This window comes from Pseudomonas sp. SHLD1 (genome assembly GCF_028640935.1).
Classification (GTDB): Bacteria; Pseudomonadota; Gammaproteobacteria; order Pseudomonadales; family Pseudomonadaceae; genus Chryseomonas; species Chryseomonas aestiva.
Window position 1 is genome coordinate 112,449 of the sequence record NZ_JAQZAD010000006.1, and the last position, 55,631, is coordinate 168,079.

The window sequence follows — 55,631 nt, forward strand, 5'->3', positions numbered from 1 at the left end:
CCCGCAACGGCGCCCGCTATGCCTTCGAGGGTATCGACCTGGAGACCGGGGCCATCTATGCCGGCACGCCCATTCCCATCAAGCTGGCCGGCACCGCCAGCACCACTCAGCCGCCGGTCAACGCCAGCGTGCTGCTCAATGGCGAATTCCGCTTCGATCCGGCCAGCCAGCAGTACGCCCTGGACAATCTCCAGCTGACCGGCGACGCCAGTGGCGAGCCCTTCAACGGCAAGCTGGTCAACTATTCCGCCAGCGGCCAGCTGGCCGTCGACCGCCGCGCCCAGACCGCCGAGTGGACCAGCCTCAAGCTCACCGCCAACGACCTTAAGGCCCTGGGCGAGCTCAAGCTGACCGGCCTGGAGAGCGATCCACAGCTGGCCGGGCGTGTCTCCATCGCCCGCCTGGACCTGCGCGCCTTCCTCGACAGTATCGGCGTCGAATTGCCGGCCATGGCCGATGCCAAGACCCTGCAGCGCTTCGAGATGAATGCCCAAGTGCAGGCCAGCCGCAACGCCCTGGCGCTGGACGACTTCAATTTCCAGCTGGACGACAGCCTCCTCAAGGGCCGGGTCGCCGTGGCCGACATCGCTCGCCGCGCCTTGCGCGTCCAGCTGAGCGGCGATCGCCTGGATCTGGATCGCTATCTGCCGGCCAAGGCCGCCGCAGCGCGCCAGGCCAATGGCGCGCGCCAGGAAGAGGTGGCCCAGGTCGATGCCATCGCCACCCAGGGCAACTCGCCGCTGCCCGAGGCGCCGACCCAGCACGCCTGGAGCCAGGAAACCCTGCTGCCGGTGGAGCGCCTGCGTAGCCTGGACGCCGAGGTCGACCTCGGCCTGCAGCACCTGACCCTCAATCGCCTGCCCTTCGAAGGCGCCAGCCTCAAGGCCAGGGCCGCCGATGGCCAGCTGCAGCTCAGCGCCCTGGAAGGCGAGCTGTTCGGTGGTCGCTTCGAGGCCAACGGTGCCCTCGACGTACGCGGCGCCCAGCCGCAACTGACCGCCCGCGAGCGCATCAAGGGCGTGCCGGTGGAACGCATCCTCCAGGCCCAGGGCCAGAAGCCGCCGGTGGAAGGCCTGCTCGATCTGGACGCTGATCTGCGCAGCTCGGGTGCCAGCCAGCGCACCCTGATCGACAATCTGGGCGGTACCGCGCGCTTCGCCTTGCGCAACGGCCAGCTGATCGACGCCAATGTCGAAAGCCAGCTGTGCCAGGGCATCGCCCTGCTCAACCGCAAGCCGCTGGAGCTGCCCCATGGCGGCCAGAACACGCCCTTCCGCCAGTTGAGCGGCAGCCTCAGCATCGTCAACGGCGTGGCCCGCAACCAGGACCTCAGCGTCAGCGTGCCCGGCCTTGCGGTGAAGGGCGCGGGCGACATCGACCTGCGCACCCTCGGCCTGGACTACCGGCTGGGCATCACCGTGCAGGGCGACACCAACGCCGCTTCCGACCCTGGCTGCCAGGTCGGCGAGCGCTATGCGGATATCGAGTGGCCCCTGCAGTGCCGCGGTCCCCTGGAGCTGGGCGCCAAGGCCTGCCGCCTGGATCGCGAGGCCATGGGCCAGATCGTCGCGCGCGCCGCCGGCAATCGTCTGAACGAAAAAATCGAAGAGAAGCTCGGTGATAAGATCAGCCCCGACATCCAGAACGCCATCCGAGGGCTGCTGCAACGTCGATGACTGATGACGACTTTGGTACCGCCGTGCTGGCCTGGTACGACCTGCACGGTCGCAAGGACCTGCCCTGGCAACAGGGCGTGACGCCCTATCGCGTCTGGGTCTCGGAGATCATGCTCCAACAGACCCAGGTCGCCACCGTACTGGGCTATTTCGATCGCTTCATGCAGGCGCTGCCCACCGTCGAGGCGCTGGCCGCGGCTCCGGAAGACGAGGTCCTGCATCTCTGGACCGGTCTCGGCTACTACAGCCGCGCGCGCAACCTGCACAAGGCCGCCAAGACCGTGGTGGAGCGCCATGGCGGCGAATTCCCCCGTAGCGTCGAGGCCCTGGCCGAGTTGCCCGGCATCGGTCGCTCCACCGCCGGCGCCATCGCCAGTCTGAGCATGGACATTCGCGCCCCGATCCTCGACGGCAACGTCAAGCGCGTCCTGGCCCGCTACACCGCCACCGCCGGCTATCCCGGCGAACCCGCCGTGGCCCGCCGCCTGTGGGAAGTGGCCGATCGCCTGATGCCCCGCGAGCGGGTCGGCCCCTACACCCAGGCGATGATGGACCTGGGCGCCACCCTCTGCACCCGCAGCAAGCCCAGTTGCCTGCTGTGTCCGGTCAAGCCGGGCTGCCGCGCCCATCTGCTGGGCCAGGAAACCGCCTTTCCCACGCCCAAGCCGCGCAAGACCCTGCCACAGCGGCAGACGCTGATGCCGCTGTTCGTCAACGACGCCAATGCCGTGCTCCTGCAGCGCCGTCCCTCGACCGGTCTCTGGGGCGGTCTCTGGGGACCGCCGGAGGTGGCCGATGCGGTCGAGCTCGAAGCCCTCGCCGAACGCCAGGGCCTGGTCATCGACGAACGCCAGGCGCTGCCCGGCCTGGTGCACACCTTCAGCCACTTCCAGCTGGCCATCGAACCCTGGCTGGTACAGGTGGACCACCGCCAGCACCGCGTGGCCGAGGGCGACTGGCTTTGGTATAACCTCGCGTCCCCGCCGCGCCTGGGCCTCGCCGCCCCGGTGCAGAAACTGCTCAAGCGCGCCGAGCAGGCGCTCAAAGGAGAACCCGCATGACCCGCACCGTGATGTGCCGCAAGCACAAGCAGGAGCTGCCCGCCCTCGATCGCCCGCCCTACCCCGGCGCCAAGGGCGAAGACATCTACCAGCACGTCTCCAGGCAGGCCTGGGAAGAGTGGCAGAAGCACCAGACCATGCTCATCAACGAGCGCCGGCTGAACATGATGAACGCCGAGGATCGCAAGTTCCTGCAGGCCGAGATGGACAAGTTCCTGTCCGGTGAGGACTACGCCCAGGCCGAGGGTTACGTGCCCCCCAGCGCCTGAGTCGACGGCTAAGCGCCCGAAAAACCTAAATTTTTTGGGCTCGCTGTTGACACAAGGTCGAGAAACGCTTTTAATGCGCCCCGTTGCCCAGGTAGCTCAGTTGGTAGAGCAGGGGATTGAAAATCCCCGTGTCGGCGGTTCGATTCCGTCCCTGGGCACCAAGACAAGCTTCCGGATCCTGCGGGATCCGGAAATCAGAGAAACCGGCCTAGCGCCGGTTTTTTTGTGCCTGCGATAGTTGCCCGCCGGCCTTCAGAGCCGGCCGCGCCACCACGCCCCCTTCCTGCCGCAACGACCCGCGCTGCCGGCATCTGGCCCAGAGGTGCTCGGGGGCAGTCTTGCTCACGCCGGTGCCGGGACTGCATCCACCGCGCCGAGATGGATCGCCAGCCATACCGTGGCGACTGCGGGATCGGTGTAGGTCACCCAGTGCTCGGTATCAGCCGGGATGAACAGCGTACTGCCCGGTTCGAGCACCACCTCCCGCCCCTCCAGGGCGATCCGTGCAGCGCCCTTCAGCAGCAGCACCCATTCCTCATGGGCCTGCCGCCAGGGCGCCTCCGCCGGCGTCGTCTGGCCTTGGGAGACGATCCGCTCGATGCGGCAGCCAGGTCGCTCCAGCAGGGAGGTGAACACCTCCGCCGCGGCGGCATCGGGCAGGTCGCGCAACAGATTGAGCATGACGTTTTCTCGCTGGGCCTCGCGCCAGGGCGCGCTAAGGTGATCCAGACTGCGCCTGTCCGATCAGGCGCTCAAGTCTCGCAGGGATCTGCGCCCCCGGGAGTCGCCATCATGGCCTCAGGTGTTCTGCCATTTGCGGTCAAGAGTGCGATCCGCCCGACCTTTTCACGAGGTCATCCCCCAGCGGTACAGGATTTCGGCGATGATCGAGCGCAGGAGCGGCAGCCTGTTCAGGACGCCGCTCGACCTTGGCTGGCCATCGGGCGCAGCCAGACCTCGCATAAGGCGCACGGAGGCGCTCACTGCATGCCCATCCCCTCGATCCCCCTTGTCGCTCCCACCCTGCCGGGCGTTCTCTCCCAGGAAGCCGTCGCTCAGCCCGGTCCGCTTGCGGTCGAGCCCACCGCACCCTTCTGGCTCAGACTCCTGAACGGCGTCAGCCTCTGGCTGAACCGGTTGTTTCTCGGCCTGGTCATGGCGCTGATCGGCTTTACCTTATGGCACTGGTGGCAGGGATGAAGCGGCGTCTGGATCAGCTGGAGCTGACCATCCTGATGTGTGGCATCGGTCTCTTGGCCATGGCGCTCATCGTCGCCGTGGGCATGCAGGGCCTGGACTGGGCCTGAGCCGGCGGACGGCCTTACCGGACCTTTACCTGGCCTGACGTCCGCTGACCGCCAAAGGTGTTTCATGGTGACGCGGCCCATCGAGCGCCGCGAGGAGAGCACCATGACATCGCGAGCGTCGTTGATTCTGCTGTTGACCGCCACCCTGACCGCCAGCGGCCTGGCTGCCGCCTACGAGGGTCCCGATCAGGAGCAACCCTGGGCGAGTCGCCCCGCGGTGGTCGCCGAGGGCGGCGAATTCCTGCCGGCAGGCGAATTTCGACGGCATCACCGGCATCACCCCTATTACCGCAGGGATCGCTATCCCTACAGCTATTACCAGCCCTACCCGCAACCGGGTTATGGCGCCCCCCGCTGGCGGCCGGTACCGCGGGGCTACTACCCCTACCAGCCGGCCTATGAACCCCGCCCCTATTACGGCCCACCCCGCCATTGGTGAACTGCTTGGCATCACGGGGGCGAGATGATGGCCTTTTGCGATGAGCCACACAGGGCGATGTTTGCCAGAGGAGCAGAATGCCATCACCCATTAGGCTTTAGGGCGCTGCCAACATGTATGAGAGAGATGATGTAATCTGCATGGCCTGCCTTGCGACCATGGCCGCAGCCTTCACCGGCTTCATCATGGTGATGGTCCTGCTGTAATCGCCAGATAGACGAAACCCCGCCGAGGCGGGGTTTCGAAGGCGGTATGGCAAGGTCCTAGATAGGACGACTGCCATATTTGCTGTCGGGTTTCTTGGGCGGATCGGCGACTACATTGGCGTCGATCTCCTGGACCCTGCCACCACGGGCCAGGAAGTCCTGCATGGCCTTTTCCAACGCATCCCGCTCGCGCTGCTTGGCTTCCACCGAAGGCAGTTCCTCGGGCTCGGCTTCACGCTTTTTCTTGGCCTTGCTCCCGGACGCGGGCGCTTCGCTTTCCCCGCTTTCCTCCTGCTCGGCGTCGTCGGTTGCGGCAGCGAAGTCTTCGTTATCGCCCTCTTCTTCCGCGCCTGTCTCCAGGTCGTCCTGCTCCAGATCTTCGTCGCTCATAAACCGCCTCCACACACTTTGGCAAAATCGGACCGCGCGTTTTGACGCGGCCTCCTAAAAAAAATTCCTGGCTATTCGCCTTGCAGCGTCGCGATCAGTCGCCGTGCGCCGCCCTGGTCGCGATGCTCGCCCAGATAGATGCCCTGCCAGGTTCCCAAGGCCAGGCGTCCCGCCTGGACCGGCAGACTCAGGCTGCAGCCGAGCAGACTGCTCTTGAAATGCGCGGGCAGGTCGTCCGGCCCTTCGTAGTCGTGTTCGTAACCGGCCTGTCCCTGGGGCACCAGCCGATTGAAGAATCGCTCGAAGTCGCGACGCACCGCCCCATCGGCATTCTCATTGATGGTCAGCGAAGCCGAGGTGTGCTGCAGCCAGAGGTGCAGCAGGCCGATTCGGCATTCGCCAAGCTCGGGCAGTTGCTCCAGCACCTCGGCGGTGACAAGATGGAAACCACGCGCCCGCGCGCGCAGGGAAAAGGTCCGCTGCAGCCACATGAACAACCCCCGCCGACTGACTGGGCGCGCATTCTAGCGCGACGATCGGAAAAGCAAAGCGGTGATTGCACACCGCTGGCGTGCAGTCTAGACACAGCAGGATGGCGGTTGTTCCAGCCGTATGGCGGACATGAAAAAGGCGCCTTGCGGCGCCTTTTTCCAGAGCGGCGGCTTACAGGTTGTAGCCACGCTCGTTGTGCAGGGTGAGGTCCAGACCCACGGTTTCCTCTTCCTCGTTGACTCTCAGACCCATGACCACGTCCAGCACCTTGAGGATCACGAAGGTGACGATACCGGTGTAGACGATGGTGAAGGCCACGCCCTTGAACTGGATGAACAGCTGGGCGCCGATATCGGTGACGGTGCCGAAGCCACCCAGGGACGGGGCGGCGAAGACACCGGTCAGCAGGGCGCCGACGATGCCGCCGATGCCGTGCACGCCAAAGGCGTCCAGGGAGTCGTCGTAGCCGAGCTTGCGCTTGAGGCTGGTGGCGGTGAAGAAGCAGATCACGCCAGCGGCCAGGCCGATGATCAGGGCGCCCATGGGACCGGCGGTACCGGCGGCCGGGGTGATGGCGACCAGGCCGGCGACCACGCCGGAGGCGATGCCCAGGGCGCTCGGCTTACCGTGGGTGATCCACTCGGCGAACATCCAGCCCAGGGCGGCGGCGGCGGTGGCGATCTGGGTGGTCAGCATGGCCATGCCGGCGGTGCCGTTGGCAGCGGCGGCGGAACCGGCGTTGAAACCGAACCAGCCGACCCACAGCATGGCGGCACCGACCAGGGTATAGCCCAGGTTGTGCGGCGCCATGGGAGTGGTGGGATAGCCCTTGCGCTTGCCCAGGACCAGGGCCGCGACCAGACCGGCCACACCGGCGTTGATGTGCACCACGGTGCCGCCAGCGAAGTCCAGTACGCCCCAGTCCCACAGCAGGCCGCCGTCACCGCTCCAGACCATGTGGGCGATGGGCGCGTAGACGAAGGTAAACCACAGGCCGGTGAAGACCAGCATGGCGGAGAACTTCATGCGCTCGGCGAAGGCACCGACGATCAGCGCGGGAGTGATGATGGCGAAGGTCATCTGGAAGGTGACGAAGACGCTTTCCGGGAACAGGGCGGTGGCCGAGGTCACGGCATCATGCTGCAGACTGGACAGGAAGGCCTTGCCCAGACCGCCGATGAAGGAATTGAAGTTGGTGACGCCCTTCTCCATGCCGGTGGTGTCGAAGGCCAGGCTGTAGCCGTAGACCATCCACAGGATGCTGATGAGACCGGTGATGGCGAAGCACTGCATCATCACCGAGAGGACGTTCTTGGCACGCACCATGCCGCCATAGAACAGCGCGAGACCCGGGATGGTCATGAACAGCACCAGGGCTGTCGAGACCAGCATCCAGGCCGTATCCCCGCTGTTGATGGCTGGTGCCGCAGCCGCTTCCTGGGCCATGGCCAGGCCCGGCAGCGCTACGAAAGACATGAGGGCTCCTAGCCCTGCGTAGGTGCGCAGAGTCATCGTTGTTTCTCCTGGGGCTCGTGTGGGGTTGGGCGGTCGGTTAGCGCGTCAGATGGCGTCTGTGTCGGTTTCGCCGGTGCGGATGCGGATGGCCTGCTCGAGATTCACCACGAAGATCTTGCCGTCACCGATCTTGCCGGTGTTGGCGGCCTTGGTGATGGCCTCGATGACGCGGTCGAGCTGATCGTCGGCGATGGCGACGTCGATCTTGACCTTGGGCAGGAAATCGACGACGTATTCGGCGCCGCGATAGAGCTCGGTGTGGCCCTTCTGACGGCCAAAGCCCTTGACCTCGGTAACGGTGATGCCTTGCACACCGATCTCGGACAGCGACTCACGCACGTCGTCGAGCTTGAACGGCTTGATGATGGCGGTGACTAGTTTCATGAACTTCTCCCGATTGAGTTGACTGGCCCCAGGAAAACAAACCCCGGCCCAAGTCTAGCGCAGTGACCGTCTGTTTAACCGTTGGCGTGGTAATCGCCGTGGTCACGGCAGAAGCGGCCAGAGCGCGCCTCTACCCCAGGCGCCCTCTGACGCCCGTCTCTGCATCGGCAGTAGCAGAAAGCTTGCCAGGTTTGTGAAGGCGTACGGATTTCGGGTGCCAGCCCGCCTGGCGCGCCTCCTGAAGGGGCAACGCTCGGCCCCGCGGGCAGGACTTTGCACCAACAGCGAACAGCTCTGGCCCGAGGCTGGCACCAAAGCGGTGCAGAGGCGCTGTCAGGGGCGGCACACCCCGCTGTGCTACACTCGGGCCTTGATCCATTGCAGGGGATAAGACATGTCCACGACCCGTTCGCTGTTCGATTCCCTGACTCAACAGGCCAGCCGGCTGTTCGGTCAGGACTCGCCGCTGCCCAAGGCCGAGATCGAGAGCCAGTTCAAGGCACTGCTGCAAGGCGCGCTGAGCAAGCTCGATGTGGTCAGCCGTGACGAATTCGATGCCCAGATGGCCGTGCTGGCCCGCACCCGTGCGCGCCTGGAAGCCCTCGAGGCACGCCTGACCGAGCTGGAAAAGCCGCAGACCGCCGAGGTCAAGCCGCCGGTCACCCCGGCCACGGACGTCGCGCCCGCCGATTGATCCCCAAGGGCGCGCCAGGATGGTGCAGCCTTGAGTCTGGCGAATCACGATCAAGGAGAGATCATGTCGCTTGCCCTCGTTCATACCCGCGCCCAGGTGGGCGTGGAAGCGCCGCCGGTAGTGGTCGAGGCGCACCTGGCCAACGGCCTGCCCGCCCTCACCCTGGTCGGCCTGCCGGAAACCGCCGTCCGCGAAGCCAAGGATCGGGTGCGCAGCGCCATCCTCAATGCCGGCTTCGAATTTCCCAGTCGCCGCATTACCCTCAATCTCGCGCCCGCCGACCTGCCCAAGGACGGCGGGCGCTTCGACCTCGCCCTGGCCATCGGCATCCTCGCCGCCAGCGGACAGCTACCCGCGCAGGGCCTCGACGGCTATGAATGCCTGGGCGAGCTGGCCCTGTCGGGCGCGGTGCGAGCGGTGCGCGGCGTTCTGCCCTATCCCGATCTCGCCGAGGTCCAGGGCCAGCAGGCGGCCAAGCGCGCCCTGGTGGTAGCGGCGGCGGGTGCCCACAACCTCCTGCTGGCCGGCCCGCCGGGAACCGGCAAGACCCTGCTCGCCAGTCGCCTGCCAGGGCTGCTGCCGCCCCTGGATGAAGAAGAGGCGCTGCAGGTGGCCGCCATTCATTCGGTGGCGGGGCCCGAGCCGCTGGAACACTGGCCGCAGCGACCCTTTCGCCAGCCGCATCATTCGGCGTCCGGTCCGGCGCTGGTGGGCGGCGGCTGTCGGCTCTTGCAATAAATGCAATTTTTTGGAAATTAATGCGACTGAGCCCGGAGATACCTATGCTTCACGGCCCGATCGCATTGTTTTCTATGAGCACGGAGCGCTGCGTAGAAATTTCTGAGGCGCCCTAGGGATATTCCTCTAACACTACAGGCACCAAAAGGGTGCCTTGCAATCAAGAATGAAATTCAAATTTCACGCCTGCCTGTTTGGGCTCCAAAAAAATTGACACGTGTGACGTCGGCCATGATGAAGCTGATGGATTGGCTAGGTAGGAGCCCCAAGGTTGAGTTACGGTATACCGCCGACTGCCATGATAATTAAGTGCTTTTCTATCGATCTGCTTAGATGAGTTACCGGGCCTGTAGCCTAATGAATCGGTTCTCGCTTATAGCGGACGGACGAGTGGGCACGCGTAGGCTAAAATTTAAGACATAACCCCTGCCAATACTCCTTTCTAAAGAACTCATCATCAGCTAGGGACAAAAGAAAGCTATTAATCTTGGAGAGTGGCTTGATCTCCCAAACTCCGCCTATACGATTTCACTTACGGCCATTTTATTAGCGAGTAAAAAGGCTGTCAGAGCAAAAGCAATTCGCCACAGCGTCAAGACACGCAAAAGTAAAACAGAATTACTGATTAACCAAAATCACTCAAATTTTTTCATCTGAAATATCCGTAAAGGACCGCAACATGGAAAAAAATGCTAATGAAAGAGAACACAAGAAATCGTTCATGAAATGGATGGTAGAGAGCCTTGGCGAGACAGAATGGAGCGAAAGAAGGAAGAATTTTAAGCAGAGGATCCAAACAGCAGAAGAGACTATTGACATTTCCAGACCAATAGAAAATCAGCTTTTCAAAATTCCTGAAAATGATATCGATTGGTACATTTTCGCTGCGGAGTTAGCTTGGGATGTACCGCAGAGCGATTCCGCCTATAGCTCAAAACGTGTTTATCCCTACATTATGGCCATTGGTGCGCAGGCCGAGCGCTTGAGAAAGGCAAAGGGTGTAGAAAGTGTTCTAAAAAAAATGCTAGGAAATAAGTCTTCGCCAGAAAATCAGCTTTTTGAATTACTAACAGCTGCTCACTATTTAAAAAACGGATACGACGTCGAATTTATTCCAGAAAACAGTATTGTTTGGCCAGATGGCCAGAAAAGATCTCCAGATTTATTGGTTAAAAAAAAATTTCAGATGTACGTCGAGTGTAAGAGGGCAGCTAAGCAGACAAGGTATTCACAAGAAGAGGAGGATCACTGGAAAAACCTGTGGAGCATTTTATCAATACACCTTCTCAACTGCGCCCCTTGGAATATCGCAGACATCACATTTCATGCAGACATCCGCACAATTACAGGTGACGACTTAAAGCTGGCTGTCAACGTCGCCCTAAAAAATGAAAGTCTAATTTTCCAATCCACAGCCTTTAGCCTAAGGCTTTCTTCTATAAATAGAGAGGGTATTATCTCACACTACGAGGTCAATTCTGTTAGAGCAGACTGCCCTGTTCAGGAGTATCTTGTATTCGGAAACATAAACTCTAACGAAAAGCGAGATATAGCAACTATTGCTAGGTCCATTAGGCGTATTGGAGAGAAAGAGGACGTCCTAAACATCCTCATTGACGATGTAGAATCATGTGTCGGAGCGCAATGGAAATGCAACAGTCGAGAGTCTATAGAGAAGAGATCCAAACACTTCAAAGGCTTGATAGCTAGCGCTGTAGCTCAACTTCCACCATGGCTTCCAGGCGTAGTACACGTCATGTATGAAACAACAGAAGGCATAGAGGTTGAGCTTGATCGTTACAACAAGCATATTGAGCAGCTATCAGCTTTCGATGCCGGCGGAAAAACAATTTTAGCACTTCTCCTTCATGGGATTGGATACTACCCGAGAGTTGATGACTATCAGTGGGCGGAGACCGTACAGTACTTTTCGCCAATACCAAACATAATAAATATGCTATACGTTGATCGCCTGATGTTAGGCGATAACTCAACGCAGTCATTTGAAAACACTACGCACTGGGATCAGGATCGGATTGGGAGTGCTGGCAAATAGCAACGACAGGTGCTCACTTGTTAGTTGCCACAGACAATGGAACACCCGGAGAGACTTATATTCGCCTCTTCAAAGAACAACTAGAATGTAGTGCACCGCAATGCGCGCCTCTAGCCTAGCTGAAACCCTCCTCTTGTACCCAAACATTAACCTCGCCAAGGCTGCGTGACCCCTCCAACTCATTAAGGATTTATTAGTGCCCACCAAAAGCCAGCTCAAACTAATGCGTTGAAAAATAAGTTCTATATAGTAGAGATCATGCCGCTCAAACCATATATCACACATCTTTGTTAACTTACCTAGGGCAGCCTGTAATGAATTTCACTTTACCTACAGATCCGCATGAGCTAGCGTGGCTGACTAATATCGCCATTTCTGCTCATTGCGATATTTCTGCTTATGGAAAATGGGCTCTCGGACATGGGGTGGTTTGTAGATCAACCGTGTCGCACCTATTGGCTGAGACCAAAAGCGCCAGCGTCAGAGAATACTCTGGAAAGTTGCTCCCATTGCTAGGTGCTCTAAGTGCAATAGATCAATACGGTACATGCTATGAACCTATTCCCGCCACTTTCCCTACTGGACTTTCTAACAAATCTGGAATCATAAAAGCAGCGCATAACTTTCTCGGAATCTCAGTAAACTCTCCGGATAGCGATGCTCTTTATGCATTACGCAACTCACTTATGCATCAATCCAGCCTTATCTCTGTTGGGACCCAAAGCAAGCCTAAACACTTCTGGTTCGAAATCGAAAATGAGAACAATAAAAATATATTCAAACATGCCAAAACTCAATGGAACGGAGTTTACAATACAAGATCTGCAGACAACAAAACAATTGTGAACAGCAAGCTAGTTATGGATCTCGCGTTCACACTTATAAATAAATTAAAAAAAGCACACTCCCAAGCCCAGCTGAGACTGACACTTACAAACGGCCTTCAGGAGCTTCTTACTAGCTACGTTGACTTAAAATTCCAGATATCGCCCCACGACTCATTTATCGAATATGTGGGAAATACAATTCATACTGAGTTATATGGGCAGCCCCGGGGCATCATGGACGCTAAGAAGACTTTGAGCACACTTCCACAGGGCCTCAAAGATGAGGCAGCCAAATGGCTTTTGGCGCAACCAGGCGGTGGAGACTTGTCAGATATCAGTAAAGCCTACCCGGCAGTATTGCACCCCTAAGAAGCATCCTTTAGAACGCCGCACATACCAGGAGCGAATTCTGTATCTATTATAGCCAACTTTTGCAATGAGACGGCTACTATGATCCATTTGTCCCAAGGCAAGGGACAAGTGGATTAGACATATGCTGGCGCATGGCGAAACCGACTTTAAGAGCAACCACACCTGCCCAAGAACGCAGGATTCAATAGTCTTTAATAGCCAGAATTAGGAGTTGCGTTGTCGACCCCTTACTCTGCAGTATCGGCGCTGACAAGTTGACTGATCTACGGTTAGCTGTGACTTTGGCTTGATATGAGAGGCCTTTTTAGGCTATAAGGCCAAATACAGCTTTGTGAAGGAATACTTTGATGAAGGATCGCTTGCTAACCCTGCTTGAGGAGTCTCGTGGATTAGCATCAGATGCTGAGCGACGGAATGCACATATTGCCATCCTCAGAATGCTGCTCCAGCATTCATGCCTGACTCTGGTCGAAGTCATCCTCAAAAAAAGAAGACGATCCAAGCGGCAAGATATCGGCCATCAACGCCTGCCTTTAGATTCTCTTTATTCTCCAGCAGACGGGACGCTTTTTAGCGCCCTTCTAGAAATGCTAGTCATAGCAGCGAACGAAAACCTTTCAAACTACAACCGCGCATTGTGGCTCGACTGCTCGACTGAACGTGCATGTTGGCGATTATTGCAGAGCACTGAAAAGAGAAATGCAGAACGGCTTATAAGTACTCTGATTGTGCTGCGTAATGATGGCGTGGAAGGCCATGGCTTACCGGGCGAGAATGACATCGACGCGGAATGTGATGCGTTGGCTTTCATCATAGATGCAGTATCTCCAGTATTACCAAATATGACCGCCTCTGGGTCACGTTATGAGTTCGTGCTACCTAACAATGAAACGTATCAACTCAAGACGCTACGGCCATTTGAAGGCAATATCACTTGCTATCGTAGCATCCGAAAGGGAACACCTGGCATCTGTATTTTCAAGGTACAGATCGAGCGTGGCTGGTTCGTCAGGGAAGATACTTCCTACGAGGCACCCGATATTTTCGATTCCCAGCACACAGGCGAACCACTGAAGTATGAGATTAGACGCTCGTATAATTCGGAGTGGTCTCCACTAGCACTCATTCCTGATAGATTAACTGCAGATTTCACAGGTAGAGAGCGAGAAATTGAGGAGTTGACCGAGTGGGCAAACGACCTAGGGTCGCGCGCCTGCATGCTTTATGGGGATGGGGGAATTGGAAAAACAACTCTCGCTGTTGAGTTTGTTTGGCGCCTGCTTGAGGGCGCGGTTCAGTCAGAGTTCAAGCCTGAGTTAATTACGTTCTTTACGGCGAAAAAAACCCGCTGGGGGATTGGTGGCCTTGAAATCATACGGCTTGATGAGGTGGGGGTCGCCGACGTAGCTGCTACCATTCCTAAAGCCTTGGATGGTGGTTACCTTGACAAGAGTTGGTACTCCAAGTCACCCCTTGAGCTCATTCAGGCTCTTTCAGGATATCTAGCGAACGACTGGGGTGTCCCAAAGTCGTCACACCTGCTGATTTTAGACAACACCGAGACTATGGCTTCTAATGATGAAGAAGTCAGGATGTTGTCTAGGCAAATTCTTGAACTCTCCCGCCGAGTTGGCCGTGTTCTTTTGACCTCCCGGCGTCGTGAGGCGATTGAAGCACATCAGATTGAAATAAAGCCCTTGAGTGATGATGAGTCCTACAGCTTTCTCAAGGCGCGCGCTGCAGCGCTCGAGCGTAAGCCTATACTCAATGCAGCTAAAAGCACACTAGTCCGGTACTCCCGAGAATTAGGCAATAAGCCTTTGGTACTGGAGGTATTTGTACAAGCGCTAGGGGAACATGGGATCGGCCTAAAGCAAGCTTTCGATCGTGTGATGAAAATGCAGGCCCAGGACTTGGGCGAGTTTCTGTATATCGACGCTTGGAACCGAATGTCAGGACAGATGCAGAAGCTTTTGCTTCTTATGACTCGAGTATCAGACGTACATGATGACACTTTACTAAAGCTGTGCTGTGGATCTGTTGGTATATCGGTATTGGAAGCGCATGAAGCTCTGGGAGAAAGCCGAGGTATTGCTCAGCTGTCGAAATTCGACGAGCACTCACAGATTTTGTTCGCTTCCGAGTTTTTAAAGTTTTGTACAGAACGTTCCATAGGTGTCGGCAGTGAAAAATTTCCTCCGCTCGAAATGGTTGAGCAAATCAAAGCGAGATATTTGGCTTTCCTCAAACACAAATCATCCCTAGTAACCGACCGAGTGGAGAAAGCGTACCGGCACCCGTACGCTCGAGTGGCTTACACCAGCTATAAGGAAGGTCGAGTAGATGATTGCGAGCTTTTCTATGAGCTCGCGGTAACGGCAGATACTGGTAACGGTTGGCTGTACGAGCGGTTTGCATTCTTTCTCTCTACCAAACGAAGTGGGCGGCAAGCCGAAGCCCTTGATTGGGCAGTCAAGGCCACACAGCTAATGCCAGAGGATCCAGACGCTTGGTTCACTAGGGGAGCAATTGAAAGCAGATTGGGGCTCACCAAAGAGGCCGAAGAGTCACTGGAAAAATCAGCCGCCTTTGGAAAACATAGGCACTTGTGCCTGCTACAACTCGCATATGCCTATGCTAACGAAAAACCCGTAAACCATTCCCAAGCTAACAAAGCACTGGCACTTGCAGTGGCGCAAGCGCCTGCAAGTGACTCGTTGCTTTGGAAATTTCAGTCCGAGGTTGCGCGACTTCAAACTAGACTCGAGCGAGTCGGGATAATCAAAGAACCGTAAAAGGGTAGCCATCGATCCGGGCTAGGAGCCCGCTAGGATTGGCCTGGCGGGCGTATCCCTATTTAGGACTATTGAATTTGTATACCTCAGCATCGCGCGTAGCGACAAGTTAAACTTACCGATATGCTGGCAAAGATTATTCTTCTCTAACGAAGCTCAGAATCCCTGCAGTGTTTCCTGCGCGACGCCAATTTCGCGCAGTCCAGTAGTAGCCAGTCATCTCGAGTTTTCCATCCGCGTTGCATCGCACTTGAACTTCAGCAGCGCCAGTATGATTCGACTCATCGTCGGCAGCTTTCTTAAAGTGCTTGGATTTATATATATATACAAGACGATGCGGCTCGTCATTTTGCGCAACGACAGGCGTAGCAGCAATACTGTATGAGTCAGACTTATCGGTTAGACCTTGTACTTCCATAAGTATGTTAATTTTCAGAAGACTGGCTTTAACGGTCAGTTTTGCCTCTAAAGACTCCAGTGGTACCAAATCAATCTGTTTCGGATCAAGCGGATTCAATGTATCACTTGAGGAGGACGCCGCCGATTGAATAGCTCGATGAACTGAATAATTAGACTGAACAGTACCTTTCCACTCGCCAGACAAGTCTGGATATGCACCTTTAAAGAAAAACTCATAGCATTTCCAAGCGCCTCGATAGCAAAACGGTATGCTTCCGAAAAGGATAAAAGCAGTTACAACGCCAGAAGCAACCTTCCAAGCCGTCTTGCCAAACTGTAAAAGGTCGGTAGGGGATTCTTTAAACATTAACCCGATGATTACCAGAACAACCAACCCGGTAATGAAGGTAAGAATCTTTTTCAGCCCGAAGACAGCGTACATTTTATCCCCTGCAAGCCATTGAAACCCTGAATTTCCCACCTGTATCATAATGGCACATTGCACCCTTTCTAAGGAGAAAGCCACTGATGCCGAGCCTTAATCTGCACAGCCTGCTTGATACGCGGGTTGAAGGCCGAGTGGCCTTCCTCCACAACCTGACCCTTTCCGCCGAAGAGCGGAAGCTGATGCTTGGCGCACGTACTGCCATCCGCCAGCGCCTAAAAGCGCGTCTACCAAAGCTGATCCAGAAGAAAGCCGAAAACGCCGGCCAGGGTCATATCGAAGTGCCCGAACCAAGGTTCTTCACTCAAGGGTCTTGGGCTTACAAGACGCTCAATGCCCCATGCCGTGCTCCTCAGCAGGCTGACCTGGATGACGGCGCATACCTGCCGTTCAGCTATATTGAAAGCCAGCCACCGGCACAGATGAGCGCACTCCTCTTCGAGGCAGTTGAGGAGATCCTCACAGAGCTTGCAGGCGACAATGGCTGGAAGATAGACACCAGCAATGACAATTGTACCCGCCTGATTGTTGACCACGACAAGCACATAGATGTGCCGGTCTACAGCATTTCCGATAGCGAGTTCGAGACGCTTGTAAAAGCGAGCATGGAGATGTATCGCGCTACTTTGGAGCATGCAGCCTTTGATAGCGCCGATTTTGCAGAGCGTGCCGATGAGCAAGAGTGGCACCTTATGCCAACCGAAGGTGTGCTGATGGCTACCAAAAATCGAGGCTGGCAGGATTCTGATCCTCGTCCTGTACGCGACTGGGTGGTTGAACAGGTTGAGTTAAAGGGGGAACAGCTTCGCCGAGTCATGCGATACCTTAAGGCTTGGCGTGACTTCCAGAAATGGGACAGGGATGATCCCAAATCCATCCTGATAATGGTTGCAGCAGATGCTGCTTTCGATATGGCAACCGAAAAGCGCGATGACCTTGCGCTGCTAAAGGTACTCAGAAGGTTACCGGATATTCTTCGCGGACAAGTGATCAATCCCGCCACCCGAGATAAACCGCAGGGAGAGCAGGAAGACTTGGCGAGGCGCTTAGACAACAAGGGCATCCGACAAGATGTTATCAATAGAATCGAGCATTTCGCCAAGCGGCTAGAATACGCAATTGATACCTGTGGAGTCCCATCCAAGGCCTGCGAGATTTTGATCGAGCTTCTAGGCGATCGTATCCCGAATGACCCGGACCGAGTGACTCAGTCGACGGTGCAGAGCCAACCTGCCAAGAAGACCGCTGCGGTTCCTCCTCTTGGGAAAGCTACGGCGGGCTGATGACTGAGCTAAGCTCTGTTCACACAGCTCTGACTGAAAGGGGCTTCTCCCAAGTTAGAAGCCTTCTGGGCCCTCGGTATGCTGGGACCATTTCCTTTAAAGGACGTCAGATTCCAATTCACCTAGATATCTTTGATAAAACCTTCAGACGGCTGCCTGCTATCCAGCTGCTTGAACGCCCTAAAGAAATACCTTCGGTCTGCGCGCATATAAACAATCACGGATATCTGTGCTACCTACGCGACGACCAAGCCTACCTTCCTCGACACAATCTAGGAGGAGCCGTTTTAGGTTGCCTTGAGGTTGCTGAGCAGCTACTGGAGAGGCTTGCCAATGGCGACGCTCTAATAGATTTTCAAGACGAGTTTCCGGTTTATTGGGGCGGACTCCCGCTCCTTATCGATATTCCGAATGAAACTATTCCTGGCCTCCTCACAGACGTTGCTTTGCTGGAGCGCCCCAAAACAGCTGAAAGTGAACGCCTGTTCTTGCTAGGCCGAGACTCTTCCGAACTTCTGAGCTTCTACTCTCGCTGGGGATTCGAGGTACTTAAGCCTTCCCTGAAGATGAGGGTGATAGATTCTAACAAACCGCTCGGAGCCATGGCGTCGACGTGGCCTCCCAAGACACTTGCCGATCTCAAAACGTGGTTACTGAGTGACGGAAACTCCGCAGTCAAGGGTCTTTATGAGTGCGTCAAAGACGCTTTTGATCATAAACTAGACAGGCTGCTTCTTCTAATCCGCGCTCCAAACACTAGCTGTTGTGTTTTAATTGACATTGCACATGTCAGAAAGATGCTGCCGTGTCGAAACGCAGCTAGTTTCATGCGCTCAGTCTTTAGAGCTTTAGAAAAGACTGATCAGTTTGGAAACAGAATAATTAAGTCTAGGGCTGATAATGCCACTGTTACCAGGCTTGAGCCGATTCCTGCCGATCCGAGATCCTGGCTCACGCGCAATATACATGATTCAAAAGCGGGGCTTGCGGGCAAGAATATCCTCCTGATCGGATGTGGTGCAATTGGTGGCCACTTGGCTGATCTCCTTGCGAAGAGTGGCGCTGGATTTCTTGGTGGAACACTGATGCTGTCCGACCCAGATACGCTATCAGTGGGAAACATAGGTCGTCATGTATTAGGCTTTGGAGATCTCGAGCTTAAGAAAACTAGTTCAATTCGGCAGCAGCTGTCTAACCGGTACCCAAGAGTAGAGGTCACAGAAGTTACGGATCAGGACGTGATTCGTACTGGGATGGTAGGAATAGATCTGGTTGTAGACGCAACAGGAAACCAAGCGCTTTCGCTCTATTTGAACGAGCTTAAGATAAACGGGAAACTCCACGCCCCTATTGTCTTTACTTGGGTAGCAGGAGCGGGCTGCGGGGCGCAAGCCTACCTTTTTTCGAACGCCGAGGACGCATGCCTAAACTGCTTGGACTATAGCGTTCCAGGAGGATCGTCTTCTGTGATGCGAAAACAGTATGAGATGACACTTAAAAACTCCGCCGGAAGTTGTGGGGACTGGCTTGTACCATTCTCGGCAACAGCAGCAATCCACGCTGCAGCATTAGCCACCGATTTGGCCGTTGGATGGGCGAAGGGCAAGCCAAACCCACGATTCAGGAGCATCACGTTAGACTATGAAGGTGGAAAAACTGTCAAGCCCATCTCACCAACGCCTAATCTTAAGTGCCCCGCATGCGCCATAAAGCACTAATCGAACCGAACTCTAAGTGCCTGATATTAATAAACGAAGAAGTTTTGCGTTTTATATCAAGTTTTCGCCAGTCTTATCCCGACGACTGCGAGGCAGGAGGCATACTTATAGGGAAACGCAGAGGGGAGCACTTTGAAATAACTTTCGCAACCGCTCCTCAAGCAAACGACACCCGAAGTCGCAGTAGATTTATTCGGCGTCCGGACGGTCATCAGGAGATTGCAGAGCAAAGGTTTAGGGCGACCAACGGTGAAGAAAACTACCTCGGTGAATGGCACACCCACCCTGAAAATCACCCAGCGCCATCTGCCATCGACACACGTGATTGGAAAAGGCTTTCTAAATTACACCGTGTTCCTTTGCTGGTGATCATCGGTGGGATTCAAACGTACTATTTTGGTCTCTTGGCAGGCTCTAAAATTTACGCGCTCGACGCTTGTAGATGATGTACTTTGAAGATTTATCAGCCTTACCGTAAGCTGATGCTTTTGTGTCAAGACCTAATGAAAGCCGCAGTGATCTTCTTGGAGTCCTAATAACTGATCAAGCCGTCGCTTATTAGGATCTACCCGCCACTTGACAATTATTCATACCTAAACTTTAACCAGTTAGCTATCGAATGCCTACGGAATGCATTTATCTCTTATAAGACTCCGGGAAAATATAACCTGAGATCTTTTAATAACCAAAACCTAATTAATTGACACACAGCGCGCCAACTTATAAATAATAAAAACATCATGAATTTATTCTAACGCTAAACACTTATAACTGCTCATAAAGACACCTCAAAACATCAGGCCGAGTTCTTTTTTTGCCAATCCAGCACCTGTTTTCTCTGTTGAATCGATAAACACTTAATTGCTTTTACAAGCATTGCGAATACTTGCTGCTTATCAGTATTGCGAGGCATCCAGTCATCGAGCACCACAAAGTCCGGAGAGTGGTCCCGCATGATTGCATCAAGGACGAGATCCGCGATAGCTCTGGCATGGTTGGCTGCGTACACAGGGGACCGCTCATAAGGAATTCCGAGTTTGAGCAGGATGTTAGTGCAATCGTAGATGCCTTCGTCTCCAAGGAAGGGATTGGTGTCAGTTGGACACCCTTGTCCCGAGATAAAAGAGCGCGAGCGTTTACTGCGTGGCCGGAAAAAGGTCTGCTCAAAGTGCCAGTCTCCTGTACCTGAAAGAGACGGCAAATTGAGCGCCGCCATACCACCCAGATAAAGTCCCTTAGTAGTCGCGGGTATGGTTATCACACCTCCCATAGCTTTACTCCTCGGCCAGCGGGACAAAACCATCGTTTGCTGGAACTCAGCGAATAAAAACATAGAGCACTAGTCTCAAAAAAAGCTTGAGAGAAATATAAAAATCCAAAACAGGCAAGCGCAAATATCTGAGAAATAACGCGCGCACGCCAACTGAATATTGCTTATATCAAAACTAACGAGTCCTGTAAGGACGGTAGAACACAGCACGATTGCGGAACAATCTACGGCAGGTAGCAAAGCCAAACATCATAAGACTGGCCATGCTTACCCCGAAGACTATCCATAGCGCTTTGTATGATTGCATCCCTAAACCGAAATGCGCCACTCTTAAAAGCAGGTAGGCAGCAACAAAGCTTACTCCGAAGACGATCCACAATAGACTCTTAGGTGTACCGTAATGAACCTCCGCATGGCACCCGCGGCAAACGCCCGCGCCCCAGGGAATGGGACCATAACCGCAGTGACCACATGTCAAATTTGATCCACGCATCAGCTTTTTCTCAAAGTCGTGACTTGTTCCTAGATGGCTAGCCTGCTCAGGGATAGCGAAAGGAGAGAGACTTGACCGCTACTCCAAGGCTCTAGATTTTGGCTGCCGAGGAAGCCTAAAGGTTAGCCGAAGGCATCACTCCTTATCATCTGCTATCTGAGGCAAAGCATTGCGCCGACGGGTAGCTACACGAAGTATGGCTCAGTGAGCCCTTCTGATCGACCGGGGCAGGATCAACCCCGCCGCCCAACATTCTTTGGCGCGCCAAAGGTTATCGCGAAACTATTTAGCCTCGATAAGCAATCCTAGACCATACGCCTGGCCTTCTGCCGCGAGGAACTCGAGACCTTGGATACCTTATGATCCCTTTCTGAACACGCGCTCATGTGTAGTGGAAGATCCTCCGATCAATCTACATAGCTATCTGAGCGACCGGACATTGACGCTGACTTACCATCGCGGCAAGGCCACTGAGCCGATAGACTCCTAGCCAAGTGCCCAATGCGATGGAGCTGTGCCGTGGTCGATTCGGTTAAGCGTATTGATTTCTCCTACCCGCGTTCGGATCTGCAACACCCTGATAGCCGCATTCAGAGACTTAAAGGCGACTATTTGGTCTGGTGGTATGGTCCGGTTAGAAAGAGCCCCCGAGCTAGATCAATACCTCTGGTCACGGTCAATTTTCGACGGCTCAACGGCGATATACTCGGCTCCGACCTCTATGCTGATGTACCTTTAAGCAGCTTGCATCACTATCGCATAGGCACAATTTGGTGTGAAGGCAAGTGTATTTCTGACACCGAGCTTACTGAAGAAGAATTTTCGGTAAATTTCTCTCCTAATGGATGGGGGCTTACTTCCAAGGCACAGCTTTACAGCGAAGCGAGACTTAACATTTTCCCTGACGAAGACTATCCGTTGCGCTGGGGAAAACGGGATCAATGCAAACTGATTGAATTTAGTATACCTAATGGCAAGCAGCTACTTATTCCCTGTCTTGAATTTTTTATTCGCGCCTACGCAAGAAATATGGAGGTGTGTCGTGCCTTGGCAACACTGAAGTGGTCAGATGTAATGAATGTGCTTTTTGATGTTCCCATTCGTAGTGAGCATCAGTGGCTTGTTCGGCCGAGCCGTAAAATGCGTGACTATGATGCCGTTTTCCTAGCTCATCTCCTATATGATGACCACACTGAAAAATGTGTTAGACGGATCAATTCACAATTCATATCACGATCGCCAAAAGATAATATTTTCCTAGAGGCTGAGCCTTGGTTTAGTGGGAAAGTTCAGTTGCGGTGCCGTGGCCGATGGCTTAATCAAGGTAAAACATTCCTTTGCCTCGACTTATCTGGAATGAGTCGACCTAAAGGACCACGTTTTGAATGGCAAAGGCCGGACTTTGATAGCTCCGAAGGAGAGGATGGTGCAGGGCGACGTATTCTTCCAAGGCCCGTGCGAACCGCAGCCGCTGAAGAATTTCTAGCTGAAACATCCAGCTTTGAACCTGATCATCATTCAGAAATTGTCATAGTGAAAGCGCCGCCGTTTACAATTCTCGGTGAAGAGCGAAAATTCGACAAGACGAGACGTGTTATCGATGCTGATCGCAGCCCGGTTGGCCCACATCCTTCAAGCGCAGAAAACTATTCTAGTGGCGAAGGCACAGGCGCCGGTAAAAACATTGGCAAACTCGAAAGTCATTCAGACGCAGAACTCGAGTCAAAAGGTTTTTTACGCGATATCTGGAATGCTTTTAACTCGATAAAGGCAGATAACCATGAACGAGTATCGCGTGTAGATTGGTACACACCAAGCCACGGATTCAACTGCAAGACCGAGCCAAAACTAATCCCGCTAAACCTTACAGAAGAAAACACGATTCCGAATCCAGTTCGAATGTGGACGTACATTGATCGAGCCACACTCAGGCGTCGTGGAATTATGACCATACGCATCAAGATCGACGGACAAAACTATTTTTGCTTTGAAATTCAGAGAGAAGAACCCCAAGAGGAGAAAAAACCTCCTAGCTATGCAGGCGCACTTATAAAATCCGACATGAATACAAAAGAAGAACTTGATGACTTGATAAAAGAAATCTGCCTAAGAGCATGTTATGCAAAGGGCAGATTCAAGCATATGCGCTCTACCTTCCCCGCCCAAACAAAGATATTCAAACACACTCAGAAAGACCAAAGTGTGTTATACAAAAAAAGGCTAATCAATGCGTTCAAAGATCTAGACGTCAATCTTGACTGAAGTCGAATCTCTGGTGCCCTTTCTGATTATAGCTACCCGCACTAGGCACCCACAGATGAATACCATCATACTCGACGTAAAACCCCTCAAATCCATTGTAGCTAGCCGATCTATAAATTAAGGTCTTCTGCCTAGCTCGTCGAACGCCATGGAAATAAGCAAGTCCTTTCACTATCCATTTCTTTTCAAAGTTTTTTCCTTGCCTTCCAGTTCTTAGGAGAGTGACCAGTTCACGCTCGGCCTTATCGATCCTAGCTTTTTCCAACCATCGACCCTCAGGTTTCCACTTTAGCTGGAGGTGGTACGTCTTGTTTAAATAGCCGATAAAACCAGTTAATGCAGAGACCTGTCCAGGCGAGCTCCGCCAGTATGCTTCAATTGTTTTTTGTGTTGGCAGCGCGTTCGTCTCAAGACACGCAACGCTGAGTAGGTTAGCTGCAGCTCGAAGGGACAACCGGGCGGAACGAAGTTCTGCTTCATTCTCTTTTACTTTTGAGCTCAACGTTATTAAGTACTTCTCCAGCAGTCTTCTTGGCCAAGGCTCGCCTATCTCGTCCAAAATATTCTGGAGTCGGCGCTTTTCGGAATACCATTCACGTATTTCCGCACCGACGACGATTGCTTGGTTCTCTGACAACCATCGCATTGGTGTTTCAGCGCGACGCAAGCCAGCCGCGGAAAAATGCTCAAGCAACTCCTCGTAGGTGGGCAAAGTACTCCATTTCGCTTCGATCGCGTGGAAGAAGGAGTAATAAACATTAATTTTTAACGCTGACTTACGTGGCCCAGTATTTTCAAATAGCCACAAACCAAAGCGTTTGAAGAGCTCTTCGAATTCCCTAGAGCTGAAACCATGTAGGTTTATTGTAAGTCGCTTCTCGAAAGTCTTTTTCCAGTAGCAACGCTCGCATTCACGCCCACGCCCTGCTGGCATTGCTATACCGCAGGTTTCACAGGAACGTTTGCCCTCTTCAGTACAAACTCGGCACCGCTGAATACCATCTGGTCCGATAACGAGCACTCTATAACGTCTACAGCTCGGACAGGTGGCGGCTGGTGAGGAACTGCACTTAGGACAGGTACGGCGCCCCGTTCTTGTGTTACGAGCAAGCCGTTGAGTTAGCTTACCGCACTCTTCACAAGGCTCTGGTTCTCGAAAGTAGACTACACAAGGGCGGCACACCGGCCCCTCAGGTAGACACTTTCCGATTTTAAATTCAACTTTACCGCACCGGATACAGGCTTTCCTACGCTTACAGCAGGGACATGGGGCATTTACATCGAAAGTAGGAAGCCTCGCCAAATTCCCGCATGCAGAGCACATCCGCCTTTTAAAGAGGCGCGGGTAACACGTCGCGCAGTAGCGCCGGCCGTCATGAATCTTTTTAGCTTTGAACATGCCCCGCCCACAGGCGTGACAGACCTGACCATCGGCAGCGTCATTCGATGCCATCTCTTCGCATCCTTCTGTACAGGCGTAACCACATTCGTAGTACCTGACGCGGGTGACGAGGAAGCTCACAGCCTCGTCGCGTGGGTGTACCTCTTGAGTGCACAGTTAAAACTGAGACCATGTTGATCAAAACCGCAGGGGCTCCTTGTGCAGGAAGCGGTAACCAAGAGGATGGAAGAGAAGCCTGTTTGGCTAGATCCATGAATCGATCCGGCCCAGCCCGCATGATCATCCAGACGTTGCCGAGCAACTCGGCGCGCTCAGCGGGCCTCAAGCATTCAAAAGGCAACCCCGTTGAGGAGGAATGAAGCGTAGCTGCATCGATACCTAGCGCCTCAAAGAATTGAGCCGCCTCACCTGAGTGATATCTCGCGGCCGTTTGCAGGAGCCCAATTAGCGAACGCGCGATCTTCATCCAATCGGAAAAGCTCAGCTCCACCTGCCCATATGTCGCAGAGCGACCGTAGCACTCATCTGCGAAGGATTGGAATGCGAACGCAGGATCCGAGAACAGCTCTCGAGGGCACAAGGAAAGCGGCTTTCCGCAGTGATGACATTGCGACAGCTCTTCCCCTGGAAGCAGTCGTTCTGGTTGGAGGGGTGCATGGCAATGATGGCACTGATCGACCAACTGAACGCGATGCAATGGACAGCCCGTATGCCAAGCCAATCGGGCTTGAATCGAATAATGAGGCATTGGCTGCTTGAGGCATTCGGGGCAGCACTGAAGCCCTCCAGCATGTAGTCGGTTGCGATAGCCCAGTACTAGGAACCAAGGCCAGATTCCAGCTCTCGGCGGCTGACCTACTCCAAGTAGCGACTCGACAATTGGCCTGAGGGTACTTGCTGTCAATTGTTGGACCGGAAGGCCAGTCGCTTGAGCTAGCACGCTCAGCTGGTCCGGAGCCACCCCGCGATCAAGATCGCGGCTCCAGGCACGAAAGCTCGGCCAAGCAGCAGAGGTCAGGGTGGTAGGTGAACAGCCATGAGACAAAGCCGTCCTCACCAACCACGATGAGAGTAGCTCATCTGCTAGTAGAGGAGGCGTTAGTGGCCAACGTGGGGTCAGACCACGCGCTCCCGGATGCCACGAGTAGGACGTACCCACGATTTACTCTCTATGAGCGGCCTCTCAATACACTCCTTACCCGACAGGATCGCTTCCTTTGCGCATTCGATCAGCAGGCTATGCAAATCCCCGGTGTTGCCACCGCATATCGAGTGAATGAGTTGTGCAAGCTCGGGCTTGAACAGACCAGAAGGCCGTTTTAGTGGCAACACAGCCTCGAATGCCTTTAATAGCCGCTGAAATTCGGCGTCGAGCTTCCACGTCGCCAACTTCACAACATCGAAACGACTGGCGTGCTGAGGATCGAGATGAAGGATCTGGACAGCATCGTGGGTACCGACACCGACGATAGGAATCACCAGCTCATTGCACAGCTTTTTGAGCGCGTTCATGACTTCCCGCTGTTTGATCGCAGACCCCGTCAGCATCGAATGAATCTCGTCGATGACCAGCATTCGAACCTTCAGCTCGCGCAGCGAATGGATAACTTGGTAGCGCAACGTCAATTTCGAGTCTGTGGTTCGATAAGGCATCCAAAGAGTTTCGAGGATCGCTACGTAGAGGTCTTTCTCGTCAGCAGAAGGAGGCGCCTCTGCCAGGATTACAGGCCTATTAGGCTCAGAATTCTCATCAACATAGCCCTCCCCGTGCGTCTTCATGAACTGCCGGATGATTGTGGTTTTCCCATTGTTTGGGTCACCAACGATCAGTAGGTTAGGCATTCGCGGCCGCTTAGGGGCGTCAAAAAGGCACTCGAGGGTATCGAGGATAGTGTGCGCAGACCGATAACCAATCCAGCGTGGCTCCCCCATAAAGCGAATTCGATCGCGATCGGATAGCTGCATTACAGGCCTAAAATCCGCGTGAAGATGCGAGTAGTCACTCATTGGATATCACCGATCAAGTCGACGTCATCGAGGAGTAAACCATCGGTGCAAGGTGTTTCAACGACGGGTTTCTTGGCATTTTTTTGGGGCACCGCCGGGGTAACATTCTTACTGTGAACGCGGTGACGCTGGGCGTCTCGCCGTGCTTTTTTGGTCTTCTCGGATGCGCCTTGCACCAGCTCGCGATTTTCCAGGATGAGCTTGGCAATCAAGGCATCATCGATGTGTTTACGTCCCTCATCAATCGCCTTCCGCTTGGCTGTTCTGAATTCCCAAACGGTTGCAGCCGGGAATGCTTGATTGGCAACTGGCACTCGGAAATACTGTTTTAGAACAGGGTCGTAGAACCAGATAATGCTGATATCCCTTGGGTCTCGGCGAAATAGAAATTTCCTCGCCAATCCGGTCTCAGGGTCTTTGGTGTTGATCCAGTGTCGAAGGGCCTCGGAGTAATAAAACACGTCGACTTGCACGCCATAGGGCTGGATCGTACGCATGAAGGAAGGCATGAAATCGAGCTGCACCATCAGCGGGTCTAAAGGTCTGGCGGGAATACTGACCAAAGGGTCTAACTCTCGATTGCCAAAAAACCCAAGTTGCCATTTTCTTGCGGGGCTCATGTAGAGAGCAGAATGAGGCTGTTGGTGGTAACGCAGAATCGCCCTGACTAGCCATTTTTCGAACTCGCCCATGGTAAGGGCAGCATTCTTCTCAGAGTCGTACCCATCCCGCGCAAGCGTGTTGCTGAAGGTCGTACCTGGGAGTTCGTGGACCATACGCATAAATGAGCCCAACATCCGCTCGATATGCCCACCGTACTTAGGCACTTTCACGGGCCTGAAGACGTTTTCGATGTTGTAGTTAGAACAGGAGCGTCGGATGTTCTCAGCGCGGAAATCAGGCCCATTGTCGGAGTGGATGACCCGAGGAAAGCCCCAGACCGGCCACTCACCGTCGACCTGATGAAGGTGCAGCCAAGTCTCCTTCGGGAGTACCGAATGCGCGATGCACATCCCGACTGAAATCTCCGAGGGCTCCTCTAACGAGAGGTAGTAACCGACCACCATTCTCGAGTGAACGTCGATCGCCAAGGTCAGCCAAAGTCGGCCGATTGGTTTGCGATGTTGGTCGTCGACGATGATCAAATCTATCGGTGTGTGGTCAATCTGGACGACGGCGAGAGGATAGTCAGCACCGGGAAACTTGCCGACTGACGGGGTATGTCTGTTCTTTGCTTTTTCGGCGAAGCCCCGTCTACGCAGAGCTTGCTTCTCGGGTATTCGCTGTATACGCGCACGTATGGCCGATGCGCCCGGCGGCTTGATGCCCATCGCCTTTGCACGGCGCTCGATTTCTGCGATCGCCGACTGGATGGTAGGACGTTGTAGGCTCAGGTAGTGCTGCTCGATGACCTCTTGGATAAGCTTCTCAGCTTCGATTGTCAGGCGGCTGCTTCCCGTTTTCCAACCTCGTTTTCGCGGGACAAGAGCAAGAACCTCGTTCCAGCTCCGGTATCGATCCAACCAGCGATACAGCGTAGCCGTGTCTACACCCACCTCCTTCGCTCGCCTCTCTACACTGTCCTTAGGCGTCACTGAGTTGTTGATAAAGGGTTTGATTGCGGAAAAGCGCTGCTGAGCGACTGCCCATTCATCTGAACTGATCGTTGAAATGTCGTAGTTTACGTAGAGGCCATCCACTCGCTCTTGCTCAACGGCACTAAGTTCAGAGATGCGGAGTGAAGCACTTTGCCCAGATTCGACCTCTACCCCGATAACATTCTGAAAATCCAATAGCTGAACAATCCTAAAAATCTGCCTATCACGGCGTACGACGGAACCTACCTCTATAACTACTCGTGCCCTTGAGGGCTCGAACGGTACCAAATGTTCGTCCGTATCAATTTCGTAGAGATTCATGGGGCGGCCACCCATAGCTCAAGGTACTGATCCAATGGCTCGGTGATATCGCATTCCACACGCCGAGTGGCTATTAGGTGCCAAAGCATGGCAACACCTCGCTCGCGATAGATGCCTTTGAAGTGTCGAGCGAGGAGATAGTGCACCGGAGCCACATCCATCTCCGTGAGTGTCCCCAGCACCATCTCAATGTCCTCCTGATCGAAAGCCATTCGCTCGAAGCGCTCTAAGAACACGATGTTCTCAAGCGGCAAACCACGAATACGTGATTCGTCGTAGATGCTGAATGTCCATCCCTCCTGGCGAGCGTAGTGGCGAGCGGCTTTCCATTTCCCCATCCAATCTCGCCAATGCTCACGCCACTCGTATGCCGGCTTGACCTCCACCAGCATGGGCTTGATGTAAGCCGAAAAATCCGCCTCGCCCTGATGGTAGTAAACCAAGTAGTCAGGGGTGTAGGTCTGGGCCCGCCCAAGCGAGTCTCGAAAGGGAACAGCAACTGGCTGGGCGACTACAGATTGCACACGGTGGGAAAACCTCATTCTCTTGAGGAAGTCACGTTCGAGGAGCGACTCGAACGGTACGCCCCCCACATCTCGGAAGGGTAGGAATCCCGAAACACTACGCCGTGTGGGTTTGATACGGCGAACCTGCTTAGGCTGGTCGCAACTATTACCGTTCATAAGCAATCCTGTCGCAGCTATTTAGGGAGTTTTTCGCACCAATTTCCGAGACACTTCACGCTTAACCCAAGGCTCCAGCGTAGGCATTTTGCAGTAATTTCGAAAGCCGACAGCGGCAGCCGACCCGGTCCCGGCGAGATCACCCTGGCCCATCGCGGGGTGCTGTTTCTCGACGAGTTGCCGGAATTCGATCGCAAGGTGCTGGAGGTGCTGCGCGAGCCCCTGGAGAGTGGCGAGATCGTCATCGCCCGGGCGCGGGAGCGGGTACGCTTTCCGGCCCGCTTCCAGCTGGTGGCGGCGATGAATCCCTGTCCCTGCGGCTACCTGGGCGATCCCAGCGGACGCTGTCGTTGTAGTCCGGAGCAGATCCAGCGCTATCGTGGCAAGCTCTCCGGTCCATTGCTGGATCGCATCGACCTGCACCTGACGGTAGCCCGCGAGCACCTGCGCCTGGGCGCCTCAGCGGCCAGTGAACTCACCACGGCGGAGGCCGCGCGCCAGGTCGCCGACGCCCGGGCCCTGCAGCTGGCACGCCAGGGCCGGCCCAATGCCCTGCTCGGTCTCGACCAGTTGCACCAGGTCTGCGCCCTGAGCGAGGCCGATCAGCGCTGGCTGGAGGGGGCGGGCGAACGCCTGAATCTGTCCCTGCGCGCCCTGCACCGGGTGGTCAAGGTGGCCCGGACCCTGGCCGATCTCGCCGGCCAGACCGAGATCCAGCGGCCGCAGCTGGCGGAAGCGCTGCAGTATCGGGCGAGTCACTAGGCGCCAGGAGGCGGGCCGTAGTGTCGCGGCGGCTCCTGCAGGCGATCTCGCAGCGCCTGGTTTTCCTGGGCCAGCTCGAAGCACATGGCCCGCCACTGGTGGGCCAGCTCGCGATAATCGTCCCGCTCCGCCCGCAGCGTGGTCAGCATGCGTTCGACGGCCTGCACCGCCTCGTTGGATACGCCCATGACACCCCTCCTCTTATACTGTATTTGTATACAGTAGTCAGAGTATTGCAGCCAGGCAAGGGCCAAGGTACGCAGGAATGAAAAAGGGAGGCCTGAGCCTCCCTTTCGCTACTGCCGGAACGCGCCGGTCAGCTGAACCGGCCTACCTCGGCACTCAGGTCTTCCGCCAGATGACGCAGCTCGCCAGCGGTACCGGCCAGCACCTCGGCGGCATCGCGCTGGGCGGCGTTGTCCACGGCGATCGCCTGGATGTTGCGACTCAGGGCGGTGGCGGTGGTGCTCTGCTCGGCGGTGGCCTGGGCGATGCCGGAGAATTGCTCCACCGCCTCGGCGACCTGCTGGTCGATGCTGCGGAGTGCGTGGGCCACGTCGGCGTTGCGCGCCAGGCCCTGTTCCATCAGGCGATTGCCCTCGTCGATGGCGCCCATGGCACGCTGGGTCTCGCCCTGCACCGCACCGATCATCTGCGAGATCTCGCGGGTGGCTTCGCTGGTGCGACCGGCCAGCTGCCGGACTTCATCGGCGACCACGGCGAAGCCGCGGCCCTGTTCACCGGCGCGGGCCGCCTCGATGGCCGCGTTGAGCGCCAGCAGGTTGGTCTGCTCGGCGATCCCGCTGATGACGCCAATGATGCCGCCAATCTGCTGGGAGCGGCCGTCCAGGCCCTTGATGAGTTCGGCGGTGCTGGCCAGGGAATCGGCGATCTGCTCCAGGGCACCCGAGGCACCCTGCATGGCCTGGGTCCCGGTGCGGGTCTGCTGGGCGTTTTCCTGCACCAGCCGCTCGGTGCGCTGCATGCCGTCGGCGATGTTCTGGGCGGTGGCGCTGAATTCTTCGACGGCGCTGGCCATGCTGTCGATCTGGCTGGACTGCTCGGCGGAGCGTCTCAGGGTCTGGTCGGAGAGCTGGCTCAGTTGCTGGGACCGCTCGGTGACCTCGCGCGAGGAGCCACGGACCTGCTCGACGGTGGAGGCCAGGGCATCGGCCATCTGGTTGAAGCTCTGGGCGAGTTCGCCGATCTCGTCCTGGCTGCGTGCCTCGACGCGCACGCTGAGCTGACCGCGACCCAGGGCCTGGGCCCGGTCCACCAGCTGGCCCAGCGGTCTCAGCTTGTGGCGCAGCAGGACGACCGAGGCGACCACCGCCAGCACCAGGGCGATCAGGCTGCCGATGGCCAGGCGCAGGCCCACCGCATGCACCGGGGCATCCAGCTCGGCCTTGGGCAGGGTGGCGACCACGGTCCAGCCTTCGCCGGCGACCGGCGCGCTGACGCTGAGGAAGTCTTCATTGCCGTCCTGCCAGGTGTGCTCGCGCTGCTTGGGATCGTTCTTGAGCACGGCAAGCAGTTCGTCATTCTTTTTCGCATTGGCCGGCGGCACCAGCCAGTTGCCCTGCTCGTCGAGCAGGGCCAGGGAGCCGGTCTCGCCGATGCGCAGCTGGGTCAGCTGGGCCAGTTGCTGGGCCTGGGCGTCGGTGTAGTCGAAGCCGACGAAGAGCACGGCGATGACCTTGCCGGCGCCGTCGCGGACCGGGGTGTACTGGGTCATGTAGGAGCGCCCGAACAGCTGGGCGCGCCCGACGTAGTTCTGACCCTGCAGCAATCCGGCATAGGCCGGGTGCTTGCGATCGAGCTGAGTACCGATGGCGCGGCTGCCGTCCTGCTTCTTCAGCGAGGTGGTGATACGGGTGAAGTCGTCGCCATCGCGGACGAAGATGGTGGCGACGCCACCGGTCAGCCGGGTGAAGTCGTCGACCTGGCTGAAGTCGCTGTTCAGTGCCTGACCGGCGAACAGCAGGGCGGGGGCCGTGGCGCTGCCGAGGGGCAGGCGTTCGCCGGCCAGGCTCAGGCCGCCATCGAAGCGGCGCTCGAACAGGTTGGCCAGCCGCTGGGTGCTGATCTTCAGGGTGCTGAGAAAGGTCTGCTGCTGATCGGAGAGCAGCCGGGCCTCGCTACCCAGGTGCTTGCGCTGGGTGCCTTCGATGGACACGCTCAAGGCATGCAGGGCGAACAGACAGCTGCCGGCGATCACGACAATCAGTACCAGACTGAGGGCCAAGGCAAGTTGTCGGGCGATACTACGACGCGGGGAAATGACCATAGGGGGCTCCAAAGCGCCTACATCCCTGTAGGGCAGTACGAATTTGAGGGCAAGGGCTATATCAGGGGACCGACCGCTCTAGGGCGGTCTTCTTGGCGGTTAACGCTCATTTTATCGGCAGAGGTACGATGAACTAAAGCGAATGACAGCAGTCTGGCGCCTTATTTATGGCGAACGACCGCTGGAAGGCTCTGGGATGCCACTTCCCGCTGCAGGAAGTCAGCCAGCTGGCGAAGGCGCGCCTGCCCCCGGCGATTGCGCGGCCAGACCAGGTAATAGGCATCACCGCTGGCCACCGCCTCGGGCCAGGGCAAGGCAATGAGCCCGGCCGCCACGTCTTCGGCGAGCATCACCAGATCGCCGATGGAAACCCCGTAGCCACGCGCGGCGGCGGCCATGCCCAGTTCCAGGGTGTCGAACACCTGGCCACCACCCAGGGGCACCGCCTGGGTCAGGCCCATGGCCTGCAGCCAGCGGCGCCAGTCGCGGCGGTCGAAGGTGGGATGCAGCAACTCCTCCCCCTGCAGCCGCGCCAGGTCCCAGGCGCCCTCCCGGGCGGCAGCCGGCGAGCAGACCGGTACCAGCCACTCCTCGAACAGCGGCACCACCTCCCAGTCCGCCGGGAAGCGGCCGTCGCCGAGCAGTACCGCGCAATCGAAGGGCTCATGGACGAAGTCGACGCGGTCACTGGCCATCCAGACGCTGGTGAGCTGGATGTCCAGTTGCGGACTGAGCTGGCGAAAGCGCGCCAGACGCGCCAGCAACCAGCGCAGCGACAGGGTGGTGGGCGCCTTGAGTCTCAGGGTGCCCTCGGCCACGGCGAGATTGCCACAGGCCCGCGCCAGGGCCTCGAAGCCCTCGCTCAGGCCGGGCAAGAGCAGCTTGCCGGGCTCGGTCAGCGCCAGCTGACGCCCGGCACGCTCGAACAGGCGGCAGCCAAAGGTCTCTTCCAGTGTCCGCACATGGCGACTGACCGCACTCTGGGTCAGCGACAACTCCTGGGCCGCGCGGGTGAAGGAGCCATGGCGAGCGGCGGCCTCGAAGGCGCGCAGGGCGTACAGCGGCGGCAGGCGCGAGGGGTGCTCTGGCATGACTCAGACTCATGGATGACATGGTTATTTTCCGATTGTGGGCGGCGCGCCCGCATCCAACAATGAGTTCTTGTCAAACGTCGGCCACCTGCTCAGCGAGATCCATCCATGTCTCTGCCGCGTCACGAACTGCTCGCGCTGTTGCGTCTCGCCCTGCCCCTGATCGGTGCGCAGCTGGCCTATGTGGCCATGGTCTTCACCGACACCCTGATGATGGGCCGCCTGGGCCCGGCAGCCCTGGCCGGTGGCGGCTTGGGAGCGGCGGTCTACTCCTTCGTCTCGGTGATCTGCGTGGGCGTGATCACCGCGGTGGCCAATCTGGCGGCGCTGCGCCGGGGTGCAGGGGATACCGAAGGGGTGGCGGCGGTCACTGCGGCCGGGATCTGGATCGCCGGGGCGCTGGCGCTGCTGGCCGGCACCCTGCTGTGGCATATCGAACCGCTGCTGGCCCTGGCCGGCCAGCCGGAAGAGAGTCGTCAGGCGGCCGGCGTCTTCCTGCGCTGCCTGGCCTTCGCCCTGCCCGGCCACCTGCTGTTCATGACCCTGCGCGGCTTCACCAGCGCCCTGGACCGCCCCGGCCCGGTGCTGATCATCGTGCTCGGCGCCGCGGCACTCAATGCCCTCCTCAATCTCGCGCTGCTGCACGGCTGGGGTAGCCTGCCGCGCCCCGGGCTGGCGGGCATAGGCGCGGTGACCGCGGTGGTGATGAACGGGGCGGCGCTGTGCCTGGCACTGTACATTGCGCGCCATCCGGCCTACGCGGCCTATCCCCTCGCCCACTACCTGCGCCGCCCGGACCGCCGCGCCCTGATCGCCACCCTCGGCCAGGGGCTGGCGATCAGTGGTACCTACGCGGTGGAGGCCTGCCTGTTCCTGTCAGCGGCGCTGTGCATGGGCGCCCTGGGTGCCACGGCGCTGGCGGCCCATCAGATCGCCAATCAGCTGGTGTATCTGGTGTTCATGTTGCCGGCCGGCCTTTCCTACGCCACCAGCATCCGTATCGGCCAGCACCAGGGCGCCGGGCGGCCGCGCGAGGCCTTGCTGGTGGGGCGCCTGGCCATCGGCGGCGGGGCCCTGGTGATGCTGGGCATTGCCCTGCTGTTCTGGAGCTTTCCCGGCGGGCTGGTGAGGCTGTTCCTGGCGGATGCGCAGAGCCCGGTGGCGGAGCTGGCACGCCAGCTAGTGCTGATCGCGGCGGTGTTCGTCATCTTCGACGGTACCCAGAGCATCGCCCAGGGTGCGCTGCGTGGTATCCGCCAGGCACGCCTGGGCTTCTACGGCGGATTGCTCTGCTACTGCCTGATCGGCGCCAGCGGTGCCTGGCTGCTGGGCGTCCAGCTGGGTATCGGCCCCCATGGAGTCTGGTGGGGCCTGGCATTTGGACTGGCCTGTGCGGCGTTGCTGCTGACCGGCGCCTTCGAGTGGCTGATGCGGCAGCAACTGGGCGCGGGCGCTGCGGAGGCTTCGCCGGAGCCGCTGGCCGCACCGCGCGGCATGGCGCAAAACGGCTGAGCGCCGCGGCGGCCCAAGCGTTTTACCAAGTGGTCCACTTCTGACCGCTGCGCTAGACTAAAGGCTTTGGGCCACCCCGGCGTTGCGACCGGTGTTCAGGGCCCCAGGATAGCCAGAGATGCAACGTTTCATCGTCGCCGACGACCATCCGCTGTTTCGTGAAGGCCTGGTGCGCATCCTGCGCCAGCTGCAGCCACAGGCGCAGGTCGATCAGGCCGACAGCCTGCAACAGGTCCTGGAACTGGCGCGCCAGGGCGAGCCGCCCAGCGGGCTGCTGCTGGATCTGCTCTATCCTGGCCAGGATCTGAGCTTTTCGCTACGCGCCCTGCGCCAGGAATTCAAGCGCAGCACCCTGATCGTGGTCTCGATGCTGGAAGACGCCACCGTGATCGAACATATCCTGGCGGCGGGCGTGGATGGCTTCATCGGCAAAGCGCTACCGCCGGCGGCCATGGCCGAGGCGATCGCCGACTGCCTCGCCGGGCAACCGGTGGTGCGCTATGCCATGCCAAGTCTGGCGCCGGTCAACCTGGCGCCCGATAACCGGGTGCAGGCACTGACGCCGCGGCAACTGGAGGTGCTCGGCCTGATCACCCAGGGCCTGAGCAACAAGGAGATTGCCCGGATCCTGGTCATCTCGCCCTTTACCGTGCGCATCCATGTCTCCGCCCTGCTGCGTACCCTGGGCGTCAGCAGCCGCGCGGCGGCGGCCGCCTTCGGCGCCAAGGCCGGCCTTGGCACGCAGCGCTCACTCAGCTAGCCGCGACGCGAAAAGCCAGCAGCAGGGCACGCAATTCCGCCGGTCGCACCGGCTTGGCCAGCACCGGGATCTCGGCGTCGCCCAGCGCCTGCTGGACCTGGGGAATGTCATGGCCGGTCACCACGATGGCCGGGATGCGCCGGCCCTGCAGCCGATTGAGATAGGCGATGCAGTCGGCACCCGAGGCGCTGCGATCCAGATCGAAATCGGTGATCACCAGGTCGCAACTCACGGCGCCGGAGGGGATGCTGGTGGCGGTGGTGACCTCGCAGCCCCAGCTGCGCAGCAGGGTCGCGGTGGCCAGCAGCACGTTGGTGTCGTCTTCGATGAGCAGGATCCGCCAGCCGGCGAGCAGGTGCTGGGGACCGCTCAGCGGCCGTGGCCGCGCCTCCGGCGGCAGGGTGGCCAGCGGCAGGCCCTGGAGCTCGACCGCGGTACCGCGGCCGGGGCGCGAACGGATGGTCAGCCGCAACTCGAGCAGGGTGGCGATGCGTTGCACGATGGACAGCCCCAGGCCGACCCCCTCGATGTCGCGATCCCGCGCTTCCCGTACCCGGTAGAATTCCTCGCACAGGTGCGGCAGGTGCTCGGCGGCGATGCCCGGTCCCTGGTCGTAGACCACCAGGGCGAGCTGGCCCTGACGGCGGCGCACCGCCAGCAGCAGGGGCTTGCCCGGGGCGTACTTGAGGGCGTTGGACAGCAGGTTCTGCAGCGAGGTGAGCAGCAGCGCCGGATCGCTGTAGACCTGCAACCCGCAGGCGCGCCAGCGGATCTCCACCCCGGCCCAGCGCGCCGCCTCGGCGTTCTGCCGCACCAGGTCGCCGAACAGGGTATCCAGATCGACCACCGTGCGCCGCGGACTGACCTGCTTCTGATCGAGGGTGTAGATGTCCAGTAGCGAGCGGAACAGCTGCTCGACGCCCAGCAGCGAGCGGTCGATGTTGTCGACCAGTCGCCCTTGATCGGCGCTCAGCTGGCCATCGCGCAGGCAGGCGGTGAACAGGCCGATGGAGTGGATCGGCTGGCGCAGGTCGTGGCTGGCCTGGGCCAGGAAGCGCGCCTTGGCCAGGTTGGCCGCCTGGGTCTCGCGCAGCGAATCCTGGATGCGGGTCAGCAGGAAATACACGTAGCCGGGCACCAGCAGCGCGGTCACCAGCATCATCAGCGCCACCGTGGGATAACGCTGCAGGAAGGGCATCCCGGCGATGATGGCGACCAGGGCGGTCAGCGACAGCCCGGTGGCCAGCAGCAGGTAGCCGCGCCCGTAGCGCAGGCCGTTGCCCACCGTGACCCAGAGCAGCACGCCGAAAAGCGGCAGCAGGGCCTCACCGCTGGTGATGGAGGAAAAGGTGATGGCGCTGAAGTCCAGGCTCATGGCCAGCAGCCTTCGCCAGGGCTTTACCCCCGGCCGCCGCCGCACCTCGAAGAACAGGCCGACGGCCACCACGGCGAACAGGGCGTAGCACAGCAGGTTGGTCAGCAGGATGGCGGTACCGAACAGCCCCCAGGCCCAGGCGCCGATGGCGTAGGCCGAGGCCGGCAGGATGAAGGCCAGCCGAACCTTGGCCTGGCCGAGTTCGGGATCGCGGGCGCTGACCCCCAGGGTCTGGGTCGCGGCGCTCATGACGCCAGATAACCCAGTTGCCAGGCCCGCGGGATCAGGCGAAAGATCACCGCCAGGGTTGCGGCCAGGGTCGCGCTGGCGTACCAGGCCGCCAGGCCCAGTCCGGCTTCCAGCGCAGCGCCGAGCACCCCGCCGAGCAGCATGCCCAGCCAGGGCACCAGCTGGATGCGCCAGCCGCGGCGGCGTTCGCCCAGCAGCCAGTGACCCAGCCCGCGCCCGAAACGCGACAGGGCGCCGGTGACGTAGGTGAGGCCGATGGGCAGGCCATAGACCTGCTCCACCACCGCATTGACCATGCCCATGGCGAACACGCCCGTCAGCAGGGCCAGGCGCCCTATGGGCAGGCTGGCCGCCACGACTAGCAGCAGGGCCAGCAGGCCGAGCAGCAGGCAGGCCCGCTGGCGGGTCAGCCGCTGCAGCAGCACGCCGCCGGCATTGCCCAGCACGAAGGTGCCTATGGCCAGCGCCAGATGCCCCGCGGCGGCCCAGCGGCCTGCCGCCACATCGGCAGCCATACGGGTGGTATTACCACTCATGAAGGAAACGAAGTCACCGGTGGCGAGAAAGCCGATGGCATCGGTCATGCCGGCCAGCAGTGACAGACCGGCGACCAGCGCCAGGCCGACCGCGCCATGCCGTGGCGTTACCGGCAAAGCGGTCGGTGGAGGTGAGGAAGAGGTGGGCATGGCAGCCATCCTGGCTGAGCGAGAAGAGACGGCCATCAGTGTGCGGCGTACGGCGGCCCGACGCCAAGGGCAGCGCCCCAGAAGGCGCCCTGGGCTAGACTGATGGACCCGCCTGGCCGGAGGCCTCGTGACCACGCCCCTGTTCGCCTTGGTATTGCTCGCCGCCCTGTTGCACGCCGGCTGGAACGCCCTGCTCAAGATCGGCCTCGACCGCTTCCTCACCGCCAGTCTGATCCAGATCGGCGCCGGCCTTGCCGCCCTGCTGGCGCTGCCCTTCGTCGCCCTGCCGCCCGCCGCGGCCTGGCCCTGGATCGCCCTCTCCGCCCTGCTGCACATCGGCTACAACGCCTTTCTCGCCCGGGCCTATCGCTATGGCGATCTCGGCCAGGTCTATCCCCTCTCTCGCGGCAGCGCGCCGTTGCTGGTCAGTCTGGTGGCCTTTCTCGCCCTCGGCGAAAGGCTCTCGCCACCCGCCCTGCTCGGCCTCGGCCTGCTGGTGACCGGTCTCGCCCTGATGGCGCTGCTCGGGGCCCGGCGCGGCACGCCACCCAGCCTGGCGCTGCTGGTCTGCGCCTTCACCACCGGCAGCTTCATCGCCGCCTACACCCTGGCCGATGCCCTCGGCGCCCGCGCCAGTGGCAATGCCGTGGCCTATGCCCTCTGGCTGTTCGCGGTCAACGGCGTGGTGGCGGCGCTGGTCCTGCGGCTGAGCCGCGGCGCCTCGGCGTTCGCCGGGCTCGGTCCGCACTGGCGCGCCGGGCTGGCGGGCGGGGTCATGTCGATGCTGGCCTACAGCCTGGTGATCGTCGCCACCACCCAGGCGCCCATCGGCCTGGTCTCGGCGCTGCGCGAGACCAGCGTGCTGTTCGCCCTGCTGATCGGGGTCTTCTGGCTGCACGAGAGCCTGCCGCTGGGCCGCATCTGCGCCGGCCTGGCCATCGTCGCCGGGGTGGTGGCGATCAAACTGGCCTGAGCGGAGCGCCGGGGGAGCGGCTAAGCTGAGCCTTCTTTCGACCAGGACGGACCCATGGGCAAATCGCTGCGACTCTCGGAAAAATGGTTCAACCGCGGCCTCTGGCTGCTGGCACTGGTGTTCGCCGGCTTTCTGATCGGCCTGGGCGGCACCCTGGTCGGCGATCTGCCCCAGGTGGAACAGCAGCAGCGTCTGGAAGACTTCATGGACCCCGCTGCCACCGCTGCAGCGCGAGAAGACCAGCGCCAGGCCCAGCTGGCCAGCCGTCAGGCCAGCGACGCCCTCGAACAGGCGCAACTGCGGCAGACCGCGGCCGCGAGCAGCTACCAGGCCAATCGCGAGACCTTCGACAACTGGCTGGCGACCCGCCAGACCACCCAGCGTCCCGAGCAGGATGCCGAACTGATCGCCCGCAGCCGCGCCCTGGACGAACTCAAGGCCGGCGAGCGGGTGGCGGAGCAGGAGGTCGAACGCCAGCAGCAGGCGCTGCTGGATGCCGAGCAGCGCGCCGACAACGCGGAACGCAGCCTGGCCACCCTGGGCGAGTCGGCGCAGTCGGCCTGGCTGGAGGCGCGCCAGCAGGCCGAGCTGCGGGTCTTTCTCTATCGCCTGGCGCTGACCCTGCCCCTGCTGGCGGTGGCGGCCTGGCTGTTCGTCCGGCAGCGCAAGGGCACCTGGTGGCCCTTCGTCTGGGGCTTCATCTTCTTCGCGCTATTCGCCTTCTTCGTCGAGCTGGTGCCCTACCTACCCAGCTACGGCGGCTATGTGCGCTATCTGGTGGGCATCCTGCTGACGGTACTGGGCGGGCGCTACGCCATCCGCGCGCTGCAGGAGTACCGCGCCCGCCTGGCGCTCAAGGAAGCCCAGCCGGACACCGTCAGGCGCGAAGAATTGCACTACGACACCGCCCTGGCGCGGCTGGCCAAGGGCGTCTGCCCGGGTTGCGAGCGGCCGGTGGACCTCAAGGACCCGGGGATCGACTTCTGCCCCCATTGCGGCATCGGCCTGCACGACCACTGCGGCGCCTGCCAGACACGCAAGAGCGCCTTCGCGCATTTCTGCCATGCCTGTGGAGCGGCGGCACGTGGGCCCGAGCGACATCCGACGGGCACCTCCTGATAGCAAGTCTCAGGGCTTGTTCGAACTGGTGTTGACGCCCTTTTCGGTGTGCTCGCCGGCGTGCTTGTGCAGCTGGCCGGTGGGGTCCTGCAGCTGGATGACCTTGCCCTGCTGCCAGGCATCGGCGCCGGGGACGACCGTGGGGGTCGGCAGATCGGCACGGGCGGCCTTGGTCTCGGTGGAGGAGACGCCCAGGCGGCGGTCACGCTCGGCGAGCAGCTTGGGATCGAGCTGGCCATCGGCGGTGAAGCCCATCATCAGCTGAGGCACGCCCAGTGGCAGCTGCAGGTCCTGATCGGTATGCCAGGTGTGCCAGGTCTTGCCGTAGGTATGCACCAGCTTGTCCATCAGCCGGTGCTCGGCCACCTGGGGCACGCCGGGCGCGACCAGCTGACCCGACTTCACCTCATGCACATGGCTGTGCCAGAGCGCCTTCTCCGCCTCGGGCAGGGTCTTGAACAGCCGCTCGCTGATGATGTACTCGACACCCATCAGCTTGGCATCGGCGACGTTGCCGTCGTAGATCACGCACTGGAACATCTCTTCGCCCAGGACGCTGCAATAGTGGTGAGCTTCCATCTGGCTATCGGGGTGGCCGTTGTAGAAATGGAAGCCGTCCAGATAGGTGTTGAGGGCGGCGATGGGCGGCTTGCGCTGCAGCACGTCGGCGCCGGCTTCGAGCACCCGGGTATCGGTCTGGGCGGGGGCACCCGGCACCGGTACCGGCGACTGGGTATCGTTGGCGGCCTGGGTCAGCGGGGCGCAGGCGAGCAGCAGCAGGGCAGGAAGTTGGCGGGCATTCATGGTGGATTCTCGACGGGAGCTTGCCGAGTTCGAAGGTCGGGCAGACGCCAAGGTTCCACCGCTGCGCTAGGCTCGTCACATGAATGTCATGCAACGGCCATAAATTCGTCATCGTCCGCACCTGGCCTTTCGGTATAAGCGAAACGCCACAGCCACACCTTTGCACCTCTGGCCTCTTCTCTCTGTCGGGACGACTCAATGAACGCACACAGCTCTCCCTCTGGTCATGCCCTGCGCCGCGTGGTCTTCAACAAGAAGGGCGGTGTCGGCAAGTCCAGCATCGCCTGCAACCTGGCGGCCATCAGCGCCCACGAGGGCTATCGCACCCTGCTGGTGGACCTCGATCCCCAGGCCAATTCCAGCCAGTACCTCACCGGCCAGGTGGGCGACGACCTGCCCCACGGCATCGCCGATTTCTTCAAGCAGACCCTGAGTGGCGGCAAGAAGGCCCAGGCCAACATCCACGCCACCGCCTGGCCGAATCTGGACCTGATCGCCGCCTCCGGCGAGCTGAGCGAGCTGCAGTTCAAGCTCGAAGCCAAGTACAAGATCCAGAAGCTCGCCAAGTACCTCGACAAGCTCGGCGAAGACTATGACCGCATCTACCTGGACACCCCGCCGGCGCTGAATTTCTACAGCATCTCGGCGCTGATCGCCGCCGACCGCTGCCTGATCCCCTTCGACTGCGATGTCTTCGCCCAGCAGGCGCTGTACGACCTGATCGAGGAGCTGGAGGAGATCCGCGAGGACTACAACGAAAAGCTTACCGTCGAGGGCATCGTCATCAACCAGTACCACGCCCAGGCCAGCACCCCGCGGCAGCTGATCGAGGAACTCCAGGCGCGTGACCTGCCGGTGCTGGCAGCGCCGCTGATGTCTTCGGTGAAGATGCGCGAATCCCACCAGCAGCATCGCCCGCTGATCCACCTGGATCCAGGCCACAAGCTGACCCGGCAGTACCTGGAGCTGTTCGCCCTGCTGGAAGGCTGAGGACGCAACAGCGCAAGAACGTTCAAGACGGCGACGATGGGGTGCGGCACCCTGGGTATCCCTGCCCTCCGGAGCCCTGCCGATGACCGCTTCCCGCCGCCGCGCCTTCCTGCAGGGCGCCTGGCAGATCATGCCGCTGTCGCTGGCCTGCGCGCCCTGGGGCATCCTGGTCGGCGCCCTGGCCATCGAGACCGGACTCAGCGTGCTGGAAGGCCAAGCCTTTTCCCTGCTGGTGTTCGCCGGGGCGGCGCAACTGGTGGCCCTGGGCATGCTCAAGGCCGGCGCGGGCCTCGCCGCCATCCTGCTGACCACCCTGCTGCTGACCTCCCAGCACCTGCTCTATGGCCTGCACATGAGACGCGTCCTGGCGCCCCAGCCGCTGCCCTGGCGGCTGGGCTTCGGCTTTCTGCTCACCGACGAATTCTTCGCCCTGAACCATGCCGAGCAACCGGCCGGCTTCGACCGCTGGCGCGCCCTGGGCATGGGCCTGAGTTTCTATCTGCTGTGGAATCTCTTCACCCTGGCCGGGCTGCTGCTGGGGCGGGTGCTGCCCAATCTGGGCGCCCTGGGTCTGGACTTCTCCATCGCCGCCACCTTCATCGCCCTGGTGGTGCCCCTGGTGCGCGACCTGGCCACCGTAGCCTGCGTGCTCACCGCGCTGCTGGTCTCGGTCTGGCTGCATCACCTGCAGTGGCAGGGCGCCCTGGTGCTGGGCGGCCTGGCGGGGATGAGCGTGGGCTTCGGGGTGCGCCGCCTGCGGGAGCGCCTGCCATGATCCTCGCCACCGTGCTCGGCATGGCCGCCCTGGTCTTCTGCAATCGCTATCTCTTTCTTGAACCGCGCCTGCCGCTGCGCCTGGGACGCAATCTGCGCACCTTCCTGGAATTCGCCGTGCCCGGAATGCTCACCGCCATCTGCGGCCCCATCCTGTTCTCTGGCGAGATGTCGCTGGCCGCGACCCTGGTCGATCCCTACCTGCTGGCGGCCCTGACCGCGGTGGGGCTGATGCTCTGGACGCGGCGGGTGCTGACCACGGTGATCCTCAGCATGGGCGTGTTCTACCTGCTACGCTGGCTCCTCTAGCGCGAAAGTGGAACCCGTAGGTGCCACGAGAGAACCATGAACGGACAACAGGAAAACGCCCGCCTCTGGTCGGCCCGCGGGCTGGGCGGCGTCGAGCTGCTGCACGCCCGCTATCGCCGCCAGCGCTTCGCGCCCCATGTGCACGAAGGCTATGTGTTCACCGTGATCGAGCGCGGTGCCCAGCGCTTTAGCCACCGCGGCGCCGAGCACCTGGCGGCGGCCGGCAGCATGGTGCTGATCAACCCGGACGAGTTGCACACCGGCGCCACGGCAGTCGAGGAAGGCTGGCAGTACCGCGGCTTCTATCCGACGCTGGCGCAGCTGGCGCCGGTCTTCGCCGAGCTGGGACGCCCGCTGGGCGCTACCCCGGCCTTCGCCACCAGCGTGCTGCACGATCCCCAGGTGAGTGCAGCGTTCAGCCATCTGCATCGGTTGGCCGACCATGGCGCCGAGGCGCTGGAGCAGCAGACCGCCTGGCGCGAGGCGCTGCTCCTACTGTTCGGACGCCATGCCCGGCTGGGCAGCCCGGCAGAACCGGGTCGCGAACCCCTGGCGGTACAGCGCGCCCGCGAATTGCTCGGCCAGCGGTTGCAGCAACCGCCCAGCCTCGAAGAACTGGCCAAGGCGGTGGGGCTGTCGCCCTTTCATTTCCTGCGGGTGTTTCGCCGGGCGACGGGCCTGCCGCCCCATGCCTGGCTCAAGCAGCAGCGCCTGACCCGCGCCCAGGGGCTGTTGCGCACCGGCTGGGCACCGCTGGAGGTAGCCCTGCAACTGGGCTTCGCCGACCAGAGCCATCTCACCCGCCAGTTCAAGCAGGCCTACGGGGTGGCACCGGGCGCCTATCGCCGCGCCTGGCAGGGCTAGTCGGGCACCGACGAACGGTCCTGGCGGCGGAAGCGGCATGCCAGAGCCCGGCAAGCGGCACGCTGAACCGCGACGCTGGAGCGCTGGAGAAACTTTTCGCGGTCGTCCCGGGCCTAGTCAGGAAGAGCGCCGGACCCGCCGGCCGCTCTCCACTGCCCCTTTGGAGTTACCGGTATGACACTCGAAGAACGCATCCGCCAGCGCGCCTATGAAATCTGGGAACGCGAAGGTCGTCCCCATGGCCAGGATTTCGAGCACTGGTTTCAGGCCAACCGCGAACTGGAAGACCAGCCCGATGACAACCTGACCCAGGTCGGCGGCATCCAGAGCAGCGTCGCCCCACCGGCACCCAAGCCGCGCAGCCGGTCGCGCAAGAAGGCGACCGCAGGCGACGCCTGAGGCCAGGCGCGTTTATTTGCGGATCATGTCGGCCGCCCGCTGGGTGGCCTCCGAGGTGCGGGTGGCCAGCTTGCGCACCTCGTCCGCCACCACGGCGAAGCCACGGCCCGCTTCACCGGCACGGGCGGCCTCGATGGCCGCGTTGAGCGCCAGCAGGTTGGTCTGGGCGGCGATGCCCTGGATGGAGCCGACGATCTCGGTCACCTTCTGCAGGTTCTCTTCCATGGTGCGGTGCTGGTCTTCCTGGCTGCCGCGCAGGGATTCCTGCTCGTGCAGGGCATGGACGTCGGCCAGCGCGCCCACCACCCGCAGCGGGGTGCCATCGGCGGTGCGCCGGGTCTGGCCGCGGGCGCGGAACCAGCGCACCTCGTTGTTCTTCAGTACCAGCCGATAGGTGATGTCGAAGCCGGTGCGGCCGCTGCGATCATTGATGTGCGAACCGAAGGCCTCCAGGACCCGGTCGCGGTCTTCCGGGTACAGGCGCGACGCCCAGCTGTCCAGCACATCGGGGAATTCCTGGAGGGTCTCGTAGCCGAGCAGGCGACGGAATTGCGGCGACCACCAGAAGGGATTCTTGGGGTTGAGCGGATCGCCGGCGATCACCTCCATGTCCCAGAGGCCGTCGTTGAGCATCTCCCGCGCCAGTTCGAAACGGGTCAGGGTGACGTCCAGCTCCTGATCGCGCAGGCGCTGGTCATGGATGTCGCGCAGGGAGCCGGCCACCCGCAGCGGCACGCCGCGCTCGTCGCGCTGGGTCGCGCCGGTGGCGCGCATCCAGCGGTATTCGCCGGATTTCAGGGCGATGCGGTACTGGACATCGAAGGGCGTCTGGCCAGTGCGATCCTTCATGTGGGCGGCAAAGGCGTCCAGCACCCAGGCGCTGTCCTCGGGATGCAGGCGCTTGGCCCAACTGCCCAGCTGGCTGGGAAAATCGTTTTCGTCGCGGAAACCGAGCAGGGCGCGGAACTGATCCGACCACCAGAAGGCATTGCGCGGATTGACCGGATCGCCGGCCACCACCTCCATGTCCCAGAGACCTTCGCTGGAGCCCTGGCTGACCATCTCGAAGCGGGTTCCCAGGCGCCTGGCCAGCGCCTCGCTCTCGGCGACCCGGGCGGTCAGCGCGGCATTGTCCTGATTCAGGATCTGCACCTGCTGCTGCAGCTCATGCTGCTGCAGCAGCAGCGCCTGCAGCCCCTTGGCCAGTCGTGCCAGGGTGGGATTGCCTTGGAAGCCACCACTCTCGGCCAGGGGCGTGGCGGTCTCGGTCGCCGCGGCCAGAACGTCCAGTGCGCGCATGATCGAGTAGTGCTTGAGCAAGGCCATGATCGAATCCTCAGAGGGAGCAGCCGCGGCAAGGGCTGCACGCGATCCGAGTCACTGTATCGGCCTTGCCGCTTCGCTCTTGAGTCCATTCCAGAGCCTTTTTTTCCATTGCGGACGCCGCGTTGCCCGGCTAGCGCCAGTCGTCCAGCAACCAGACCTCGGGATGATCGTAATGGGCTTCGCCGCGGTGCAGGGTGATGCCCAGGATCTCGCTGCGAAAGCCTTCCGCCAGCAGCCACCGGTAGGCACCCAGGCGGGCGGTGTTGACGCCGGCCAGCAGTCGCTGCTGGCCGTGGTCCCGAGCCAGGCCGTCGCAGGCGGCGATCAGCCGGGCGAAGCGCGCCTCCGCTCCCGCACCGGGCAGGACCGCCGCGCACTTCACATAGCAGACCCCGGTGCCCGCCTCGCTGTGGGGCCCGAAATGGCAAACGGCGAACCCCTCCGCCCGACCCTGCGTGTCCTCCAGCAGCAGACTCTCGCCGAGCCCCTGCGCGCGCACCGCGGCCATTTCGGCGGAGACATCCAGCCCCGGCGCATTGGCCCGGCCCACTTCGGCGCAGGCCGCCAGCAGTCGGTCGGGCTCGGTCGAGAGGGAAAAGCGCAGCGCCGACGGCGCCGCCTGCGTTTGCAGCGGACGCGCCATTACCGCGGTCAGGGTACGCGGCCAGAAGCCGAAGCCCTGGTAGAGCCCCAAGTGACGCGGACTGTCGGGAAAGGTGAAGAGTCCGGCATGCACCAGCTGCCAGGCATCGAGCTGCTCGACCGCGGCGCCCATCAGCGCCTTGGCCACCTTGGCGTCCCAGTAGTCCGGATGCACCGCCAGCGGGCCGAGGATGCCGTGGCGCCCCCAGCGAGTGACGCATACGGCGCCGACCAGCCGCTCGCCGTCGAGGGCCTTAAACCAGGCGGTGTAGGGCGCGGCGAAGCGGCTGCGCACATAGTCGCGGTCGTTCCAGAATTCGCCCGGTTCGGCGGCGCCCATCCAGGTGGCGAACGCCAGGCGCACCACCTCGGTGGTGGCCGGCAGGTCGGCGGCGACGAGGGGTTCGACACGAAGATTGGGGCTGGACATGGGGCGGCTCCTTGGCTGTAGGCCTTGGACCCGCCCGGCCGGGGCTTTGCGCCCGGGCGGCAATCGCCGGTTACAGCAGCAGCACCGCGGCCCAGCCGAACAGCAGCATCGGCAGGCTGAAGTGCAGGAAGGACGGCACCACGGTGTCCCAGATATGGCTGTGCTGGCCGTCCACGTTGAGGCCCGAGGTGGGGCCCAGGGTGGAATCCGAGGCTGGCGAACCCGAGTCGCCCAGCGCCCCGGCGGTGCCGATCAGGCAGACGATGGCCAGCGGCGAAAAGCCCAGGTGCAGGCACAGCGGCCCCAGGATGGCGGCGAGGATGGGCACGCTGGAAAAGGACGAGCCGATGCCCAGGGTCACCAGCATGCCCAGCAACAGGAGCAGCAGCGCACCCAGGGCGCGGTTGTCACCGATCAGGCCGGCAGCGGTGGCGGCCAGGTCCTTGATCTGGCCGGTGGCGGTCAGCACCTCGGCGAAGCCGCCGGCGGTGAGCATGATGAAGCCGATCACCGCCATCATCTTCGCGCCCTCGCTGAACAGGTCGTCCGCCTCGCGCCAGCGCACCACGCCGGTGGCGGTAAAGACCACGAAGCCGACCAGGGCACCGAGGATCATGGAGTCCAGCCAGAGCTGCACGCCAAAGGCGGCGATCACGGCGACCAGCGCCACCAGCAGGGTGCGGCCGTTGTAGGGGCGGTCGGCCCGCTCGGTGCGCGCCACCAGACTCAGGTCGTACCGCCGCGGCCGGCGATAGCTGACGAAAACCGCCAGCAGCAGGCCGACCACCATGCCCAGGGCCGGCAGCAGCATGGCGCGACTCGGGTCCACGCCGCTGACGTCAACGCCGGCGCGGGCCACGCTGGCCAGGAGGATGTCGTGCAGATAGAGACTGCCGAAGCCCACCGGCAGGAACATGTAGGGGGCGATCAGGCCAAAGGTCATGACGCAGGACAGCCGCCGGCGATCCAGCTCCAGGCGTGTCAGCACATAGAGCAGCGGCGGCACCAGCAGCGGGATGAAGGCGATGTGGATGGGCAGGATGTTCTGCGAGGCGATGGACACCGCCAGCAGCAGACCGAGCAGCGCCCAGCGCAGCGAGCGTCCGCCCTGGCTGGCCTGCCGCTCCATCAGCCCCAGGGCCCGATCGGCCAGCATGTGCGCCAGACCCGACTGGCTGATGGCCACGGCGAAGGCGCCCAGCAGCGCATAGGAGAGCGCCACCTTGGCGCCATTGCCCAGGCCGGCATTGAAGGCCAGCAGGGTGCCTTCCAGACCCAGGCCGCCGACCAGGCCACCGGCCACCGCCCCGGCGATCATCGCCACCACCACATGCACCCGGGCCAGACTCAGCATCAGCATGAGTCCTACCGCCACCACCACCGCATTCATCGCCGACTCCGCACCACCAAAAGGGCGCGCACTCTGCCGCAGCCCGGCGTGGGCGTCAAAGGCCGGGGATGGATGGTGGGGCGTCCCGCTTATCCCCAGCGGCCGGGTCGGGCCGCGCGTGGAACCCGCCCGGTGGGCGCTGCCGGTCGCGGTCGAGGGACAGCCGCCAGTCGTTCCGCAGCCGAGCGTCCCGGCGCGCAGGAACGGCTCATACCCGCGCCAGCGCTCTGGAATGAACCTTTCAGCGCCCGGGAGCGTCTGACGCGGACGCTTTCACGGTCATGCCAAGGATGAAAGGCCCATGCAAGACGCCATCGACATGTTGATTACCGCCTTCAGTCCACACTCCTGCCTGGCGGTCCCGCGGCGCGCCGATCGCACCCTGCTGTTCACCGTCACCGACACGGCCCGCGCGGTCACGGTCACCAAGGCCATTCCGCTGTGCAGCCTGGAATGCACGGCCACCCTGGCCACCGTGATCAAGGACCTGCAGCGCGACCTCGACCGGGCGCTCGGCAGCCTGAGTCCGGCAAGCCTCGCCGACCTGCGCCAGCGTGGTCCGCGGGTGCAGCGGTTCGAGAGTTGAGGGGAGCTTGCCGGAAGGAGTGAGCGTTGGCTGCGCCCTCACCCCAGCCCTCTCCCAGGGGGAGAGGGAACGATACGGAATGAGGTGGGCCTTGTCGCAGGGTGGATGACGGCTTTGCCTCACCCACCCCTGGTCGTGCCGCTCAGCGCCGGCTGGTGCGGGTGCTGACGTCGACCCAGACCGCCAGGACCAGGATGCTGCCCTTGACGATCATCTGCCAGTAGCTGTCCACATCGAGCATGGACATGCCGTTGTCCAGGCTGGCGATCACCAGGGCGCCGAGCAGCGCGCCGTAGACGGTGCCCGAGCCGCCGCGCATCGAGGTGCCGCCGATGAAGCAGGCGGCGATGGCGTCCAGTTCGCCCATGGTGCCGGCCGACGGCGAGCCGGCGGCCAGGCGGGCGGTGTTGACCAGACCGGCCAGGGCGCACATCACGCCCATCAGGCCGAAGATGCCGAGCTTGATCGCCTGGACATTGATGCCCGATAGCCGCGTAGCTTCCAGGTTGCTGCCCACCGCATAGATGCGCCGGCCGAATACCGTCTGGCTGGTGATGTAGCTGAACACCCCGAGCAACACCAGCAGGATCAGCACCGGCACTGGGATGCCGTCGTAGCGGTTGAGGGTCTGGATGAAGGCCGCCAGCACCACGCCGATCACCGCCACCCGCAGCACGTCGCGCCACAGCGGCGCCAGGGCGAGGCCGAGGGTCTTGCGCTTGCTGCGCTGGCGCCAGGTGAGCACCACGGCCACGGCGAACAGCAGCACGCCCAGGGCGCTGCCCACCACCGGCGGCAGGTAGCCCTGACCAAGGTAGACCAGCTCCGGCGACACCGGGGCGACGGTGACGCCGCCGGTGAGACCGAGCAGCACACCGCGAAAGGCCAGCATGCCGCCGAGGCCGACGATAAAGGACGGTATTCCCCGATAGGCACTGAGGTAGCCGTTGATCAGGCCGATCAGCAGACCGCCGGCGGCCACCGCCAGCAGGGTGATCGGCAGGGGCACGTGGTAGGTGACGTCGAGTATCGCCGCCACCCCGCCGAGCAGGCCGAGTTGCGAGCCCACCGAGAGGTCGATCTCGCCGGCGATGATCACCAGCACCATGCCGCAGGCGAGGATGCCGGTGATGGACATCTGCCGCAGCAGGTTGGAGAGGTTGCGCGGGGTAACGAAGCCGCCTTCGGTCTGCCAGCTGAAGAACAGCCAGATCAGGGCCACGGCGATCAGCAGGGCGAGCATCTTGTAACGGGTGAACAGCTGTTTCACGGCGTGCATCAGAAGTGCTCCCGGGCTTGGGCGACCGCCCGTTCGGTGGTGCCCAGGGCCGCGGCCAGTACCCGCTCCTGGGTCAGATTCTCATTGGGGAAATCGCCGCGCAGCCGGCCTTCGCCGAGCACCAGCACCCGGTCGGAGACGCCGAGCACCTCGGCCAGCTCCGAGGAGACCATGACGATGGCCACGCCCTCCGCCGCGAGCAGGCCGATCAGCCGGTAGATCTCGAACTTGGCGCCGACGTCGACGCCGCGGGTGGGCTCGTCGAGGATCAGCACCCTGGGCCGCGCCAGCAGCATCTTGGCGAGTACCGCCTTCTGCTGGTTGCCGCCGGAGAGGCCGGTAATGGGCAGGAAGGGGCTGCTGGTCTTGAGTTGCAGCCGGGCGATCTCGGTGTCGATGCAGGACAGTTCCGCCTCGCTGTCGATGCGACTCAGGTGGGCGAATCTGTCCAGTACCGTGAGGGTAATGTTCGAGCCCACGCCCAGGTCGGGAATGATGCCCTGGCGCTTGCGATCCTCCGGTACCAGGCAGAGGCCGGCGCGGATGGATTTCAGTGGGGTGCGGGTGTCGATGCGCTGGCCATTGAGCCAGACCTCGCCCTCGTAGCGGCCGTCGTAGGCACCGAAGATGGCCGAGACCAGCTCGGTGCGCCCGGCGCCCACCAGCCCGGCGATGCCGAGGATCTCGCCGGCGCGCACGGCGAAGGAGACGTCGTCGACGCGCTTGCGCTGGGGATTGTCGACGTCCAGGCAGGTGAAGTGACGCGCCTCGAAGATCACCTCGCCGATCTGGTGGGGGATCTGTGGATAGAGGTTGGTCATGGCGCGGCCGACCATCTGGGTGATGATGCGGTCGATGTCCATCTCGGCCATGGGCGTGGTGGCGATGTGCTTGCCGTCGCGGATCACCGTGATGGTGTCGCAGATGGCCGCCACCTCGTCGAGCTTGTGCGAGATGTAGACGCAGGCCACGCCCTGGGCCTTGAGGTCGCGGATGATGTCCAGCAGCACGGCGATCTCGGAGGTGGTGAGCGCCGAGGTCGGTTCGTCGAGGATCAGCAGCCGGGCGTTCTTGTTCAGCGCCTTGGCGATCTCCACCAGTTGCTGCAGGCCGCCACCGTACTGGGACACCGGCAGGGCCACGTTCATGTCCGGCACCTTGAGCCGGCGCATCAGCTCGGCCGAGCGCTGCAGCATGGTGGGATAGTCCAGCCGCCCGCCGAAGCGGCGCGGTTCGTGGCCCATGAAGATGTTCTCGGCCACGGACAGATCGGGCACCAGGGTCAGTTCCTGGTGGATGATGACGATGCCGGCCGCCTCGGATTCGGCGATGGACTGGGCCTCCAGGGGCCGCCCGTCCCAGCGGATCTCGCCTTCCCAGGTGCCGTGGGGATAGACCGCCGAGAGGACCTTCATCAGGGTGGACTTGCCGGCGCCGTTCTCGCCGCAGAGCCCTACGCATTCGCCCGGACGCACCTTGAGATCGATGCCGTCCAGCGCCCGCACCCCGCCAAAGCTCTTGGCGATGCCGTGCATTTCCAGCAGATAGTCGGCCATGGCCGCTCCTTGCCCAGGGGCCGCCGGACGCCAGGCGTCAGACGGCCAGCCGGTGGCCAGTGGTTATTTGCCGTCGATCTGGGCCTGGGTGTAGAAGCCGTCCTTGACCAGCAGGTCGACGTTGGCCTTGGTCAGCTCGGTGGGGGTGAGCAGCAGGGTGTCGACCTTCTTGGTGCCGTTGTCGTAGCTGGAGTTGAAGGCCGGCTTCTCGTTGCGCACCAGTTGCACCGACAGCTTGGCCGCCTCGGAGGCGATCAGCTTGAGCGGCTTGTAGACGGTCATGGTCTGGGTCCCGGCGATCACCCGCTTGATGGCGGCGAGGTCGGCGTCCTGACCGGACACGGCGACCTTGCCGGCCAGCTTCTGCGCGGCCAGGGCCTGGATGGCGCCGCCGGCGGTGGCGTCGTTGGAGGCGACGATGCCGTCGATCTTGTTGTCGTTGGCAGTCAGGGCGTTCTCGACGATGGCCAGGGCCTCGGTCGGGTTCCATTCCTTGACCCACTGCTGGCCGACGACCTTGACGTCGCCCTTGTCGATGGCCGGCTGCAGGACCTTCATCTGGCCCTGGCGGAGGATCTTGGCGTTGTTGTCGGTGGGCGCGCCGCCGAGCAGGAAGAAGTTGCCCTTGGGCTGGGCCTTGAGCACGCCACCGGCCTGCATCTCGCCGACCTTCTCGTTATCGAAGGAGATGTAGGCGTCGATGTCGGCGTTGAGGATCAGGCGGTCATAGGAGATCACCTTGACCCCGGCCTTCTTGGCCTCGGCCACCACGTTGTTCAGCACCGTGGCGTTGAAGGGCACGATGACGATGGCGTCCACGCCGCGGGAGATCAGGTTCTCGATCTGCGACAGCTGGCGCTGCTCGTTGGCGTCGGCGGATTGCACATAGACCTTGGCGCCGAGTTGCTCGGCGGCGGCGACGAAGTAGTCGCGGTCACGGGCCCAGCGCTCCAGGCGCAGGTCGTCGATGGAGAAACCGATCTTGGGATGCTGGGCGTCGGCCTGGGCGAAACCGGTGGTGCACAGGGCGAGCAGACCGGCGAGCAGGGTCGTCTTGAAATTCATGGTGGCGTCCTTGGTTATTGTTGTTGTGGAGCGAGAGAACGGATTTGAGTGTAACGATTCAGCGCGCTTGCACAAGCGGGTCAGGCAGGCTTTTCTGCCGACCCGCTCGCGATCGCTAGCGGTACAGGTAACGGTTGACCACGCCTTCGAGCAGCTCCTGGCGACCGCTCACCGGCTGGGGCGCCAGACCCTGGCTGAAGGTGTGCTCGGCCAGTTGTTCCAGGCTCAGCTGGCCACCGAGGATGCGCTGACCGAGGGTCTGGTCCCAGCCGGCATAGCGCTCGGCCTTGAACTTGCCCAGGGGGTCGTCCTGCAGGAGCGCCGCGGCGCGCTCCAACGACAGCGCCAGGGTGTCCATGGCCGCCACGTGGCCGTGGAACAGGTCGACGTCGTCCAGGCTCTGGCGCCGCACCTTGGCGTCGAAATTGAAGCCGCCTCGGGTGAAGCCGCCGCCCTTGAGGATCTCGTAGATCGCCAGGGTCATTTCCTCGACACTGTTGGGGAACTGGTCGGTATCCCAGCCGTTCTGCGGATCGCCGCGGTTGGCGTCGATGCTGCCGAACACGCCGAGGGCCACGGCGCTGGCGATCTCGTGCTGGAAGCTGTGCCCGGCGAGGGTCGCGTGGTTGGCCTCGATGTTGACCTTGATCTCCTTTTCCAGCCCGAACTGCTGCAGGAAGCCGAAGACGGTGGCCACGTCATAGTCGTACTGGTGCTTGGTGGGCTCCTGGGGCTTGGGCTCGATCAGCAGATCGCCCTGGAAGCCGATGCGGTGCTTGTGCTCCACCACCATCCGCATGAAGCGGCCGAGTTGCTCGCGCTCGCGCGCAAGGTCGGTGTTGAGCAGGGTCTCGTAGCCTTCGCGGCCGCCCCACAGCACATAGTTCTCGCCGCCCAGGCGGTGGGTGGCGTTCATCGCCGTGCAGACCTGGGTGGCGGCGCAGGCGAAGACTTCCGGATCGGGGTTGCTGGCGGCGCCGGCGGCATACCGCGGGTGGCTGAAGCAGTTGGCGGTACCCCACAGGAGCTTGAGGCCGGACTCGCTCTGGTGGCGTTCCAGATCGTCCACCAGGCGCGCGAAGTTCTCGCGGTACTCGGCGAAACTGGCGCCTTCGGGGGCGACGTCGGTGTCGTGGAAGCAGTAGTAGTCCACGCCCAGCTTGCTGAAGAATTCGAAGGCGGCGGCCGCCTTGGCGCGGGCCTGCTCCAGGGGCGAACCCGCCGCCTGCCAGGGCCGCTGGAAGGTACCCTGGCCGAAGACATCGCTACCCGGCCAGACGAAGGTGTGCCAGTAGCAGACCGCCATGCGCAGGTGCTCGCGCATGGGCTTGCCCATGACCAGGCGGTCGGCTTCATAGTGGCGGAAGGCAAGCGGGGACGTGCTGTCGGGGCCGGCATAGCGGACCTTCTCGACATTGGGGAAATAAGCCATGGCGTTGTCCTTGTTCTTATCTGTCGCACCCGATACGGCGTACCGGTTTGCGTCGATGGTAGCGCCGCCACCCGGACTGCCTATTGTGAAAATCACCAGAGGCGGGTGCGATTTTGCCGCTTGAGCAGCGCACGCGCCGGTCGTAGTCTGGAGCCCCGCCCGCGCCTCCTGCCGGAACCCCGCCATGCCCAGCCAGCCGCCCGTCCACCGTGTCGCCCTGCTGTTCAACGGCAGCAAGATTTACGACAGAGGCATCCTGGCCGGCATCGGCAACTACCTGAGCGGCACCCGGGCGCGCTGGGATCTGTTCCTGGAAGAGGATTTCCTCTGTCGGCTCAAGGGCATCGAGCGCTGGCAGGGCGACGGCATCATCGCCGACTTCGACGACCCGGCGGTGAGTGCCGCCCTGGCGCACAGCGCGCTACCGGTGGTGGCCGTCGGTGGTTCCTACGCGGCCCCTGGCGACTACCCGCCCGGCATCCCCTATGTGGCCACCGACAATGCCGCCCTGGTGCGACTGGCCTATGACCACCTGATCGAAGCCGGCCTGACCCGCTTCGCCTGCTTCAGCCTGCCCGCCGCCGACACCAATCGCTGGGCCGGCGAGCGCGAGGCGGCCTTTGCCACCCTGCTCCGCCGCGACGGCTTGCCGGTAGAGATCTATCGCGGCCTGGAGACCAGCGCGCCGCTGTGGGATACCGCGGTGGAACAGTTGATCGCCTGGCTGGAAGCCCTGCCCAAGCCGGTGGGCATCCTGGCCGTCACCGACGCCCGGGCGCGGCAACTCCTGCAGGCCTGTTTCACCGCCGGCATCCCGGTGCCGGAACAGGTGGCGCTGGTGGGCATCGACAACGATCCGCTGGCGCGCACCCTGACCCGCGTACCCCTGACCTCGGTGATCCAGGGGACCGAGGCCATCGGCCGCGAGGCGGCGCGTCTGCTGCACCAGCGCCTGCACGGTGTCGAACTGGGGGCGCCCCGGGTGCTGATCCCGCCGGAGGGCATCAACGTCCAGGCCTCCAGTCGCCACCAGCCGGTGCGGCATCCCCAGGTGATGCGCGCCCTGCACTTCATCCGCCAGTACGCCTGCCAAGGCATCAAGACCGACCAGGTGGCCAGCTATGTCGGTATCTCCCGCTCGGCCCTGGAGGCGTCCTTTCGCCGCGAACTGGGGCGCAGCGTCCATGACGAGATTCTCGGCTTCAAGCTGGCCGCCGCAGCCGTGGCGCTGCAGGAAGAAGCCCCAAGCCTGGCGGAAGTCGCCCGGCGCTGTGGCTTCACCTCGGCGCAGTACCTGCACGCGGTATTCCGCCGCGAGTTCGGCTGCACCCCGCGCCAGTACCAGCAGCAACCCCGCGCCCTGGCGAGCGCCCATGAAAAAGCCCGTCCGGAGACGGGCTTTTCGACAGTTCCTGCGGCTTATTTGCCGACGGTCTGACCCAGGAACCAGGCACGTTCTTCGGCCTGGTCGATCCACTCTTCCAGCAGGCTGGTGGTGGACACGTCATTGGCGTCGTCGGTCAGGGTGTGGGTGGTGCGCATGTAGGCGGCCAGCGACTGGTTGTCGTCGTGCAGTTCGGTCAGCATCTGGTCCGCCGACAGGTCGGTGGCATCGCTGCTGGCCAGGCGCTTGAGTTGCACCATCTGCTCCAGGGAGCGCACGGTGGGCTGGCCGATCTTGCGGGCGCGCTCGGCGATCAGGTCGGTAATGCCGTACAGCTGGGTGGCTTGTTCTTCCAGCAGCAGGTGGTAGTCACGAAAGTGCGAGCCCTTCATGTGCCAGTGGTAGTTCTTGGTCTTGATGTACAGCGCGAAGACATCGGACAGCAGCACGGCCAGGGCTTCGCCTACGGCCTGCTGGTTCTGCAG

At 61.0% G+C, this 55,631-nt stretch carries 50 protein-coding genes, 1 tRNA gene and 3 pseudogenes (2 of these 54 cut by a window edge); 27 read left to right on the plus strand and 27 right to left on the minus strand.

Going from position 1 to position 55,631, the window contains the following annotated elements; all coding sequences use genetic code 11:
- From PVZ77_RS00530 to PVZ77_RS00545, 4 genes are all read left to right on the plus strand, one after another.
- A protein-coding gene (locus PVZ77_RS00530) for an AsmA family protein (RefSeq protein ID WP_273805734.1) crosses the window boundary here: on the plus strand, positions 1-1,676 show its 3' portion. The gene continues 544 nt to the left of window position 1, outside the view; 1,676 of the gene's 2,220 nt are visible here — the last part of the coding sequence; the start codon falls outside the window, past its left edge; its stop codon occupies positions 1,674-1,676.
- Complete coding sequence (gene mutY, locus PVZ77_RS00535; protein WP_273805733.1) at positions 1,673-2,737, plus strand: A/G-specific adenine glycosylase; 1,065 nt, start codon at positions 1,673-1,675, stop codon at positions 2,735-2,737. The genes PVZ77_RS00530 and mutY overlap by 4 nt, the downstream gene beginning before the upstream one ends.
- The gene (locus tag PVZ77_RS00540; protein WP_273805732.1) at positions 2,734-3,006 is read left to right on the plus strand and encodes an oxidative damage protection protein; all 273 of its coding nucleotides are present in this window, start codon (positions 2,734-2,736) and stop codon (positions 3,004-3,006) included. Before mutY ends, PVZ77_RS00540 begins: the two co-directional genes overlap by 4 nt.
- Before the next feature lie 85 nt (positions 3,007-3,091).
- Positions 3,092-3,167 (plus strand) — tRNA-Phe (locus tag PVZ77_RS00545).
- 181 nt (positions 3,168-3,348) lie between these two features.
- Here PVZ77_RS00545 and PVZ77_RS00550 read toward each other — a convergent pair.
- Positions 3,349-3,687 carry a cupin domain-containing protein gene (locus PVZ77_RS00550; protein WP_273805731.1) on the minus strand — a complete coding sequence of 113 codons (339 nt, stop codon included), beginning with the start codon at positions 3,685-3,687 and terminating at the stop codon, positions 3,349-3,351.
- 306 nt (positions 3,688-3,993) lie between these two features.
- Between PVZ77_RS00550 and PVZ77_RS00555 the strand changes: the two genes are divergently transcribed.
- Complete coding sequence (locus PVZ77_RS00555; RefSeq protein ID WP_273805730.1) at positions 3,994-4,206, plus strand: hypothetical protein; 213 nt, start codon at positions 3,994-3,996, stop codon at positions 4,204-4,206.
- 210 nt (positions 4,207-4,416) lie between these two features.
- Positions 4,417-4,752 carry a hypothetical protein gene (locus tag PVZ77_RS00560; protein ID WP_273805729.1) on the plus strand — a complete coding sequence of 112 codons (336 nt, stop codon included), beginning with the start codon at positions 4,417-4,419 and terminating at the stop codon, positions 4,750-4,752.
- Between the two features lie 263 nt (positions 4,753-5,015).
- Here PVZ77_RS00560 and sutA read toward each other — a convergent pair whose 3' ends face one another.
- The 4 genes from sutA to glnK form a co-directional block, all read right to left on the minus strand.
- Complete coding sequence (sutA, locus tag PVZ77_RS00565) at positions 5,016-5,348, minus strand: transcriptional regulator SutA (protein ID WP_183632585.1); 333 nt, start codon at positions 5,346-5,348, stop codon at positions 5,016-5,018.
- Between the two features lie 71 nt (positions 5,349-5,419).
- Complete coding sequence (locus PVZ77_RS00570) at positions 5,420-5,839, minus strand: secondary thiamine-phosphate synthase enzyme YjbQ (RefSeq protein WP_273805728.1); 420 nt, start codon at positions 5,837-5,839, stop codon at positions 5,420-5,422.
- Between the two features lie 172 nt (positions 5,840-6,011).
- Positions 6,012-7,352: an ammonium transporter gene (locus tag PVZ77_RS00575; RefSeq protein WP_273805727.1), complete on the minus strand. Its 1,341-nt coding sequence runs from the start codon at positions 7,350-7,352 to the stop codon at positions 6,012-6,014.
- Positions 7,353-7,400: 48 nt separating this feature from the next.
- Positions 7,401-7,739 (minus strand): P-II family nitrogen regulator, encoded by a 339-nt coding sequence (glnK, locus tag PVZ77_RS00580; RefSeq protein WP_003096476.1) that lies wholly within the window; start codon positions 7,737-7,739, stop codon positions 7,401-7,403.
- 394 nt (positions 7,740-8,133) lie between these two features.
- On the opposite strand from glnK, the gene PVZ77_RS00585 reads away from it, so the two are divergent.
- The 5 genes and pseudogenes from PVZ77_RS00585 to PVZ77_RS00605 all read left to right on the plus strand — a co-directional run bounded on the left by PVZ77_RS00585 (position 8,134) and on the right by PVZ77_RS00605 (position 15,221).
- Positions 8,134-8,433: an accessory factor UbiK family protein gene (locus PVZ77_RS00585; protein WP_027597470.1), complete on the plus strand. Its 300-nt coding sequence runs from the start codon at positions 8,134-8,136 to the stop codon at positions 8,431-8,433.
- 63 nt (positions 8,434-8,496) lie between these two features.
- A pseudogene (locus PVZ77_RS00590) lies at positions 8,497-9,159 on the plus strand (magnesium chelatase domain-containing protein); the annotation flags it as partial.
- Between the two features lie 691 nt (positions 9,160-9,850).
- A complete protein-coding gene (locus PVZ77_RS00595) occupies positions 9,851-11,227 on the plus strand; it encodes a hypothetical protein (RefSeq protein WP_273805726.1) in 1,377 nt (458 codons plus the stop codon).
- Positions 11,228-11,541: 314 nt separating this feature from the next.
- Complete coding sequence (locus PVZ77_RS00600) at positions 11,542-12,423, plus strand: hypothetical protein (RefSeq protein WP_273805725.1); 882 nt, start codon at positions 11,542-11,544, stop codon at positions 12,421-12,423.
- A gap of 350 nt (positions 12,424-12,773) precedes the next feature.
- Positions 12,774-15,221 carry a hypothetical protein gene (locus tag PVZ77_RS00605; protein ID WP_273805724.1) on the plus strand — a complete coding sequence of 816 codons (2,448 nt, stop codon included), beginning with the start codon at positions 12,774-12,776 and terminating at the stop codon, positions 15,219-15,221.
- Positions 15,222-15,357: 136 nt separating this feature from the next.
- Here PVZ77_RS00605 and PVZ77_RS00610 read toward each other — a convergent pair whose 3' ends face one another.
- Positions 15,358-16,062 carry a hypothetical protein gene (locus PVZ77_RS00610; RefSeq protein ID WP_273805723.1) on the minus strand — a complete coding sequence of 235 codons (705 nt, stop codon included), beginning with the start codon at positions 16,060-16,062 and terminating at the stop codon, positions 15,358-15,360.
- Positions 16,063-16,148: 86 nt separating this feature from the next.
- Between PVZ77_RS00610 and PVZ77_RS00615 the strand changes: the two genes are divergently transcribed.
- Genes PVZ77_RS00615 through PVZ77_RS00625 form a run of 3 tightly spaced genes read left to right on the plus strand, consistent with a single transcriptional unit; the run spans position 16,149 to position 19,512 of the window.
- Positions 16,149-17,348 (plus strand): CBASS cGAMP synthase, encoded by a 1,200-nt coding sequence (locus tag PVZ77_RS00615; protein WP_273805722.1) that lies wholly within the window; start codon positions 16,149-16,151, stop codon positions 17,346-17,348.
- A complete protein-coding gene (locus tag PVZ77_RS00620) occupies positions 17,348-19,066 on the plus strand; it encodes a ThiF family adenylyltransferase (protein WP_273805721.1) in 1,719 nt (572 codons plus the stop codon). The genes PVZ77_RS00615 and PVZ77_RS00620 overlap by 1 nt, the downstream gene beginning before the upstream one ends.
- On the plus strand, positions 19,048-19,512 hold the full coding sequence (locus tag PVZ77_RS00625; RefSeq protein ID WP_273805720.1) for a Mov34/MPN/PAD-1 family protein: 465 nt from the start codon (positions 19,048-19,050) through the stop codon (positions 19,510-19,512). The genes PVZ77_RS00620 and PVZ77_RS00625 overlap by 19 nt, the downstream gene beginning before the upstream one ends.
- A 350-nt stretch (positions 19,513-19,862) precedes the next feature.
- On the opposite strand, the gene PVZ77_RS00630 is transcribed toward PVZ77_RS00625, so the two are convergent.
- Positions 19,863-20,336, minus strand: a complete 474-nt coding sequence (locus PVZ77_RS00630) for a hypothetical protein (RefSeq protein ID WP_273805719.1) — start codon at positions 20,334-20,336, stop codon at positions 19,863-19,865.
- A 1,012-nt stretch (positions 20,337-21,348) separates the two neighbouring features.
- Here PVZ77_RS00630 and PVZ77_RS00635 point away from each other — a divergent pair.
- Entirely contained in the window at positions 21,349-23,091 is a 1,743-nt protein-coding gene (locus PVZ77_RS00635; protein ID WP_273805718.1) for a hypothetical protein, read from the plus strand.
- Here PVZ77_RS00635 and PVZ77_RS00640 read toward each other — a convergent pair.
- From PVZ77_RS00640 to PVZ77_RS00655, 5 genes are all read right to left on the minus strand, one after another.
- Positions 23,078-24,025 carry a hypothetical protein gene (locus PVZ77_RS00640; protein WP_273805717.1) on the minus strand — a complete coding sequence of 316 codons (948 nt, stop codon included), beginning with the start codon at positions 24,023-24,025 and terminating at the stop codon, positions 23,078-23,080. The two genes, PVZ77_RS00635 and PVZ77_RS00640, sit on opposite strands and share 14 nt — an antisense overlap.
- A gap of 505 nt (positions 24,026-24,530) precedes the next feature.
- Positions 24,531-25,652, minus strand: coding sequence for a TniQ family protein (locus PVZ77_RS25935; protein WP_443218018.1), 1,122 nt, complete (start codon positions 25,650-25,652; stop codon positions 24,531-24,533).
- Positions 25,610-26,500: a TniB family NTP-binding protein gene (locus PVZ77_RS00645; protein WP_273805716.1), complete on the minus strand. Its 891-nt coding sequence runs from the start codon at positions 26,498-26,500 to the stop codon at positions 25,610-25,612. Before PVZ77_RS00645 ends, PVZ77_RS25935 begins: the two co-directional genes overlap by 43 nt.
- Positions 26,497-28,419 (minus strand): Mu transposase C-terminal domain-containing protein, encoded by a 1,923-nt coding sequence (locus PVZ77_RS00650; protein WP_273805715.1) that lies wholly within the window; start codon positions 28,417-28,419, stop codon positions 26,497-26,499. The genes PVZ77_RS00645 and PVZ77_RS00650 overlap by 4 nt, the downstream gene beginning before the upstream one ends.
- A complete protein-coding gene (locus PVZ77_RS00655) occupies positions 28,416-28,961 on the minus strand; it encodes a TnsA endonuclease N-terminal domain-containing protein (RefSeq protein ID WP_337960385.1) in 546 nt (181 codons plus the stop codon). The genes PVZ77_RS00650 and PVZ77_RS00655 overlap by 4 nt, the downstream gene beginning before the upstream one ends.
- A 174-nt stretch (positions 28,962-29,135) precedes the next feature.
- Here PVZ77_RS00655 and PVZ77_RS00660 point away from each other — a divergent pair.
- Positions 29,136-29,864, plus strand: a pseudogene (locus tag PVZ77_RS00660) (ATP-binding protein); the annotation flags it as partial.
- Here the strand turns inward: PVZ77_RS00660 and PVZ77_RS00665 are convergent.
- From PVZ77_RS00665 to PVZ77_RS00675, 4 genes and pseudogenes are all read right to left on the minus strand, one after another.
- Positions 29,861-30,052, minus strand: a complete 192-nt coding sequence (locus PVZ77_RS00665) for a hypothetical protein (protein ID WP_273805713.1) — start codon at positions 30,050-30,052, stop codon at positions 29,861-29,863. The pseudogene PVZ77_RS00660 and the gene PVZ77_RS00665 sit on opposite strands and share 4 nt — an antisense overlap.
- A gap of 128 nt (positions 30,053-30,180) precedes the next feature.
- Positions 30,181-31,041 carry a methyl-accepting chemotaxis protein gene (locus PVZ77_RS25940; protein ID WP_443218023.1) on the minus strand — a complete coding sequence of 287 codons (861 nt, stop codon included), beginning with the start codon at positions 31,039-31,041 and terminating at the stop codon, positions 30,181-30,183.
- Positions 31,039-32,151: pseudogene (locus tag PVZ77_RS25945) on the minus strand (Cache 3/Cache 2 fusion domain-containing protein); the annotation flags it as partial. The gene PVZ77_RS25940 and the pseudogene PVZ77_RS25945, both read right to left, overlap by 3 nt.
- A 161-nt stretch (positions 32,152-32,312) precedes the next feature.
- Positions 32,313-33,242 carry a LysR substrate-binding domain-containing protein gene (locus PVZ77_RS00675; protein WP_273805711.1) on the minus strand — a complete coding sequence of 310 codons (930 nt, stop codon included), beginning with the start codon at positions 33,240-33,242 and terminating at the stop codon, positions 32,313-32,315.
- A gap of 108 nt (positions 33,243-33,350) precedes the next feature.
- Here PVZ77_RS00675 and PVZ77_RS00680 point away from each other — a divergent pair, with 108 nt between their 5' ends.
- Together PVZ77_RS00680 and PVZ77_RS00685 are read left to right on the plus strand one after the other, a co-directional pair.
- On the plus strand, positions 33,351-34,754 hold the full coding sequence (locus PVZ77_RS00680; protein ID WP_273805710.1) for a NorM family multidrug efflux MATE transporter: 1,404 nt from the start codon (positions 33,351-33,353) through the stop codon (positions 34,752-34,754).
- Between the two features lie 118 nt (positions 34,755-34,872).
- Positions 34,873-35,514, plus strand: a complete 642-nt coding sequence (locus PVZ77_RS00685; RefSeq protein ID WP_273805709.1) for a LuxR C-terminal-related transcriptional regulator — start codon at positions 34,873-34,875, stop codon at positions 35,512-35,514.
- Here PVZ77_RS00685 and PVZ77_RS00690 read toward each other — a convergent pair.
- Together PVZ77_RS00690 and PVZ77_RS00695 are read right to left on the minus strand one after the other, a co-directional pair.
- A complete protein-coding gene (locus PVZ77_RS00690) occupies positions 35,507-37,138 on the minus strand; it encodes an ATP-binding response regulator (RefSeq protein WP_273805708.1) in 1,632 nt (543 codons plus the stop codon). The two genes, PVZ77_RS00685 and PVZ77_RS00690, sit on opposite strands and share 8 nt — an antisense overlap.
- A complete protein-coding gene (locus tag PVZ77_RS00695; protein WP_443218127.1) occupies positions 37,135-37,833 on the minus strand; it encodes a YoaK family protein in 699 nt (232 codons plus the stop codon). Before PVZ77_RS00695 ends, PVZ77_RS00690 begins: the two co-directional genes overlap by 4 nt.
- 118 nt (positions 37,834-37,951) lie before the next feature.
- Here PVZ77_RS00695 and PVZ77_RS00700 point away from each other — a divergent pair, with 118 nt between their 5' ends.
- Both PVZ77_RS00700 and PVZ77_RS00705 read left to right on the plus strand, forming a co-directional pair.
- Complete coding sequence (locus PVZ77_RS00700; RefSeq protein WP_273805706.1) at positions 37,952-38,797, plus strand: EamA family transporter; 846 nt, start codon at positions 37,952-37,954, stop codon at positions 38,795-38,797.
- A 54-nt stretch (positions 38,798-38,851) separates the two neighbouring features.
- A complete protein-coding gene (locus tag PVZ77_RS00705; RefSeq protein WP_273805705.1) occupies positions 38,852-39,916 on the plus strand; it encodes a serine endopeptidase in 1,065 nt (354 codons plus the stop codon).
- Positions 39,917-39,925: 9 nt separating this feature from the next.
- Here PVZ77_RS00705 and PVZ77_RS00710 read toward each other — a convergent pair whose 3' ends face one another.
- Positions 39,926-40,720, minus strand: coding sequence for an OBAP family protein (locus PVZ77_RS00710; protein ID WP_273805704.1), 795 nt, complete (start codon positions 40,718-40,720; stop codon positions 39,926-39,928).
- 231 nt (positions 40,721-40,951) lie between these two features.
- Between PVZ77_RS00710 and PVZ77_RS00715 the strand changes: the two genes are divergently transcribed.
- The 5 genes from PVZ77_RS00715 to PVZ77_RS00735 all read left to right on the plus strand — a co-directional run bounded on the left by PVZ77_RS00715 (position 40,952) and on the right by PVZ77_RS00735 (position 44,056).
- Complete coding sequence (locus PVZ77_RS00715) at positions 40,952-41,710, plus strand: ParA family protein (protein WP_273805821.1); 759 nt, start codon at positions 40,952-40,954, stop codon at positions 41,708-41,710.
- A gap of 82 nt (positions 41,711-41,792) precedes the next feature.
- The gene (locus PVZ77_RS00720) at positions 41,793-42,485 is read left to right on the plus strand and encodes an AzlC family ABC transporter permease (RefSeq protein WP_273805703.1); all 693 of its coding nucleotides are present in this window, start codon (positions 41,793-41,795) and stop codon (positions 42,483-42,485) included.
- Positions 42,482-42,793 carry an AzlD domain-containing protein gene (locus PVZ77_RS00725; protein ID WP_273805702.1) on the plus strand — a complete coding sequence of 104 codons (312 nt, stop codon included), beginning with the start codon at positions 42,482-42,484 and terminating at the stop codon, positions 42,791-42,793. The genes PVZ77_RS00720 and PVZ77_RS00725 overlap by 4 nt, the downstream gene beginning before the upstream one ends.
- A 36-nt stretch (positions 42,794-42,829) precedes the next feature.
- The gene (locus tag PVZ77_RS00730; protein WP_273805701.1) at positions 42,830-43,657 is read left to right on the plus strand and encodes an AraC family transcriptional regulator; all 828 of its coding nucleotides are present in this window, start codon (positions 42,830-42,832) and stop codon (positions 43,655-43,657) included.
- 174 nt (positions 43,658-43,831) lie between these two features.
- Positions 43,832-44,056, plus strand: a complete 225-nt coding sequence (locus tag PVZ77_RS00735) for a DUF2934 domain-containing protein (RefSeq protein WP_007159825.1) — start codon at positions 43,832-43,834, stop codon at positions 44,054-44,056.
- Positions 44,057-44,068: 12 nt separating this feature from the next.
- Here PVZ77_RS00735 and PVZ77_RS00740 read toward each other — a convergent pair whose 3' ends face one another.
- From PVZ77_RS00740 to PVZ77_RS00750, 3 genes are all read right to left on the minus strand, one after another.
- A complete protein-coding gene (locus PVZ77_RS00740) occupies positions 44,069-45,382 on the minus strand; it encodes a methyl-accepting chemotaxis protein (RefSeq protein ID WP_273805700.1) in 1,314 nt (437 codons plus the stop codon).
- Between the two features lie 130 nt (positions 45,383-45,512).
- Positions 45,513-46,454, minus strand: coding sequence for a GNAT family N-acetyltransferase (locus tag PVZ77_RS00745; protein ID WP_273805699.1), 942 nt, complete (start codon positions 46,452-46,454; stop codon positions 45,513-45,515).
- A gap of 70 nt (positions 46,455-46,524) precedes the next feature.
- Entirely contained in the window at positions 46,525-47,844 is a 1,320-nt protein-coding gene (locus tag PVZ77_RS00750) for a Na+/H+ antiporter family protein (protein WP_273805698.1), read from the minus strand.
- A 301-nt stretch (positions 47,845-48,145) separates the two neighbouring features.
- On the opposite strand from PVZ77_RS00750, the gene PVZ77_RS00755 reads away from it, so the two are divergent.
- Positions 48,146-48,430 (plus strand): hypothetical protein, encoded by a 285-nt coding sequence (locus tag PVZ77_RS00755; protein ID WP_273805697.1) that lies wholly within the window; start codon positions 48,146-48,148, stop codon positions 48,428-48,430.
- Between the two features lie 142 nt (positions 48,431-48,572).
- Here the strand turns inward: PVZ77_RS00755 and PVZ77_RS00760 are convergent, their stop codons facing one another.
- The 4 genes from PVZ77_RS00760 to xylA form a co-directional block, all read right to left on the minus strand.
- A complete protein-coding gene (locus PVZ77_RS00760) occupies positions 48,573-49,709 on the minus strand; it encodes a sugar ABC transporter permease (protein WP_273805696.1) in 1,137 nt (378 codons plus the stop codon).
- Positions 49,709-51,265, minus strand: coding sequence for a D-xylose ABC transporter ATP-binding protein (gene xylG / locus PVZ77_RS00765; protein WP_273805695.1), 1,557 nt, complete (start codon positions 51,263-51,265; stop codon positions 49,709-49,711). The genes PVZ77_RS00760 and xylG overlap by 1 nt, the downstream gene beginning before the upstream one ends.
- A 63-nt stretch (positions 51,266-51,328) precedes the next feature.
- Positions 51,329-52,330 (minus strand): D-xylose ABC transporter substrate-binding protein, encoded by a 1,002-nt coding sequence (gene xylF / locus PVZ77_RS00770; RefSeq protein ID WP_064306857.1) that lies wholly within the window; start codon positions 52,328-52,330, stop codon positions 51,329-51,331.
- A 115-nt stretch (positions 52,331-52,445) separates the two neighbouring features.
- On the minus strand, positions 52,446-53,762 hold the full coding sequence (gene xylA / locus PVZ77_RS00775) for a xylose isomerase (RefSeq protein WP_273805694.1): 1,317 nt from the start codon (positions 53,760-53,762) through the stop codon (positions 52,446-52,448).
- A gap of 184 nt (positions 53,763-53,946) precedes the next feature.
- Here xylA and PVZ77_RS00780 point away from each other — a divergent pair, with 184 nt between their 5' ends.
- The gene (locus PVZ77_RS00780) at positions 53,947-55,200 is read left to right on the plus strand and encodes a XylR family transcriptional regulator (RefSeq protein WP_273805693.1); all 1,254 of its coding nucleotides are present in this window, start codon (positions 53,947-53,949) and stop codon (positions 55,198-55,200) included.
- Here the strand turns inward: PVZ77_RS00780 and PVZ77_RS00785 are convergent.
- On the minus strand, positions 55,182-55,631 hold the 3' portion of the coding sequence (locus PVZ77_RS00785; protein ID WP_017639603.1) for a Dps family protein. It continues 81 nt past the right edge of the window; 450 of the gene's 531 nt are visible here — the last part of the coding sequence; its start codon lies beyond the right edge, outside the window; it ends in the stop codon at positions 55,182-55,184. The two genes, PVZ77_RS00780 and PVZ77_RS00785, sit on opposite strands and share 19 nt — an antisense overlap.

Excerpts from the sequence above, each read along its gene's own strand:
- mutY (WP_273805733.1), top strand. The coding sequence starts at position 1,673 with ATGACTGATGACGACTTTGGTACCGCCGTGCTGGCCTGGTACGACCTG.
- PVZ77_RS00540 (WP_273805732.1), top strand. The coding sequence starts at position 2,734 with ATGACCCGCACCGTGATGTGCCGCAAGCACAAGCAGGAGCTGCCCGCC.
- PVZ77_RS00550 (WP_273805731.1), bottom strand. The coding sequence starts at position 3,687 with ATGCTCAATCTGTTGCGCGACCTGCCCGATGCCGCCGCGGCGGAGGTG.
- PVZ77_RS00555 (WP_273805730.1), top strand. The coding sequence starts at position 3,994 with ATGCCCATCCCCTCGATCCCCCTTGTCGCTCCCACCCTGCCGGGCGTT.
- PVZ77_RS00560 (WP_273805729.1), top strand. The coding sequence starts at position 4,417 with ATGACATCGCGAGCGTCGTTGATTCTGCTGTTGACCGCCACCCTGACC.
- sutA (WP_183632585.1), bottom strand. The coding sequence starts at position 5,348 with ATGAGCGACGAAGATCTGGAGCAGGACGACCTGGAGACAGGCGCGGAA.
- PVZ77_RS00570 (WP_273805728.1), bottom strand. The coding sequence starts at position 5,839 with ATGTGGCTGCAGCGGACCTTTTCCCTGCGCGCGCGGGCGCGTGGTTTC.
- PVZ77_RS00575 (WP_273805727.1), bottom strand. The coding sequence starts at position 7,352 with ATGACTCTGCGCACCTACGCAGGGCTAGGAGCCCTCATGTCTTTCGTA.
- glnK (WP_003096476.1), bottom strand. The coding sequence starts at position 7,739 with ATGAAACTAGTCACCGCCATCATCAAGCCGTTCAAGCTCGACGACGTG.
- PVZ77_RS00585 (WP_027597470.1), top strand. The coding sequence starts at position 8,134 with ATGTCCACGACCCGTTCGCTGTTCGATTCCCTGACTCAACAGGCCAGC.
- PVZ77_RS00595 (WP_273805726.1), top strand. The coding sequence starts at position 9,851 with ATGGAAAAAAATGCTAATGAAAGAGAACACAAGAAATCGTTCATGAAA.
- PVZ77_RS00600 (WP_273805725.1), top strand. The coding sequence starts at position 11,542 with ATGAATTTCACTTTACCTACAGATCCGCATGAGCTAGCGTGGCTGACT.
- PVZ77_RS00605 (WP_273805724.1), top strand. The coding sequence starts at position 12,774 with ATGAAGGATCGCTTGCTAACCCTGCTTGAGGAGTCTCGTGGATTAGCA.
- PVZ77_RS00610 (WP_273805723.1), bottom strand. The coding sequence starts at position 16,062 with ATGTACGCTGTCTTCGGGCTGAAAAAGATTCTTACCTTCATTACCGGG.
- PVZ77_RS00615 (WP_273805722.1), top strand. The coding sequence starts at position 16,149 with ATGCCGAGCCTTAATCTGCACAGCCTGCTTGATACGCGGGTTGAAGGC.
- PVZ77_RS00620 (WP_273805721.1), top strand. The coding sequence starts at position 17,348 with ATGACTGAGCTAAGCTCTGTTCACACAGCTCTGACTGAAAGGGGCTTC.
- PVZ77_RS00625 (WP_273805720.1), top strand. The coding sequence starts at position 19,048 with ATGCGCCATAAAGCACTAATCGAACCGAACTCTAAGTGCCTGATATTA.
- PVZ77_RS00630 (WP_273805719.1), bottom strand. The coding sequence starts at position 20,336 with ATGGGAGGTGTGATAACCATACCCGCGACTACTAAGGGACTTTATCTG.
- PVZ77_RS00640 (WP_273805717.1), bottom strand. The coding sequence starts at position 24,025 with ATGCCAGCAGGGCGTGGGCGTGAATGCGAGCGTTGCTACTGGAAAAAG.
- PVZ77_RS00645 (WP_273805716.1), bottom strand. The coding sequence starts at position 26,500 with ATGAGTGACTACTCGCATCTTCACGCGGATTTTAGGCCTGTAATGCAG.
- PVZ77_RS00650 (WP_273805715.1), bottom strand. The coding sequence starts at position 28,419 with ATGAATCTCTACGAAATTGATACGGACGAACATTTGGTACCGTTCGAG.
- PVZ77_RS00655 (WP_337960385.1), bottom strand. The coding sequence starts at position 28,961 with ATGAGGTTTTCCCACCGTGTGCAATCTGTAGTCGCCCAGCCAGTTGCT.
- PVZ77_RS00665 (WP_273805713.1), bottom strand. The coding sequence starts at position 30,052 with ATGGGCGTATCCAACGAGGCGGTGCAGGCCGTCGAACGCATGCTGACC.
- PVZ77_RS25940 (WP_443218023.1), bottom strand. The coding sequence starts at position 31,041 with ATGGCCGATGCCCTGGCCTCCACCGTCGAGCAGGTCCGTGGCTCCTCG.
- PVZ77_RS00675 (WP_273805711.1), bottom strand. The coding sequence starts at position 33,242 with ATGCCAGAGCACCCCTCGCGCCTGCCGCCGCTGTACGCCCTGCGCGCC.
- PVZ77_RS00680 (WP_273805710.1), top strand. The coding sequence starts at position 33,351 with ATGTCTCTGCCGCGTCACGAACTGCTCGCGCTGTTGCGTCTCGCCCTG.
- PVZ77_RS00685 (WP_273805709.1), top strand. The coding sequence starts at position 34,873 with ATGCAACGTTTCATCGTCGCCGACGACCATCCGCTGTTTCGTGAAGGC.
- PVZ77_RS00690 (WP_273805708.1), bottom strand. The coding sequence starts at position 37,138 with ATGAGCGCCGCGACCCAGACCCTGGGGGTCAGCGCCCGCGATCCCGAA.
- PVZ77_RS00695 (WP_443218127.1), bottom strand. The coding sequence starts at position 37,833 with ATGGCTGCCATGCCCACCTCTTCCTCACCTCCACCGACCGCTTTGCCG.
- PVZ77_RS00705 (WP_273805705.1), top strand. The coding sequence starts at position 38,852 with ATGGGCAAATCGCTGCGACTCTCGGAAAAATGGTTCAACCGCGGCCTC.
- PVZ77_RS00710 (WP_273805704.1), bottom strand. The coding sequence starts at position 40,720 with ATGAATGCCCGCCAACTTCCTGCCCTGCTGCTGCTCGCCTGCGCCCCG.
- PVZ77_RS00720 (WP_273805703.1), top strand. The coding sequence starts at position 41,793 with ATGACCGCTTCCCGCCGCCGCGCCTTCCTGCAGGGCGCCTGGCAGATC.
- PVZ77_RS00725 (WP_273805702.1), top strand. The coding sequence starts at position 42,482 with ATGATCCTCGCCACCGTGCTCGGCATGGCCGCCCTGGTCTTCTGCAAT.
- PVZ77_RS00730 (WP_273805701.1), top strand. The coding sequence starts at position 42,830 with ATGAACGGACAACAGGAAAACGCCCGCCTCTGGTCGGCCCGCGGGCTG.
- PVZ77_RS00735 (WP_007159825.1), top strand. The coding sequence starts at position 43,832 with ATGACACTCGAAGAACGCATCCGCCAGCGCGCCTATGAAATCTGGGAA.
- PVZ77_RS00740 (WP_273805700.1), bottom strand. The coding sequence starts at position 45,382 with ATGGCCTTGCTCAAGCACTACTCGATCATGCGCGCACTGGACGTTCTG.
- PVZ77_RS00745 (WP_273805699.1), bottom strand. The coding sequence starts at position 46,454 with ATGTCCAGCCCCAATCTTCGTGTCGAACCCCTCGTCGCCGCCGACCTG.
- PVZ77_RS00750 (WP_273805698.1), bottom strand. The coding sequence starts at position 47,844 with ATGAATGCGGTGGTGGTGGCGGTAGGACTCATGCTGATGCTGAGTCTG.
- PVZ77_RS00755 (WP_273805697.1), top strand. The coding sequence starts at position 48,146 with ATGCAAGACGCCATCGACATGTTGATTACCGCCTTCAGTCCACACTCC.
- PVZ77_RS00760 (WP_273805696.1), bottom strand. The coding sequence starts at position 49,709 with ATGCACGCCGTGAAACAGCTGTTCACCCGTTACAAGATGCTCGCCCTG.
- xylG (WP_273805695.1), bottom strand. The coding sequence starts at position 51,265 with ATGGCCGACTATCTGCTGGAAATGCACGGCATCGCCAAGAGCTTTGGC.
- xylF (WP_064306857.1), bottom strand. The coding sequence starts at position 52,330 with ATGAATTTCAAGACGACCCTGCTCGCCGGTCTGCTCGCCCTGTGCACC.
- xylA (WP_273805694.1), bottom strand. The coding sequence starts at position 53,762 with ATGGCTTATTTCCCCAATGTCGAGAAGGTCCGCTATGCCGGCCCCGAC.
- PVZ77_RS00780 (WP_273805693.1), top strand. The coding sequence starts at position 53,947 with ATGCCCAGCCAGCCGCCCGTCCACCGTGTCGCCCTGCTGTTCAACGGC.